The sequence below is a fragment of the Streptomyces sp. T028 genome, assembly GCF_048159505.1.
Lineage (GTDB): Bacteria > Actinomycetota > Actinomycetes > Streptomycetales > Streptomycetaceae > Streptomyces.
In genome coordinates, this window is record NZ_JBLRVZ010000043.1 from 1 (window position 1) to 56,068 (window position 56,068).

55 protein-coding genes and 1 pseudogene (1 of these 56 cut by a window edge) are annotated in these 56,068 nt (G+C 71.3%); 22 read left to right on the forward strand and 34 right to left on the reverse strand.

Annotated features, from left to right (window positions below):
• The 6 genes from ACLZN2_RS36335 to ACLZN2_RS36360 form a co-directional block, all read left to right on the forward strand.
• On the forward strand, positions 1–542 hold a 542-nt coding region (locus ACLZN2_RS36335), incomplete at its 5' end, for a zinc-binding dehydrogenase (RefSeq protein ID WP_416983792.1).
• Positions 539–1,300 carry an SDR family oxidoreductase gene (locus ACLZN2_RS36340; protein ID WP_416983793.1) on the forward strand — a complete coding sequence of 254 codons (762 nt, stop codon included), beginning with the start codon at positions 539–541 and terminating at the stop codon, positions 1,298–1,300. The genes ACLZN2_RS36335 and ACLZN2_RS36340, both read left to right, overlap by 4 nt.
• Before the next feature lie 106 nt (positions 1,301–1,406).
• A complete protein-coding gene (locus ACLZN2_RS36345; RefSeq protein ID WP_416983795.1) occupies positions 1,407–2,411 on the forward strand; it encodes an aldo/keto reductase in 1,005 nt (334 codons plus the stop codon).
• A gap of 521 nt (positions 2,412–2,932) precedes the next feature.
• The gene (locus ACLZN2_RS36350) at positions 2,933–3,703 is read left to right on the forward strand and encodes an SDR family NAD(P)-dependent oxidoreductase (RefSeq protein ID WP_416983796.1); all 771 of its coding nucleotides are present in this window, start codon (positions 2,933–2,935) and stop codon (positions 3,701–3,703) included.
• Between the two features lie 90 nt (positions 3,704–3,793).
• Positions 3,794–5,083, forward strand: coding sequence for an MFS transporter (locus ACLZN2_RS36355; RefSeq protein WP_416983797.1), 1,290 nt, complete (start codon positions 3,794–3,796; stop codon positions 5,081–5,083).
• Positions 5,084–5,234: 151 nt separating this feature from the next.
• Positions 5,235–7,484, forward strand: coding sequence for a glycoside hydrolase family 3 C-terminal domain-containing protein (locus ACLZN2_RS36360; RefSeq protein ID WP_416983798.1), 2,250 nt, complete (start codon positions 5,235–5,237; stop codon positions 7,482–7,484).
• A 61-nt stretch (positions 7,485–7,545) separates the two neighbouring features.
• Here ACLZN2_RS36360 and ACLZN2_RS36365 read toward each other — a convergent pair.
• Positions 7,546–8,499: pseudogene (locus ACLZN2_RS36365) on the reverse strand (Lrp/AsnC family transcriptional regulator).
• 153 nt (positions 8,500–8,652) lie between these two features.
• Here ACLZN2_RS36365 and ACLZN2_RS36370 point away from each other — a divergent pair.
• Complete coding sequence (locus ACLZN2_RS36370) at positions 8,653–10,065, forward strand: MFS transporter (RefSeq protein ID WP_416983799.1); 1,413 nt, start codon at positions 8,653–8,655, stop codon at positions 10,063–10,065.
• Between the two features lie 116 nt (positions 10,066–10,181).
• Here ACLZN2_RS36370 and ACLZN2_RS36375 read toward each other — a convergent pair whose 3' ends face one another.
• Genes ACLZN2_RS36375 through ACLZN2_RS36410 form a run of 8 tightly spaced genes read right to left on the reverse strand, consistent with a single transcriptional unit; the run spans position 10,182 to position 19,365 of the window.
• A complete protein-coding gene (locus ACLZN2_RS36375) occupies positions 10,182–11,072 on the reverse strand; it encodes an SDR family NAD(P)-dependent oxidoreductase (RefSeq protein ID WP_416983801.1) in 891 nt (296 codons plus the stop codon).
• Entirely contained in the window at positions 11,069–12,100 is a 1,032-nt protein-coding gene (locus tag ACLZN2_RS36380; RefSeq protein ID WP_416983803.1) for an NADP-dependent oxidoreductase, read from the reverse strand. The genes ACLZN2_RS36375 and ACLZN2_RS36380 overlap by 4 nt, the downstream gene beginning before the upstream one ends.
• Before the next feature lie 37 nt (positions 12,101–12,137).
• Positions 12,138–13,283: an acyl-CoA dehydrogenase family protein gene (locus tag ACLZN2_RS36385; protein WP_416983805.1), complete on the reverse strand. Its 1,146-nt coding sequence runs from the start codon at positions 13,281–13,283 to the stop codon at positions 12,138–12,140.
• Between the two features lie 6 nt (positions 13,284–13,289).
• Positions 13,290–14,852, reverse strand: a complete 1,563-nt coding sequence (locus ACLZN2_RS36390; protein WP_416983806.1) for an acyl-CoA synthetase — start codon at positions 14,850–14,852, stop codon at positions 13,290–13,292.
• A complete protein-coding gene (locus ACLZN2_RS36395) occupies positions 14,839–16,173 on the reverse strand; it encodes an acyl-CoA dehydrogenase family protein (RefSeq protein ID WP_416983807.1) in 1,335 nt (444 codons plus the stop codon). Before ACLZN2_RS36395 ends, ACLZN2_RS36390 begins: the two co-directional genes overlap by 14 nt.
• Positions 16,170–17,003, reverse strand: a complete 834-nt coding sequence (locus ACLZN2_RS36400) for an enoyl-CoA hydratase/isomerase family protein (protein ID WP_416983808.1) — start codon at positions 17,001–17,003, stop codon at positions 16,170–16,172. Before ACLZN2_RS36400 ends, ACLZN2_RS36395 begins: the two co-directional genes overlap by 4 nt.
• A 20-nt stretch (positions 17,004–17,023) precedes the next feature.
• The gene (locus tag ACLZN2_RS36405; protein WP_416983810.1) at positions 17,024–18,250 is read right to left on the reverse strand and encodes a thiolase family protein; all 1,227 of its coding nucleotides are present in this window, start codon (positions 18,248–18,250) and stop codon (positions 17,024–17,026) included.
• Positions 18,247–19,365, reverse strand: a complete 1,119-nt coding sequence (locus ACLZN2_RS36410; protein ID WP_416983812.1) for a saccharopine dehydrogenase family protein — start codon at positions 19,363–19,365, stop codon at positions 18,247–18,249. The genes ACLZN2_RS36405 and ACLZN2_RS36410 overlap by 4 nt, the downstream gene beginning before the upstream one ends.
• A 249-nt stretch (positions 19,366–19,614) precedes the next feature.
• Between ACLZN2_RS36410 and ACLZN2_RS36415 the strand changes: the two genes are divergently transcribed.
• Positions 19,615–20,577 (forward strand): helix-turn-helix domain-containing protein, encoded by a 963-nt coding sequence (locus ACLZN2_RS36415; RefSeq protein ID WP_416983813.1) that lies wholly within the window; start codon positions 19,615–19,617, stop codon positions 20,575–20,577.
• A gap of 353 nt (positions 20,578–20,930) precedes the next feature.
• Here the strand turns inward: ACLZN2_RS36415 and ACLZN2_RS36420 are convergent, their stop codons facing one another.
• Together ACLZN2_RS36420 and ACLZN2_RS36425 are read right to left on the reverse strand one after the other, a co-directional pair.
• The gene (locus tag ACLZN2_RS36420; RefSeq protein ID WP_416983814.1) at positions 20,931–21,584 is read right to left on the reverse strand and encodes an FMN-dependent NADH-azoreductase; all 654 of its coding nucleotides are present in this window, start codon (positions 21,582–21,584) and stop codon (positions 20,931–20,933) included.
• 43 nt (positions 21,585–21,627) lie between these two features.
• Positions 21,628–22,377 (reverse strand): pirin family protein, encoded by a 750-nt coding sequence (locus ACLZN2_RS36425; RefSeq protein ID WP_416983816.1) that lies wholly within the window; start codon positions 22,375–22,377, stop codon positions 21,628–21,630.
• Positions 22,378–22,434: 57 nt separating this feature from the next.
• Here ACLZN2_RS36425 and ACLZN2_RS36430 point away from each other — a divergent pair, with 57 nt between their 5' ends.
• Positions 22,435–22,908, forward strand: coding sequence for a MarR family winged helix-turn-helix transcriptional regulator (locus ACLZN2_RS36430; protein WP_416983817.1), 474 nt, complete (start codon positions 22,435–22,437; stop codon positions 22,906–22,908).
• 135 nt (positions 22,909–23,043) lie between these two features.
• Here ACLZN2_RS36430 and ACLZN2_RS36435 read toward each other — a convergent pair whose 3' ends face one another.
• Positions 23,044–24,519, reverse strand: coding sequence for a DHA2 family efflux MFS transporter permease subunit (locus tag ACLZN2_RS36435; RefSeq protein WP_416983818.1), 1,476 nt, complete (start codon positions 24,517–24,519; stop codon positions 23,044–23,046).
• Between the two features lie 672 nt (positions 24,520–25,191).
• On the opposite strand from ACLZN2_RS36435, the gene ACLZN2_RS36440 reads away from it, so the two are divergent.
• Both ACLZN2_RS36440 and ACLZN2_RS36445 read left to right on the forward strand, forming a co-directional pair.
• Positions 25,192–25,497 (forward strand): MarR family winged helix-turn-helix transcriptional regulator, encoded by a 306-nt coding sequence (locus ACLZN2_RS36440; protein WP_416983819.1) that lies wholly within the window; start codon positions 25,192–25,194, stop codon positions 25,495–25,497.
• Positions 25,479–25,820 (forward strand): DUF6545 domain-containing protein, encoded by a 342-nt coding sequence (locus ACLZN2_RS36445; protein ID WP_416983820.1) that lies wholly within the window; start codon positions 25,479–25,481, stop codon positions 25,818–25,820. The genes ACLZN2_RS36440 and ACLZN2_RS36445 overlap by 19 nt, the downstream gene beginning before the upstream one ends.
• Positions 25,821–26,043: 223 nt before the next feature.
• On the opposite strand, the gene ACLZN2_RS36450 is transcribed toward ACLZN2_RS36445, so the two are convergent.
• Genes ACLZN2_RS36450 through ACLZN2_RS36465 form a run of 4 tightly spaced genes read right to left on the reverse strand, consistent with a single transcriptional unit; the run spans position 26,044 to position 29,051 of the window.
• The gene (locus tag ACLZN2_RS36450) at positions 26,044–26,547 is read right to left on the reverse strand and encodes a flavin reductase family protein (RefSeq protein ID WP_416983822.1); all 504 of its coding nucleotides are present in this window, start codon (positions 26,545–26,547) and stop codon (positions 26,044–26,046) included.
• Between the two features lie 34 nt (positions 26,548–26,581).
• A complete protein-coding gene (locus ACLZN2_RS36455) occupies positions 26,582–27,610 on the reverse strand; it encodes a 2Fe-2S iron-sulfur cluster-binding protein (RefSeq protein WP_416983823.1) in 1,029 nt (342 codons plus the stop codon).
• Positions 27,607–27,888, reverse strand: a complete 282-nt coding sequence (locus tag ACLZN2_RS36460; RefSeq protein WP_416983824.1) for a ferredoxin — start codon at positions 27,886–27,888, stop codon at positions 27,607–27,609. Before ACLZN2_RS36460 ends, ACLZN2_RS36455 begins: the two co-directional genes overlap by 4 nt.
• Positions 27,885–29,051 carry a Rieske 2Fe-2S domain-containing protein gene (locus ACLZN2_RS36465; protein ID WP_416983825.1) on the reverse strand — a complete coding sequence of 389 codons (1,167 nt, stop codon included), beginning with the start codon at positions 29,049–29,051 and terminating at the stop codon, positions 27,885–27,887. The genes ACLZN2_RS36460 and ACLZN2_RS36465 overlap by 4 nt, the downstream gene beginning before the upstream one ends.
• Positions 29,052–29,407: 356 nt before the next feature.
• Between ACLZN2_RS36465 and ACLZN2_RS36470 the strand changes: the two genes are divergently transcribed.
• The 3 genes from ACLZN2_RS36470 (at position 29,408) to ACLZN2_RS36480 (ending at position 33,437) form a co-directional block, all read left to right on the forward strand.
• Positions 29,408–30,592, forward strand: coding sequence for an acyl-CoA dehydrogenase family protein (locus ACLZN2_RS36470; protein WP_416983826.1), 1,185 nt, complete (start codon positions 29,408–29,410; stop codon positions 30,590–30,592).
• 65 nt (positions 30,593–30,657) lie between these two features.
• Positions 30,658–31,548 (forward strand): VOC family protein, encoded by an 891-nt coding sequence (locus ACLZN2_RS36475; protein WP_416983827.1) that lies wholly within the window; start codon positions 30,658–30,660, stop codon positions 31,546–31,548.
• Between the two features lie 149 nt (positions 31,549–31,697).
• Complete coding sequence (locus tag ACLZN2_RS36480) at positions 31,698–33,437, forward strand: FAD-binding protein (protein ID WP_416983828.1); 1,740 nt, start codon at positions 31,698–31,700, stop codon at positions 33,435–33,437.
• A gap of 28 nt (positions 33,438–33,465) precedes the next feature.
• Here the strand turns inward: ACLZN2_RS36480 and ACLZN2_RS36485 are convergent, their stop codons facing one another.
• The 3 genes from ACLZN2_RS36485 to ACLZN2_RS36495 form a co-directional block, all read right to left on the reverse strand.
• Positions 33,466–34,095, reverse strand: coding sequence for a TetR/AcrR family transcriptional regulator (locus ACLZN2_RS36485; RefSeq protein WP_416983830.1), 630 nt, complete (start codon positions 34,093–34,095; stop codon positions 33,466–33,468).
• 92 nt (positions 34,096–34,187) lie between these two features.
• Positions 34,188–35,072 (reverse strand): alpha/beta fold hydrolase, encoded by an 885-nt coding sequence (locus tag ACLZN2_RS36490; RefSeq protein ID WP_416983831.1) that lies wholly within the window; start codon positions 35,070–35,072, stop codon positions 34,188–34,190.
• A 391-nt stretch (positions 35,073–35,463) separates the two neighbouring features.
• Positions 35,464–36,345: an IclR family transcriptional regulator gene (locus ACLZN2_RS36495; RefSeq protein WP_416983832.1), complete on the reverse strand. Its 882-nt coding sequence runs from the start codon at positions 36,343–36,345 to the stop codon at positions 35,464–35,466.
• Between the two features lie 238 nt (positions 36,346–36,583).
• Here ACLZN2_RS36495 and ACLZN2_RS36500 point away from each other — a divergent pair, with 238 nt between their 5' ends.
• On the forward strand, positions 36,584–36,775 hold the full coding sequence (locus ACLZN2_RS36500; protein ID WP_416983834.1) for a DUF1569 domain-containing protein: 192 nt from the start codon (positions 36,584–36,586) through the stop codon (positions 36,773–36,775).
• A gap of 345 nt (positions 36,776–37,120) precedes the next feature.
• Here ACLZN2_RS36500 and dmpG read toward each other — a convergent pair whose 3' ends face one another.
• The 9 genes from dmpG to ACLZN2_RS36545 form a co-directional block, all read right to left on the reverse strand.
• Positions 37,121–38,152, reverse strand: coding sequence for a 4-hydroxy-2-oxovalerate aldolase (gene dmpG, locus ACLZN2_RS36505; protein ID WP_416983835.1), 1,032 nt, complete (start codon positions 38,150–38,152; stop codon positions 37,121–37,123).
• Positions 38,149–39,102, reverse strand: a complete 954-nt coding sequence (locus ACLZN2_RS36510) for an acetaldehyde dehydrogenase (acetylating) (RefSeq protein ID WP_416983836.1) — start codon at positions 39,100–39,102, stop codon at positions 38,149–38,151. The genes dmpG and ACLZN2_RS36510 overlap by 4 nt, the downstream gene beginning before the upstream one ends.
• 7 nt (positions 39,103–39,109) lie before the next feature.
• Positions 39,110–39,907, reverse strand: a complete 798-nt coding sequence (locus tag ACLZN2_RS36515; protein ID WP_416983837.1) for a 2-keto-4-pentenoate hydratase — start codon at positions 39,905–39,907, stop codon at positions 39,110–39,112.
• A gap of 432 nt (positions 39,908–40,339) precedes the next feature.
• Positions 40,340–40,699: a ferredoxin gene (gene fdxA / locus ACLZN2_RS36520; RefSeq protein WP_416983839.1), complete on the reverse strand. Its 360-nt coding sequence runs from the start codon at positions 40,697–40,699 to the stop codon at positions 40,340–40,342.
• Positions 40,687–42,075, reverse strand: a complete 1,389-nt coding sequence (locus tag ACLZN2_RS36525) for an FAD-dependent oxidoreductase (RefSeq protein WP_416983840.1) — start codon at positions 42,073–42,075, stop codon at positions 40,687–40,689. Before ACLZN2_RS36525 ends, fdxA begins: the two co-directional genes overlap by 13 nt.
• Entirely contained in the window at positions 42,072–43,286 is a 1,215-nt protein-coding gene (locus ACLZN2_RS36530; RefSeq protein WP_416983841.1) for a cytochrome P450, read from the reverse strand. The genes ACLZN2_RS36525 and ACLZN2_RS36530 overlap by 4 nt, the downstream gene beginning before the upstream one ends.
• A gap of 102 nt (positions 43,287–43,388) precedes the next feature.
• Positions 43,389–43,607 (reverse strand): ferredoxin, encoded by a 219-nt coding sequence (locus ACLZN2_RS36535; RefSeq protein ID WP_383552582.1) that lies wholly within the window; start codon positions 43,605–43,607, stop codon positions 43,389–43,391.
• Positions 43,608–43,671: 64 nt separating this feature from the next.
• Positions 43,672–44,568 carry an SDR family NAD(P)-dependent oxidoreductase gene (locus ACLZN2_RS36540; RefSeq protein ID WP_383552579.1) on the reverse strand — a complete coding sequence of 299 codons (897 nt, stop codon included), beginning with the start codon at positions 44,566–44,568 and terminating at the stop codon, positions 43,672–43,674.
• A 268-nt stretch (positions 44,569–44,836) separates the two neighbouring features.
• A complete protein-coding gene (locus tag ACLZN2_RS36545; RefSeq protein WP_416983842.1) occupies positions 44,837–45,733 on the reverse strand; it encodes an SMP-30/gluconolactonase/LRE family protein in 897 nt (298 codons plus the stop codon).
• 567 nt (positions 45,734–46,300) lie between these two features.
• Here ACLZN2_RS36545 and ACLZN2_RS36550 point away from each other — a divergent pair.
• The 4 genes from ACLZN2_RS36550 to ACLZN2_RS36565 all read left to right on the forward strand — a co-directional run bounded on the left by ACLZN2_RS36550 (position 46,301) and on the right by ACLZN2_RS36565 (position 49,614).
• The gene (locus ACLZN2_RS36550; RefSeq protein ID WP_416983843.1) at positions 46,301–46,792 is read left to right on the forward strand and encodes a MarR family winged helix-turn-helix transcriptional regulator; all 492 of its coding nucleotides are present in this window, start codon (positions 46,301–46,303) and stop codon (positions 46,790–46,792) included.
• A 211-nt stretch (positions 46,793–47,003) separates the two neighbouring features.
• Positions 47,004–47,672: a WD40 repeat domain-containing protein gene (locus ACLZN2_RS36555; protein WP_416983844.1), complete on the forward strand. Its 669-nt coding sequence runs from the start codon at positions 47,004–47,006 to the stop codon at positions 47,670–47,672.
• 144 nt (positions 47,673–47,816) lie between these two features.
• A complete protein-coding gene (locus ACLZN2_RS36560) occupies positions 47,817–49,112 on the forward strand; it encodes a WD40 repeat domain-containing protein (RefSeq protein WP_416983845.1) in 1,296 nt (431 codons plus the stop codon).
• Positions 49,113–49,443: 331 nt separating this feature from the next.
• A complete protein-coding gene (locus tag ACLZN2_RS36565; protein WP_416983847.1) occupies positions 49,444–49,614 on the forward strand; it encodes a hypothetical protein in 171 nt (56 codons plus the stop codon).
• A gap of 26 nt (positions 49,615–49,640) precedes the next feature.
• On the opposite strand, the gene ACLZN2_RS36570 is transcribed toward ACLZN2_RS36565, so the two are convergent.
• Positions 49,641–50,348, reverse strand: a complete 708-nt coding sequence (locus ACLZN2_RS36570) for a hypothetical protein (protein ID WP_416983848.1) — start codon at positions 50,346–50,348, stop codon at positions 49,641–49,643.
• Between the two features lie 35 nt (positions 50,349–50,383).
• Between ACLZN2_RS36570 and ACLZN2_RS36575 the strand changes: the two genes are divergently transcribed.
• From ACLZN2_RS36575 to ACLZN2_RS36585, 3 genes are all read left to right on the forward strand, one after another.
• Positions 50,384–51,157 (forward strand): hypothetical protein, encoded by a 774-nt coding sequence (locus ACLZN2_RS36575; RefSeq protein ID WP_416983850.1) that lies wholly within the window; start codon positions 50,384–50,386, stop codon positions 51,155–51,157.
• Between the two features lie 188 nt (positions 51,158–51,345).
• Positions 51,346–51,582, forward strand: a complete 237-nt coding sequence (locus ACLZN2_RS36580; RefSeq protein WP_416983851.1) for a hypothetical protein — start codon at positions 51,346–51,348, stop codon at positions 51,580–51,582.
• 8 nt (positions 51,583–51,590) lie between these two features.
• Positions 51,591–52,307, forward strand: a complete 717-nt coding sequence (locus tag ACLZN2_RS36585) for a ribosome-inactivating family protein (protein WP_416983852.1) — start codon at positions 51,591–51,593, stop codon at positions 52,305–52,307.
• Between the two features lie 434 nt (positions 52,308–52,741).
• Here the strand turns inward: ACLZN2_RS36585 and ACLZN2_RS36590 are convergent, their stop codons facing one another.
• The 5 genes from ACLZN2_RS36590 to ACLZN2_RS36610 all read right to left on the reverse strand — a co-directional run.
• Positions 52,742–53,287, reverse strand: coding sequence for a DDE-type integrase/transposase/recombinase (locus tag ACLZN2_RS36590; RefSeq protein ID WP_416983853.1), 546 nt, complete (start codon positions 53,285–53,287; stop codon positions 52,742–52,744).
• 425 nt (positions 53,288–53,712) lie between these two features.
• Positions 53,713–53,868, reverse strand: coding sequence for a hypothetical protein (locus ACLZN2_RS36595; RefSeq protein ID WP_416983854.1), 156 nt, complete (start codon positions 53,866–53,868; stop codon positions 53,713–53,715).
• An 83-nt stretch (positions 53,869–53,951) separates the two neighbouring features.
• Positions 53,952–54,566 (reverse strand): TetR/AcrR family transcriptional regulator, encoded by a 615-nt coding sequence (locus tag ACLZN2_RS36600; RefSeq protein ID WP_416983855.1) that lies wholly within the window; start codon positions 54,564–54,566, stop codon positions 53,952–53,954.
• Positions 54,567–54,655: 89 nt separating this feature from the next.
• Positions 54,656–55,114 carry a nuclear transport factor 2 family protein gene (locus ACLZN2_RS36605; RefSeq protein WP_416983856.1) on the reverse strand — a complete coding sequence of 153 codons (459 nt, stop codon included), beginning with the start codon at positions 55,112–55,114 and terminating at the stop codon, positions 54,656–54,658.
• A 115-nt stretch (positions 55,115–55,229) separates the two neighbouring features.
• Positions 55,230–56,068 carry the final stretch of a glycoside hydrolase family 2 TIM barrel-domain containing protein gene (locus tag ACLZN2_RS36610; RefSeq protein WP_416983857.1) on the reverse strand. It continues 2,227 nt past the right edge of the window, so 839 of the gene's 3,066 nt are visible here — the last part of the coding sequence; its start codon lies beyond the right edge, outside the window; the stop codon is at positions 55,230–55,232.

A 56,068-nucleotide genomic window follows, 5' to 3' on the forward strand; every position in this document is an offset into this window, starting at 1 on the left:
TGGTCGGCGGTGGTCCGGTCGGCGTGCTGATCGCGCTGGTCGCGCGGGGCGCGGGTGCCGAGGTGCGGGTGGTGGAGCTGAGCGCGCACCGGCGGCTGCTGGCGGAGGAACTGGGCCTTCAGACGTGGGATCCGGCCGCGGTCGACGTGCCCGCGCTGGTGGGTGAGTGGACCGGGGACGCGGGCGCGGATGTCGCGTTCGAGGTGTCGGGTGCGCAGGCCGGGGTGGAGTGTGCGGTCGAGGTGCTGGGGGTGCGGGGCAGGCTGTGTCTGGTCGCGATCCACCCAAGGCCGCGTGAGGTGAACCTGCACCGGTTCTTCTGGCGTGAACTGACCCTGGTCGGGGCGCGGTTGTACGACCGGTCCGACTTCGAGAGGGCGGTCGCGCTGGTCGCGGACGGCACGATCCCGGCCGACCGGCTGATCAGCAAGGTGGTGCCGCTGGCCGAGGCACCGTCGGCGTTCGAGGCGCTGGAGGGCGGCGGGGACGTGATGAAGATCCTGGTGGACTGCGGCAACGACGAGAAGGGAGCAGGCGCGTGAGCCTGTTCGATCTGACCGGGAAGCTCGCGGTGGTGACCGGGGCCCGGCGTGGCATCGGCCGGGCCATGGCCCGCGCGCTCGCGGAGGCGGGCGCGGACGTCATCGGGGTGAGCGCGAACCTGGAGGCCTCCGGCAGCGACGTCCAGAAGGATGTGGAGGCGGCGGGCCGTTCGTTCGAGGCGATCCGCACCGACTTCGCCGACCCCGACGCGGTACGGGCCCTGGGCGCGGCCCTCGCCTCGCGGGAGCGGCCGGTGGACATCCTGGTCAACAACGCGGGCACGATCCGCCGTACTCCGGCCGCCGAACACTCCGACGCGGACTGGGACCTGGTCCTCCAGGTCAACCTCAGCGCCCAGTTCGCGCTGGCCCGGGCGGTCGGGGCCGCGATGGTGGCCCGGGGCCGGGGCAAGGTCGTCTTCACCGCCTCACTGCTCAGCTACCAGGGCGGGATCACGGTACCCGGCTACACCGCCGCCAAGCACGGCATCGCCGGGCTGACCAAGGCACTGGCCAACGAGTGGGCGCCGCACGGCGTCAACGTCAACGCGATCGCCCCCGGCTACATCGCCACCGACAACACCCAGGCCCTGCGCGCCGACCCGGGCCGCAGCCGGGCGATCCTCGACCGGATCCCGGCCGGCCGCTGGGGCAGCGCCGACGACCTCGCCGGCGCCACCGTCTTCCTCGCCTCCGACGCCGCCGCCTACATCCACGGCACCATCCTGCCCGTCGACGGCGGATGGCTCGGCCGATGACCACACCCCTCGCCGTCACGGTGAAGGACACTCCGCGTACACCGCTCATCGGCACCGTCACGGCCGACGGTCGCCCGCTCCGTCGGACAACGACGGGCAGCACCACATGACGCGCCCTCAGGAGCACGCACGGCATCGCGGAAGCATCGCCGACACCGGCCTCGAACTCACCGAACTCGGCTTCGGCGGCTCCGTCATCGGCAATCTCTATCGAGTGTCACCCGACGAAGACGCGGCCGCCGCCGTCGACGTGGCCTGGAACGCCGGCATCCGCTACTTCGACACCGCACCCCACTACGGCCTCGGCCTGTCGGAACACCGGCTAGGCCTGGCCCTCCGCGAACGGCGCCGGGACTCCTACGTCATCTCGTCCAAGGTCGGCCGCCTGCTGGTACCCAACGAGGTCCCCCGAGGGGTCGACAGCGAGGGCTTCGTCGTCCGCGACGACCTGTGCCGACAGTGGGACTTCAGCCGCGACGGCGTCCTGCGCTCCATCGAGGAGACACTCCGGCGCACCGGACTGGACCGCCTCGACATCGTCTACCTCCACGACCCCGACGACCACTGGAGGCAGGCCGCGGACCATGCCATGCCCGCCCTCGCAGACCTGCGCGGCCAGGGCGTGGTCAGCGCCATCGGCGTCGGCATGAACCAGTCCGCGATGCTTGCCCGATTCCTCCGGGAGACCGCCGCCGACGTCGTCATGCTCGCCGGCCGCTACACCCTCCTCGACCAGTCCGCCCTCGACGACGTCCTGCCGGCCGCACAGGAACACGGCAAGAGCGTCGTCGCCGCGGGCGTCTTCAACTCCGGGCTCCTCGCCCACGACCGCCCCGCGCAGGGCATGACGTACGACTACCGGGCCGCCCCCGCCCAGATCGTGGCACGCGCCCAAGCGATCGCAGAGGTCTGTGAGTGGCACGGTTCGAGCCTGCGGGCGGCGGCCGTCTCCTTCCCCTTCACCCATGCCGCCGTCGCCAACGTCACCCTCGGCATGGGCACGGCGGCGCACGTCCTGCAGAACGTGGACCTTCACCGCCAGGTGCCTCCCCCGGGGCTCTGGGCGGACCTGCGGGCCCGGGGGCTCCTACGCAGGGACGTTCCGGTGTGATGAGGAGCCTCAGGTCAGCGGGGGCCGGCGCCTGGTCAGGACGCCGACCCCCATTGCGGACGCCCGTCAGGTGGCGCCGTTCTCAAGTCGGGCGAACGTCTCCTCCGGTCCGGCGAGGAGGCTCTCGCCGCCGGGCTGCGTCATCCCGACCACACGTACAGTCGCATCGCGGCGCGAGGCCGCACACAACGAACTCGCTTTGAATCGATTCACAAGGCTGCGATCCAAAACTTTCTGACCGAAACTCTAGCCATAAAAACCGAACAAAGCTAGGTTTCTGATGTGTGAACTTCCGGTTCGCACTGGTCCGCTCAAGGGACCGCCCCACCCCGGCCGCCACGGATGTGAAAGGTTCCACCCCAAAACGCAGGTACGGGCGTCGCACCCATGCCGCCCCTGCAGCATCCAGAGGCCCGCTCCTCCTGCCTCCGTGTCCGGTCCCGGTCAACGGGACCCGTGCCCGCTTCCCCGCCGGAGCAACGCGGGGCAACCTCTCGCCACGAGAACACAAGGGAACACCCATGCAACGACTGACCGACCGCCGCATTCTCGTCACGGGCGCCGCCTCGGGCATCGGCCGCGCCACCACACTCCGGCTCCTGTCCGAGGGGGCCCGGGTCACGGGCACCGACATCGCCGAGGACGGCCTCGCGGAGACCGCTGAGCTCGCGGCCAAGGCCGGCACCGCGAGCCGGCTGAGCACCGCCGCACTCGACGTGTCCGACGAGACCTCGGTAGGGACCGTCGTGTCCGAGGCGATCGACGCGCTGGGCGGGCTCGACGCCTTGGTCAACGTGGCCGGCATGCTGCGCGGAGCCCACACCCACACCTGCTCCCTCGACCTGTGGAACCAGGTCATCGCCGTGAACCTCACCGGCACCTTCCTGGTCACCCGCGCGGCCCTGCCCGCCCTGCTGGAGACCGGCAAGGGCGTCGTGGTCAACTTCAGCTCCACCTCCGCCCAATTCGCCCACCCGATGATGGCCGCCTACTCCGCGAGCAAGGGCGGCATCCTCTCCTTCACCCACAGCATCGCCCAGGAATACGGCAAGCAGGGCCTGCGCGCGGTCAACGTCAACCCGGGCAGCATCTCCTCCGGCATCACCGAGAACATCTTCTCCCTCATGCCCGAGGACACCGACTGGAACCTCCTGGGCAAGCTCACCCCCGCCATCGGTGAGGGCTTCGGCTCCCCCGACGCCGTCGCCGGGGTCGTCGCCATGGTCGTCTCCGACGACGGCGCCTTCCTCACCGGCACCGAGATCCGCATCGACGGCGGAACCCACCAGTAACCCGTCGCGGGCACCTCGGCGTCCGGTGCCCGTTTCGCCCCCCTTACCCCGCACGTGTACCCTCACGTGTTCGCACGGCCGGAGGCCAAGATGACACACCACACAGCCGGGCTTCCCGCCACCGAGGACGCCGCCCCGAGGAGTCCGGGCGACGGCCTGCCGCCGGTCGGCCGCAGGTTCATCACCCTGTACGTGATCGCCTATCTGGGCGTCTACGTCGCCGTGATGACCCCGCTGCTGGTGTCCCTGGCGATGCGGCTGGAGACCATCGACCCGGACGGCAAGACCAGCAGCCTGGGCCTGGTGGTGGGCGTGGGAACACTGGTCGGCATGGTGTCCGGCCTGGTCTTCGGGGTACTCAGCGACAACACCAGGTCCCGGCTGGGGCGCCGCAAGCCCTGGATGCTCGCCGGGATGCCGGTCCTACTCGCCGGAGCGGCCGTCACCGGCGCCGGCACGTCGGTGTCCGTCCTGCTGGCCGGCTTCGTCATCAGCCAGGTCGGACTGAGCACGCTCATGACGCCGCTGGTGGCAATGCTCCCCGACCAGGTACCGGAGCAGCAGCGCGGCAAGGTTTCCGGCCTGCTCGGGTTCACCGCGCAGATCGCCGGGGTCGCCGGCTTCCAGCTGGCCACACCGCTGCGCCACTCCGGACTGCTGCTCTTCCTCGTCCCCGCGGTCATCGCCTGTCTGGCCCTGCTTCCCGTCGTCCTCTTCCTGCCCGATCCGGCGGTCCGGCGCGCGGACCACGACCAGCCGGGTCTGGCGGCCATGTTCCGCGACCTCACCTTCAATCCGCGGCGTCATCCCGACCTGGGCTGGACCTGGGTCGGCCGGTTCCTGATCCAGCTCAGCCTGATGTTCCTGTCCACATACCAGCTCTACTTCCTCACCGACCACCTCCACTACGAACTCAGCAAGGTGACGGGGCTGCTGGCGCTCTCCGGAGGCGTCGGTCTGCTGATGACCTCCGCGGGCGCCGTGGCGAGCGGTATTCTCTCGGACCGCCTGCGGCGCAGGAAGCCGTTCATCTACCTCGCCGCGACCGCGTTCGCCGTCGGTTTCGCCGTGATCGCCTTCGCCTCGTCGTTCCCGCAGGTGTTCGTCGGCTCGCAGATCATCCTGCTGGGGGCGGGCATGTTCGGTGCCGTGGACATCGCCCTCATCACCGATGTCATCCCCAACCGGGAGACGGAAGGCGCCAAGTACATGAGCGTCTTCGCCATGGCCGCCTCCCTGCCGCAGTCGGTCGCCCCGCTGGTCGCGCCGTTCATCCTCGCCGTGGGCGGTGGGGACAACTACCCGCTCCTCTTCCTGAGCGCGGCGGGGGTCGCGGTGGCCGGCGGACTGACCGTACGCCCGATCCGCAGCGTCCGTTGACCGCAGACGCCTCCGTTGAGCCCACAAGCTAAATCCAAATAAAATTCGACTTTGGCGCCATCCTCCACCTGAGAGCGCTCTCGCGCGCTGTTCCACCCACCGACCGCCGAAGGCCTCCGCCCGGCACCTATGATTTCGAGGAACCCGCACCATGTCCCAGAACCCCACCGAACTCGACCTGGACCGCAAGACAGCCCTGCTCTCCGGACTGAACATGTGGTCCAGCGAGCCCGACGAGGAGGCCGGTTTCCCCGCACTGGTGCTCAGTGACGGCCCGAACGGTGTGCGGCGCCAGAAGGGTGAAGCCGACCATCTCGGTGTGCACCGCAGCGAACCGGCCACCGCCTTCCCGCCCGGTGCCGCCCTCGGCTCAAGCTGGGACCCGGCCCTCGTCCGCCGCGTCGGCGAAGCGCTGGCCGTCGAATCGCGGGCGCTCGGCGTGGACGTGCTCCTCGGCCCTGCGATCAACATCAAGCGGTCCGCTCTCTGCGGGCGCAACTTCGAGTACTTCTCCGAGGATCCGCTCCTCAGCGGCGTACTCGGCGCGGCGCACGTGGAGGGGCTGCAGAGCGGGGGCGTCGGCGCGTCGGTCAAGCACTTCGCGGCCAACAACCAGGAGACCGACCGGATGCGCGTCAGCTCCGACGTCGACGACCGCACCCTGCGCGAGATCTACTTCCCGGCCTTCGAACGCGTCGTGAAGCAGGCGCGTCCGGCCACTGTCATGTGCTCGTACAACAAGATCAACGGCGTCTACGCCGCCGAGAACCACTGGCTGCTCACCCAGGTGCTGCGCGACGAGTGGGGCTTCGACGGCCTGGTCGTCTCCGACTGGGGCGCCGTCGGCGACCGTGTCGCCGCGCTGGTGGCCGGGATGGACCTGGAGATGCCCGGCAACGGCGGCGTCAGCGACGCCGAGGTCGCCGAGGCGGTGCGCTCGGGCCGGCTCGACGAGTCCGTCGTCGACACCGCTCTGGCCCGGCTGCGCGAGCTCACCGGTCGCGTCCGCTCCGGGGCCCCGGTCGAACTGGACCACGACACCCACCACCTCCTCGCGCGTGAGGTCGCCGGCGAGTGCCTGGTCCTGCTGAAGAACCGGGAGGGCAGCCTGCCACTCACGCCGGAAGGCCGTATCGCCGTCGTCGGCGAGTTCGCCGAGACGCTGCGCTTCCAGGGCGGCGGCAGCTCCCACGTCAACGCCACCCGGGTCGACACCGCACTCTCCGAACTGCGGGCCCAGCTGCCGGACGCGGAGATCGACTTCGCCCGGGGCTATGACACCACGAGGCAGGCGGACGCGGTAGAGCTGCGCGAGGCGGCCGTCGCGCTCGCGGCGCAGGCTGACACCGCGGTCCTCGTCATCGGCCTGCGCGAGGCAGACGAGTCCGAGGGCTTCGACCGTGAGCACATCGAACTCCCCGGCGAGCAGGTCGAGTTGGTGCGCGCGGTGGCCGCGGTGGCCCGCCGCACCGTCGTCGTGGTGCTCAACGGCGGCGTGGTGACCCTGGAGGGCTGGCACGACGAGGTGGACGCGATCGTGGAGGCCTGGCTGCCCGGCCAGGCCGGCGGCGGCGCCATCGCCGACGTGCTCACCGGCCGGGTCAACCCCTCCGGACACCTCGCGGAGTCCATCCCGTTCCGGCTCAACGACACCCCCGCCTACCTGAACTTCCCCGGTGAGCAGGGGCACGTCCGCTACGGCGAGGGCGTGATGGTCGGCTACCGCTACTACGAGACCGCCGACGTCGCCGTCCGCTACCCCTTCGGCCACGGCCTCAGCTACACGACCTTCGAACAGAGCGGCTTCCAGGTCACCGCGACCGGCGAGGACACCGCCAGGGCCACGGTCACGGTCACCAACACCGGCGAGCGCTTCGGCAAGCACGTGGTGCAGGTCTACGTCTCCGCGCCGAAGCGCCCGGTCAGCAGCCCTGCCCGTGAGCTGCGGGGCTTCTCCAAGGTGGCGCTGGAGCCCGGCCAGAGCAAGGTCGTGGAGATCGACCTCGACCGCCGCGCCTTCGCCTTCTGGGACATCACGCGCGACGACTGGACCGTGGCTGCCGGACGGTACGAGGTCCAGCTCGGCGAGAACGCTCACGACGTGGTCGCCGTACAACCGCTGGACCTCGTAGGGGACCTCCTGGTGGCGCCCCTGACCCTGGACTCCACGGTCGGCGCGTGGTTCGGCCACACGACGGTCGGCCCGGTGCTCACCGAGGCCATGATGGCCGGGATGTCCGAGGAGCAGGCCGCTGCCGCCGCGGAGAGCCAGGACGCGATGCGCATGGTCGAGTCCATGCCGATGCGCCAGTTCCTCGGCTTCCTGCCGACGCCGATCCCGGCGGAGTTCCTCGACCAGCTGATGACGATGAGCCGTTCCTCCGAACCGGTGGCTTCGTAGTCGGCGGGCCGGGCGAGGGGCCGGCCCGCGCTCATGCTCGGCGGCCACGGCACGCGTAGGGCTACTGCGTCCGGCGCGGTGGCGTCTGGTAGGTGAGCTGTTTGACCTGCCGCAGGAACGGTGTCGCCTCCACGTGCTGGACGCCCTCCAGGTGCCCGAGCGGGCCGCTGAGGTAGTCGTACAGGCCGGCGGTGCTCTTCGCGCGGACGGTGGCCATGAGGTTGAAGGGTCCCGCGGTCGCGGTGACGTGGGTGACCTCGGTGCGGTGGGCGAGCGCCTCGCCCACCGTGCGCAGGGCGGCCGGGGCGGCCGTCACCCAGAGGACGGCGGAGACCGGGTAGCCGAGGACCGCAGAGTCGTACTCGACGTCGAAGTACAGGGCCCCCGAGGCCCTCAGTGCCGCCAGCCGGCGCTTGACGGCCGACTCGGAGCGGCCGGTGGCGTGCTGCAACTCGGCGTGGACGGCGCGTCCGTCCCGTTCGAGGACGGCGACGAGGGGTTCGTCCTCGGGCGCGATACCGGCCGGGCCCGGCTCCGGCACCGGCTCGGGGCGCAGGACGGCGATCTGCTCCTCGGACAGCGCCCCGAACTTCCGCAGCCAGCCGCTCGGACCGCCGTAGAAGCGGAAGAGCAGCTGGTGGGCGCGGATCTCGACGATGCTGGGGGTGCGGGGCAGCTTGCCCAGCAGCAGGTCGTCGCGGTCCCAGGGGTTGCGCGGCAAGGTTCCGCAGATCACCTCGGTGCCACCCGAGGCGAGCGCGATTCAGCCGGTGTCGGGGCGCTTGGCCAGCGCGTCCGCGATGGTCAGGGCGGTGTCGGGGGCACAGCGCAGCCGGAGCATCCACTGGTCGAGCCCCAGTCGTTCGGGGTCACGCACGGCCACCACCCGTAACCCCGCCTCGGCGCACAGTCTGCGGTAGCGGCGGGCGACGGTCTGGTCGGAGACACCGAGCGCCGCGCCGATCCGTTTGAAGGAAGCCCGCCCATTCACCTCCAGCGCCGAGAGGATCAGCAGGTCGAGGGCGTCGGACCCCGACGGGCCGCTCTGCGGAGGATTGCTTTTCGCGTTTCACCGGTCAGAGGCCCGTTTCCGCTTCGCCCGACCGCGCGAGGGCCATCGTACGGAGCCGTACCTGATCAATGCACAAGGAGTTGAAGACATGCGTAAATGGGGCTGCTCACAGCGATCTGCCTGAGTACGTTCATGCTGTTGCTGAACATGACGATCGTGGTGGTGGCGCTGCCGGACATGGCGCACTCGCTGGACGCCTCGTTGAGCGATCTGCAGTGGGTCGTCGACGGATACGCGCTGGCGCTGGCCGCTCTGCTGCTGGGTGCCGGCGTCGGCGCCGACATCGTCGGACGCCGCCGGGTGCATGTGGCGGGCGTGGTGGTGTTCGCGGTCGCCTCACGAGCGGCGGCGATGTTCGCGACCACCCTGCCGCTGCTCGGCTCCGTGTACCAGGGGCGGGAGCGGGGCGCCGCCCTCGGTGTGTGGGGCGCGGTCAGCGGTGCGGCCGCGGCCGCGCTGCTCGGCGGGGTGCTGACCAAGGGCCCGGGCTGGCGGTGGATCTTCTTCGTGAACGTGCCGGTGAGCGTCGTCACCGTGTGGCTGTCGCTGAAGGTGGTGCCGGAGTCCCGGGGGACGCGGGGGATGCGCGTCGACTGGGCGGGCATGGCGACGTTCGCGGTGTTCGCGGGCGGGATGACGTACGCGATGGTTCGGGCCGGGGAGCACGGCTGGACCTCCACCGGGACGCTGACGGCGTTCGGTCTCGCCGCCGCGGCGCTGGTGGCGTTCGTGCTCGTCGAACGCAAGGTGGCGCATCCGCTGCTGGACCTGAGGCTGCTGAGCAAGCCGACGTTCGTCGGTGTGCTGGTGGGCGCGCTCGCCTTCGACGGCGTGGCGTTCGGTGTGATCGCCTACGAGTCGATCTGGATGCAGACGCTGCTGGGCATGGACCCGGTGGACGGCGGCCTCGCGCTGCTGCCGCTGCCGGCCGCGGCCATGGTGGTCGCGATGACGGTCGGCGCGCTGTCGCACAGGGCCGCCGCACGCTGGACCATGGGAGCAGGCCTGCTGCTGCTCGCCGCCGGGTCCTTCGCGCAGGCGTTCCTCGACGCGGATTCCAGCTGGACGTCGCTCGTCCTGGGCCCGGTACTGGTGGGTGTCGGCACCGGGCTCCTCTCCCCCACCATCTCCGGGGCGGCGCTCGCCGCGGTCCCAGCGGAGCGGTCGGGCATGGCGGGCGGTGTGGTGAACACCTTGCGGCAGCTGGGGTACGCGCTGATGGTCGCCGTCTACGGCACCGTGCTGACCTCCCGCATGGGTGACACCCTGCCGCATGACGCGGCGCACACCCTGGCGGGGGGTGGCGCGGCCTTCCTGCGGCACGCGTTCCCCGAGCACGTGCTGCGGTCCGCGTTCGCCTCGGGGCTCAACTCGGCGCTGGTGACCGCCGGTTCGGTCGGCCTCGTGGCGGGCCTGGTGGTCCTGGCCCTGGTCCGCGGCCCCCGCCGGGCGGCAGGTGCGGGCGGGGACACGGCACCAGCGGAACAGGCTCCGGTCACGGCCCACTGACGGCACAAGGTCCCGCCCGGAGCCTGCGCGGCTTAGGGCGGGACCTTGTGCGCCCGTTTCGCCTCTCCCGGAAGCCGACCCGGTTGCCGGCGGAACGGCGGGCGCGTCACCGTCTCCTACGCCTGCTGCCCGCCAGCCCGGGAACGCCGGCCGAACGCCGCGTCGTACGGGCCACGTTCGCGCACCTTGGCCGCCGTGAGCCGGTCCAGTTCGGGGGCCATGCGGCGGAACGGACGGTCCATCAACGGGCGGATCACGCCTCGAAGGACGTACTGGGTCCGCAGCGACCCCGGTACGAAGATCCGCGCCGCTCGGCGGCCGACGCCACGTGCCAGGATGTCGGCGGCCGTCGCGACGGGGAGAGTGCGCCCGGCGGCGCCGGGTAGTCGACGGCGCATCAGTTCGAGGTCGGGGTGGTCCCGGTCGCCTTGGCGGACCATGGGCGTGTCGACGAACATCAGGTACGCCACGCCGACATCGACACCCAGGTGCGCGACCTCGGTGCGCAGCGTGTCGAGGAGCGCTTCGAGGCCCGCCTTGCTCGCGCCGTAGAACGCCTCACCGGGCGGCGCCATCAGGGCTGCCGCCGAGGCGACTCCGAGCAGATAGCCCCCGCTCGCCTCCAGGTGCGGCAGGCAGGCGTGCAGGAAGCGCCAGTTGCCGGTGACATTGACGTCGAGCTGTCTCGCCAGGGCGTCCGGGTCCAGGCGGCGGGCGGCGCCCGCGGAGCCGATGCCGGCGTTGGAGACGGCGACGTCGATGCCGCCGAAGCGCTCGACGACCGCCCGCACGGCCGCCGTGACGGAGTCGGCGTCCGTGATGTCGCAGCCGACCGCCAGCGCGCCGCCGCCGATCTCCGCCGCTGCCCGTCCGGCCGCCGGTTCGTCGACGTCGAGCAGCGCGACCCGGTATGCAGGGCTCAGACGGCGGACGAGTTCGAGTCCGATGCCGCTCGCCGCGCCGGTGACCACGGCCACCGGAGGGGCGTTCCGACCGGTGGCGCTCACTCGGGGTCCGCCACCTTCAGCAGCAGCTTGCCGGGCTCTTTGCCGCTGAACATCGTCGGCAGCAGGGCGGGCGCGTGCTCGAAGCCCTCGACGACCTCCTCCGCCACGTGCAGGCGCCCCTCCCGTACCCACGCGCCGAGTTGGGCGGCGCCGTCGGCGAGGCGGTCGGCGTAGAAGAAGAGCAGGATCCCGCGCACCGTGAGCTGATGGGTGCAGATGCGCATGTAGTTGGTGGGGCCCTGGAGCTTGACGTCGGTGTAGCCGGAGGACATGGCCCCGCAGATCAGCACCCGTCCCTGGGGTGCCATGTGCAGGAGCAGGGTGTCGAGCATGTCGCCGCCGACGTTGTCGAAGTAGGCGTCGACGCCGTCCGGGCACAACTCCCGCAGGCGTTCGTCGAGTTTGTCGTTCTTGTAGTCGATCGCGTCGTCGTAGCCGGCCTGTTCGACGATCCACCGGCACTTCTCCGGGCCGCCCGCGATGCCGATCACCTTCTTGGCGCCCAGTGCCTTGGCGATCTGTCCGGCGAGGGACCCGGTGGCCCCCGTGGCGGCGGAGACCACCACCGTGTCGCCGGGTTTCACGCCGAGGCCGTCGGCGACGCCGAAGTACGCCGTGAGACCGCCGACACCGAACACCCCGAGGTTCCAGGACAGCGGGTAGTCGGCGCGGGGCAGCGCGCGCAGCGGCATCGGGCCGTCGCCGCGGACGAGGGCGTAGTCCTGCCAGCTCATGAAGCCCTCCACCAGGTCGCCCGGCCGGTAGGAGGGGTCGCGGGAGTCGACGACCTGGCCGATGCCCATGGTGCGCACCGGTTCGCCGACCTGGATCGGCTCCATGTAGCCGCCGTCGTCGGTGAGCCAGATGCGCTGGCTGGCGTCGTAGCCGAAGTACAGGGTGCGGACGAGGACGTCGCCCTCGCCGGGTGTCGGTACGTCGGCCTCGTGATAGCGGAAGTCGTCGGTGGTGACAGCGCCGACGGGGCGGCGGGCGAGCAGCCATTGACGGTTGACGGTGTTCGCAGCCATGGCAGGGACCTCCATCAGTCAGGGGTTCGGGGATGTGCTACAGGCCCAGGTCACGGCCGATGACTTCCTTCATGATCTCGTTGGACCCGGCCCAGATCTTGGTGACGCGGGCGTCCCGCCAGGCGCGTGCGACGCGGTACTCGTTCATGTAGCCGTAGCCGCCGTGCAGTTGGACGCACTCGTCGAGTACGGCGTTCTGGACCTCGGCGGACCACCACTTGACCTTGGCTGCGTCCACGGCGCCCAACTCACCCCGGGTGTGGGCGAGCACGCAGCTGTCGAGGTAGGCCTGGGCCGCCTCCACCCGGGTGACCAGCTCGGCGATCCTGAACTTGTTGTGCTGGAAGGAACCGATGGCCTGTCCGAAGGCCTTGCGCTCCCGGGTGTACTCGATGGTCTCGCGCAGGATGCGGGAGACGTGGCCGATGGAGGTGACGGACGTGGACAATCGTTCCTGCGGCAGGAGCTGCATCATCGAGGTGAAGCCCTGCCCCACCCCGCCGAGGCGGTTCGCGTCGGGCACCCGGACGTCGGTGAAGAACAGTTCGGCGGTGTCCGCCTCCTCCTGGCCCACCTTGTCGAGCTTGCGTCCCCGTGCGAAGCCGGGGGTGCCGGCCTCCACCACGAAGAGTGTGATGCCCTTGGCGCGTTCGCCGGGGCCGGTGCGGGCAGCGACGATGATCAGGTCGGCCTGGTGGCCGTTGGTGATGAACGTCTTGGAGCCGTTGATCACCCAGTGGTCGCCGTCGCGGACCGCGGTGGTGCGCAGCGCGGCGAGGTCGGAGCCGCCGGAGGGTTCGGTCATGCCGATGGCGGTGATGAGGTCGCCGGAGGCGACGCCGGGCAGCCAGCGGTGCTTCTGTTCCTCGGTGCCGAGTTCGACGAGATAGGGCGGGCAGGTGTCGGTGTGCAGGGCGAAGCTGGCGCCGACGCCGAAGCTGAAGCCGGCGAGTTCCTCGTCGGCGACGGCGTTGAAGCGGAAGTCGCCTGCGCCGGAGCCGCCATACTCCTCGGGGACGGAGAGGCCGAGGATGCCGAGTTCGCCGGCCTCCCGCCAGATGTCCCGGGCGATGGACTTCCGCTCCAGCATCTCCTCGTGGCGGGGTGCCAGGGTGCGTTCGGCGAACGTCCGGACCACCTCGCGGAAGCTCTCGTGGTCCTTGTCGAAGAGGGTGCGTTTCACGGGGTCTCAGATCCTTCGCTGGTGGTCGCGCCAGAACGGGGCGCGGACGTCCTTCTTGAGGACCTTGCCGTTGGGGCTGCGCGGGAGTTCGGTGACGAACTCGACCCGTTTGGGTGTCCTGATGCCGCCGAGCCGGGGTCGGCAGTACGCGATGAGGTCGGCCTCGGTCAGTTCCTCGCCCTCGTTGAGTTCGACCACGGCGGTGACGGCCTCGCCCCAGTCCGGGTGCGGTGCCCCGACGACGGCGCAGTCCTGGACGGCCGGGTGTCGCCAGATGATCTGCTCGACCTCGCTCGGGTAGACGTTGAAGCCACCCGAGATGATCATGTCCTTCTTGCGGTCGGTGATGTGCAGGAAGCCCTCGTGGTCGAGGTGGCCGATGTCGCCGGTGTGCAGCCAGCCGTCGACGATGGTCTCGGCGGTCCTGACCGGGTCCTTGTAGTAGCCCTTCATGACGAGGTCGCCCCGCACACAGATCTCGCCCGGTTCGCCCGCGGGCAGGATCCGTCCGTCACCGTCCAGGATCTCCACGCGGACCAGTGGCGCCGGCCGGCCGGCGGCCGACAGCCGCGCGTCGTCCGCGATCCGGCCTTCGGTGAAGTGCTCCTCGGGGCGCAGGAAGGCGATTCCGGAAGGCGCCTCGGTCTGGCCGTACCCCTGGAACAGCACCGGGCCGAACACCTCGATCGCGCGGCGCAGCTTCTCCGTCGACATGGGCGCGGAGCCGTACATCAGGTACTTCAGCGAGGAGAGGTCCCGCTGTTCGATGCCGGGGATCTCCAGCAGGCGGTAGATCACGGTGGGTGGCAGGAACAGCTCGGTGACGCGGTGCCGCTCGATGAGGTCCAGGAGCTGCAGCGGGTCGGGGCGGGACATCACGACGACCGCGCCGCCGCGCGCTGCGCAGGGCAGGGTGAGCAGGCCGGCGGTGTGGGTCATCGGGGCGGCGACGAGGTTCACCACGGGTTCGTCCGCCGGGTAGGAGGCGGCCAGCATCTGGTGGACGACGCTGACGCCGAGGCCCCGGTGGGTGTTCATGACGCCTTTCGGGGCGCCGGTGGTGCCGCCGGTCGGCATGATGCCCGCCACCGCGTCGGGGTCGGGTGTGTGGCCGGGGAGTTCGGCGGGCGCGTCCGCGATGAAAGCCTCCAGCGTGGTGACGGCCGCCGAGTCCGTGGACTCGCCGAGGGACACCACCGTGCGCAGTCCGTCCAGGTCGGGGCGGAGTTTCTCGACGAGCGGCACGAACCGCTCGTGGCAGAACAGCACTTCGCAGTCGAAGCCCGCCAGCAGGCGCCGTATCTCCTCGGGCGGGTTGGCCGGGTTGACCGGCACCCAGGCCAGTCCCGCCCGCCACATGCCGAGCACGCAGGCCCAGGCGACGGGGTCGTTCGCCGCGAGTACCGCGCCTTTCGTCTCGCGTGAAACGCCCGAATCCACCAGGGCATGGGCGATGCGGCAGGACAGCTCGCCGATCTCGCGGTAGGTGAAGGTCCGGTCGTCCGCGACGAAGGCGACGGCATCGGGGGCGGACCGCCAACCGCGGTCGAAGAAGTCAGTGATCGCCACGCCCGTCTCCTCGCTGTCGGACGGCACCGAGCCGGCCGTCCTGGTGCAGGAGGCTCGCCAGATGCCCGAACTTCATGGTCAGCAGGTGGTTCTCGCCGTCCTCGACGCGTGCGGCGCGCGCGTCGCGGAACAGCTTCTCGGCGGGGTACTCCCGGGTGAGGCCGTTGCCGCCCATGAGCTGCAGCGCCTCGTCGGCGACCTGGAAGGCCAGGTCGGTGCAGAGGGCCTTGGACTGGGCGGTGTAGTACGGGTGCCTGGCCGGCGAGAGGGCCGTGTACTCGGTGGCGCGGCGGGACACCGCCCGCATGGCCTCCACCTGGCTGCCCATACGGCCCAGCCGGTACTGGACCAGCTGGTGCTCGGCCAGCAGCGCACCGCCCTGACGGCGCTCGTGGGTGTAGGCGAGTGTCGTCTCGAAGGCGGCCCGGGCCAGCCCGGTCATCAGCTGGCCCATGGCGACCCCGGCCGAGGACCAGGTCGCCGCGTGGCCGCGCCAGTAGGCGTTCTCGGCGGACAGGGCGTGGCGCAGCGGCACCTTGACGTCGTCAAAGAAGATCTCTCCCTGCGGCAGGGCGCGTTTGCCGAGCTTCTCCAGTGGCTTTCCGCGGCTGACGCCCGGCAGGTCCAGGGGGACGATCACCTCGATGCCCCGCGGATGACCGTCCTCGTCGTAGAAGCCCTCGCCGTAGTCGGCCGAGATGGAGGCCAGGCCGACCTGGGCCACCGGGCCGTTGGACACCCACGCCGAGCTCTGGCCGTTGATGACGATGTCACCGCCCCGGACCCGGGCGGTCAGGTTGCCCTTGTTGCCGTGGGGCGCACTCGGGTGCCGCTCCTCGGGGTACAGGCTCAGTCCGTCCGAGCCCCGGTCGGGCTGGGTACCGATCCAGCAGCCGAGGCGGCCCGCGCACAGGTCGACGAGTTCGCGGATCCCGGCCCGCCGGGCCATCATCGCCGGGAAGCCGCCGACGCCGAGTGAGACGGCCAACCCCGCGTCACCCCAGCCGAGTTCCTCGACGGCGACGGCCGCCATACGGGCCAGCAGCGCCGGCGGGGCGTCGTCCCCGGCCTCCGGTCCGTCGCCCAGGCCGGACTTGGCGGCGACGGCGTGGACCTCCCAGAACGGCGAGTCCGGGGCGATGACCTCCTCGGCCGTCATCCGGTCCAGGGCGCGTCCGGCTGGGCGCAGGACCTCCGCGGCGAAGGCGTGCACCGCCTGCTGCAGCGCGCGCTCCTCGTCGGTCAACTGCGGCTCGAAGCCGCTGAGTTCGGTGTACGGCAGCCCGGGGCGGACGTCGGCCTTGTCGCCGCGCACGGTCATCGGGCCGCCTCCGCGATCGTCGCCGGCAGGTCCCGCTCGTGCTCGACGTCCTGGAGTTCCGCCAGCTTCCTCAGGTGCTCCTGGACTGCGGGGACGCCGAGCAGGGTGCGCATGGCCTCGTTCTCGACGGCGAAGCCGGCGAACTGGGCGTCCACGGCGCCGCCGAGCACCTTGGTGAGGACCTGGTTGACGGCGGCCACGGAACCCGCGGGCCGGGCGGCGGCCCGCTGGGCGAGGTCGTCGACGTAGGTGCGGATGCCGTCGGCGGGCAGGGCGCGGTTGACGATGCCGTACGCGGCGGCCTCCTCGCCGCTGAAGTCACGGGCGGAAAGCAGGACTTCGCGGGCGCGGGCCGGGCCGATGTGGAGGGCGAGGCGTGTGGTGCCGCCGCCGGTGGGGAGGAAGCCGCCGCTGGTCTCGGGGAAGCAGAACCTGCTCCGCGGGGTGGCGAACCGCATGTGGGTGGCGAGCAGGAACTCCAGTCCGCCGCCGCGTGCGATGCCGTCGACGAGACCGATCGTCACCTGGGGCAGCGCCTCCCACATGGTGGTGAGCGCCTGGACGACGTTGATGTCCGGGTACTTGCTCTGCGGCACGTCCGGGTCGTTCATCGAGCGGAACAGGTCGTCGAGGTCGAAGTGGGCGATGAAGAACTCGGGGTTGGCGCTGCCGAGGACGACGACGCCGGTCTCCTGGTCGAAGACCAGCTTCCCGGCAAGGTCGAAGAGTTCACCGACCATCTGGATGGTCATCAGGTTCAGCGGGCCGTTGTCGATGTCGACGTACAGGATCCGGCCGTCGCGGCGGAGGGAAAGGGTCTGGTAACTCATGGAGGCTCCAAGGGGGTTGTTCAGGCGCCGAGCAGGGTGATGGCGGCGACGGCTTCCTCGCCCGCGTACATGCCGCCGCCGTTCTCGGCGAGGGCCACACGGGCGTGGGGCACCTGTCGGGAGCCGCACTCGCCCCTCAGCTGCTGGACGAGTTCGTGTGTCTGGGCCAGACCGGAGGCACCCATGGGGTGTCCCTTGGACTCCAGGCCGCCGGAGGGGTTGACCGGAAGCCCGCCGCCGAGGGTCGTGGCACCGGAGGTGGCGAAGTCCCCGCCGCGCCCGATCGGGCAGAAGCCCATCAGCTCGGTCTGCAGCAGCTCGCCGAAGGCGGCGGCGTCGTGCACCTCGGCGACGGAGACGTCCTCGGGGCCGATCCCGGCCTCCTCGTACGCCTGCCGGGCCGCGAGGCGGCTGACCGAGCTCTCCCAGTCGGTGACCGGCCGTACGCTGCCGGTGGCGATGACGGAGGCCAGCAGCCGTACGGGGCGGGTGGCCGCGAGACGGCGCAGTCCGGCCTCGTTGACCACGACCGCCGCGGCGGCGCCGTCGGTGAGCGGGGCGCACATGGGTACGGTGAGCGGCTCGTTGACCGTGCGGGCGGCGAGGATCTCCTCGGCCGTCATGGCCTTGCGGAAGTGCGCGAGGGGGTTGTCCACGGCGTGCGTGTGGTTCTTGGCGGAGATGAACGCGAGCTGTTCCTTCGTGGTGCCGAACTCGCGCATGTGGGCGCGGGCGAGGGCGGCGTAGACGTCCATGAAGCGGCTGCGCGGCGCTGTCCGCTCCGGCACCTCGCCGCCCAGTTCGCGCAGGACCGCGTCGACGCCGTCCGGGTCGTGGACGTCCACGCCGCCGTCGAACAGGCCGAGCATCTTCTTCTTGTCGTCGGTGTTGGTCTTCTCCACGCCGACCGCGAGCACCACGTCGGCGGCGCCGGACCGCACGTGCAGGGCGGCCTGGTGCAGTGCGGTGGCGCCGGTGGCGCAGGCGTTCTCCACGTTGACGACGGGAATCCGCTCGAAGCCCATGCTCCGCAGCGCGATCTGACCGCCGACCACGACCTGTCCCTCCAGCATGTCCTGGCAGGTGTTGCCGTAGTACGCGGCCTGTACGTCGCCGAGTTCGGCGCCCGCGTCCTTGAGCGCCTCGGTGACGGCGTCCCGGGTGAGGTCCTTGACCGAGGTGTCGCGGCGCACCCCGAACGCCGTCATGCCGACCCCGACGATCCAGACCCGCTCGCCGCGGCTCACGAGCGGGACTCCTCGGTGACGCGGGCGAAGCCGTAGGACTCGATGGCGCCCATCAGCTCCCGGTGACCTAGGAGTTCGGCGGGCGAGCGGAAGCCGGTGCCGTGGTAGGTGTTGCCGAGCAGCCGCATGGCCGCGTACGCCTGGACCAGACCCGTCATCTGGTAACCGGTGGTGGCGTGGATGACGACGCGCGTGGTGACCGTGTTGCCGCGGCCGACGCACCAGTCGACGGACCGCTGGTGCTGCCGGTTCTCACGCGGCGGGCTGTCCGCCGTCATACCGGACGCCATCCTGTCGAGTACGGGGTAGAGGGCTTCCTCGGGCAGCCACTGCAGGGAGACCTTGAACAGGCGCTCCAGATCGACGACCCGCCGCCAGATGTCCTGGTTGCGCATCGCCACGAACATTCTGCAGTCGCGTACCCTCCGGTCGTCCCGGAAGAACACCGGGAGCGCGGTGCCGCCCCAGTTGGTGCCGGTGAGGACGAGACCGGAGCCGGGCACGACGACGTCCTGCACGACGACGCCGTCGTACTTCTTCAGCCGTCCGTCCTCCAGGTAGTGCGCCTCGGCCCGGATCACGTCGAAGATCGACTGGGTGGAGCCGACGGTGGGGATGGCGTTGGCGTACGAGCCCAGTTCCAGGCTGTCGACGCCGGGGGTCTCCAGGCAGATGCGGGCGGCGATGTCATGGACGGCGTACTGGACGGACATGGCGCTGGAGGCGGCCCGGCCGTTCGCGGCGAACCGCGGGCCCCACTCATCGAGGAAGCGCAGCATGTGCGTCTGCTCCCCGGCGGTGTCGAGGTAGTGGACCCCGGCGGCGAGGGCCGCCTCGACCACCGGCGGTGCGTAGCGCAGGAACGGGCCGACGGTGTTGCATACGACCTGGCGGCCCTCGAAGAGCCGGGTGAGGGACTCGACCGAGCCGTCGGTCTCGGCGATCTCGTAGTCGGCGGTTTCGATGCCCGGGACCCTGTCCATCACCTCCTGGAGGCGCGCCTTGTTGCGGCCCGCGGCGACGAACGGGATGTCGTACTCGCGGAGGTACTCGGCAACCAGGCGGCCCGTGGATCCGCTGGCCCCGTAGACGACGACCGGACGACGATCGCTCACGGCTGCTCCCTTCCGTGGTGCGCCGGGAGACGTCCGGACGTCGTTCCCGACGTCGCGGCCCCGGCTTCTGTGACGGTGAGGAGAACCGTGCGTCACGGACGGCGGCTCCGCTTGTCCCGGAGCGCAGCCGCGTTTGGCCATTTGCGCATCCACGGGCCCGCCGGAGATCGCCTTCGGGGTCGGTCGGCGCAGAGCGTTGCGCGAAACCGGCTCGTCCGGTTTCACTGGGCGGCGAGGAGGTGGTCCCGGATGACCGTCGCGGACACATGGTCGAGTCAGGGTCTGCCGGCGACCGCGGTGCGGGACGCCTGGAGCCAGAAGATGTCCGAGCTGCATGTGGCATGGACGCTCTCCTTCCCCCGGCAGGAGCACTTCGACGCCGCGGTCCGCTACCGCAGACTCGAGGACCTCACCGTGTCGGAGTTCCGGGGAGGCGGGTACGGCGGACGGCAGCGGGTCGGCTCGGGCGCGGACCCCCGGATCGGGGTGCTGCTCAATCTCAGCGGGCGGCTGGTGTGCCGCCACGGCGACCGGGAACTGCTGGTGGGGCCGGACGAGCTACTGCTGTGGGACAGCGAGATCGCGCACGGCTTCGACGCCGTCGATCCCCACCACGAGCTGTCCCTGCTGCTGCCCCGCGAACGCGTCCCGCAGGGCCTGGCCGACGCGGCGGTCCGTGGCCACGGGGCGGTCTCCGTCGCCGCCGGTTCCGGCCTCACCGCGATCGCCGCCGACCAACTTCGCGCCATCAACCGCGAGTTGGACCATCTCGGCGACGCCGGGCTGGCGATCGCCGCGCAGAGCTTCTTCGACACCCTCGACACGGCGCTCACGCTCACGGCTCCCCGCGCACCCTCCCCCACCGCGCGGGAGGCGCTGCTGCTGCGCGCCCGCCGGTACATCGAGGACCACCTCGACGACCCCGACCTGTGCGCCTCCTCCGTGGCCGAGGCGTTCGACGTCTCGGTGCGCACCCTGCATCTGGCGTTCGGCGACACGGGCAGCACGGTGGGACGCTGGATCCGCGAGCGGCGCCTGAGGGTCTGCTATCGGGAACTCGCCCGGGCTGGCGGCAGCACGACGGTCACCGACGTCGCCTTCCGCTGGGGCTTCAACGACATGGCGCACTTCAGCCGTGTCTTCAAGCAGGCGTACGGGGTCACACCGAGCAGCGTCGTGGCCCGGCACCGGCGAGTGGCCGCCGCGGACTGACGGCACGGTCCCCGCAACCCCGGGCACGCACCGGACGGTTTCCGACGGAGGCCGAGATGCCGCCCAGCTTTCGGCTCAGGGCGCGAGACCGCTCCACTCCCTTACGGACCGCGCACCCCCGACTAACCGACGGGAACATTCGTTCGACTATCCCCCACAGGTCGCAAGGCCGCCAGCCCGTTCACACCGAAAGGCGAGGGCCGACGGGGCTTCCCGCAAAGGACTGTGTCTGCGCGCACGAAACCGGACTGCCCGCGAACGAGCCGAAGCGGCCGAGTGGACACTCGGCCGCTTCGGTGCGGGACGCACAACCGGGGAGGAGGAAGGCGACCCTGCCTTGTCTCCGGACCCGCCTACGCCGCGAGGCGTCCCACGAGCTCCTTGGCCCTGGACGCCGCCTGCTCGAGGGCGTCCGTCCGGGACTTCTCGCCGAGCGGGATGAGCTCCTCCATCCCGGGCATGACCTTGGCCAGCGTCAGGTCGGCCACGATGAAGTGGGTCTCCACCTCCAGGGTCGCCGCCAGGACGGCCTCCAGGTAGTTGAGGACGTACTCGTAAGGCGCCCGCGGCGTGCCGGGTGCGTAAGAGCCACCGCGACTGGTGACCACGGTGACGGGCGTGCCCTTGACCTTCGAGTTCTCGCCCCGGGCCGTGCGGCCCAGGAGGATCACATGGTCCAGCCACGCCTTGAGGCTGGAGGGGATCGAGAAGTTGTACATGGGAGCGCCGATCACGACGGCGTCCGCGCTCTCCAGTTCCTCTATGAGCTGCTCACGCAGGGCGAAGGCGGCGGCCTGCTCGGGCGTGCGCTGCGCCGGGTCGGCCATGCCGGCCAAGTAGGCGTCGGCCGTGATGTGGGGCACCGGGTCGGCGGCGAGGTCGCGGTAGATCACCGTGCCGGTGGGGTGCTGCTCCTCCCAGGCGGCGCGGAAGGCCTCCGTCACCACGCGGGACGTGGACGCCTGGCCCGGGTAGGCGGAGGAATCGATGTGCAGCAAGGTGGCCATGACTGTTCTCCAGATGTGGGGTAAATGATGCTGAAGCGGGCTGTCAGCGCCCGCGGACCGGCTGGTAGGCCGGGTGACTGGGGAGCGAGACGAGGAAGAGGTCGGCCGGTTCGGCCGCTTCGACGGTCATCGCGGATGCGCCGCTCAGGGAAACGGTCTCGTCGGTCGCCGCACGGGTGCCGTTGACCGTGGCCTCGCCGCCGAGGACGTAGACCAGGGTGAAGCGGCCCGCGCCGACGTCCAGCTCCGCCCGGGCCCCGCGCGGCACGGCGACACGACGGATCGAGAGCCCCTCGGTATGCGCTTTTACCGGTCCCTCCCCGCCGACCTGGTCGGTGACGAGGGCGTCGCCCACCGGTCGCGCCGTGAACTGCGCGGCGGGGTGGTCGGTGTAGGACGGTTCGGTTCGCAGGGCGGCGTCGAAGTCCGGGTCGAACCACATCTGGAACACCCGTGCGCCTTCGGTGGCGCCTTCGCGATGCCACAGACCCGAGCCCGACCTGATGATCTGGGCATCCCCGCCCCGAAGATCCAGCCAGCGGTCGGTCTTGGTGTCGAAGTGGCGCGTACGTCCTTCGAGGATGAACGAGATGATCTCGAACCCCTTGTGGGGGTGCAGCCCGAAGGTGAAGTCGCTCAGGAAGCGCGTGTGGGACCAGAAGAACAGCGCGGCGGACGGCTGCCCGTCAGCGGAGTAGCCGCCCTCGACCACCCGGTTGGACAGTGCGTTGACCCCAGGGGCGGGCTTGGCGCGGTCCTGCTTCGGGAGCACGGTCGCCCGGTTTGTTTCCATGGAACCGAAATTAGACCACACTTAGTTTCCATGTCAACGAATGTTAGAGTGGCCACCATGGAACCAAGGTGGCTCGACGAGCGGGAAGAGCGGGCCTGGCGCGGCTTCCAGGAGATGCGCATCAACATGACCGCGCTCCTGGCGAGGCGGCTCACCCGTAAGTGCGGCCTGAGCGAGGCCGACTACTCGGTCCTGCTCCATGTGTCGGAAGCGCCGGGGCACCGGATCCGGTCCCGCGACCTCTGCCGGATCCTGCAGTGGGACCGGAGCCGCCTGTCCCGGCAGATCACCCGCATGGAGGGCCGCGGCACCATCACGCGAGCCTCCTGCGACGACGCCCGCGGCTTCGACGTCGTGCTCACCGAGTCGGGACTCGCCGCCGTCCGGGTCGCCTCCCGTATCCAGCTCGAAGCCGTACGCCACTGCTTCGCCGACCTGCTCACCACCGAACAACTCGAGACGCTGGGCGACATCACCGAGCTCGTGACCAAGCACCTGGCCACCGAACACGACGACGTTCCGGCCGACTGAGGCCGCCGGCCGCCTTCGCAACCACCGGGCGGTCCGCGGAGCGCCGATCCGCCTGGCGTCCTCGGCGCCGTATCGACCGGCGACGTCGTAGTCGACGGTGGCCACCGGTCCGCTGCGCTCGTGCGGGCTCGCGGATCAGCGGGCCTTCCCGGAGCGCATCAGGATCCCGCACAACAGCGCCGCGCTCGCGAAGACGGCCGCCATGGTCAGGAACGCCGCGTTGTAACCGTGTACGGCCGCCGCGTCGCGGGAGCCGACGTGGGAGCTCACATATCCGGCGGTGACGGTGCTGGCGACGGTCGACAGCAGGGCCGTTCCGACGGAACCGCCGAGCTGCTGCATCACGGAGAACAGGGCGGATCCCACTCCGACGTCGTCGGGGTCGAGCCCGACCAGCGCGTTGCTCATGGCGAGTGTGGTGTTGACCCCCTGGCCGATGCCGAAGAGGAACAGCGGGCCCAGCACTACGGTCCAGTACGACGACGAGGGCTCGAGCCTGCTGAGCCACACCAGGCTGGCGGCCGTGAGGACCAGGCTGGCGATGATGACCACCTTCGGCCGGATGCGAACCAGCCAGGAGGCGCTGCCGAGGACGTTCGAGGAGACGATGACTCCGATGACCACCGGGAGGGTGCCCAGGCCCGCCAGCACCGGGGACAGATGCAGGTTCTCCTGGAGGAAGAAGGTGGTGAAGAAGATGATGCCGAAGTTACCCGTGGAGGAGGCGAAGCGGTTGACGTAGGCGGCGACGCGTTCACGGTCGCGCAGCACCCGCAGCGGCAGCAACGGCGCCGGCGCGAGATGCTGTCGCAGCACGAAGCCCGCCAGGACCAGCACACCGCCGAGCAGCGCCCCCAGCACGACCGGCGAGGCCCAGCCCCGGGTCTCGGCCTGGGCGAAGCCGAATACGACACCCAGGAGACCCACGCACGCCAGGACGGTTCCGATCAGGTCCATCCGGGGTCGCTCGTCGGCCCGCCGGCTCGGCAGGAGCAGCCACGCGCCGAGGGCCGCCCCGACCGCGAACACGACGTTGACGTACATCGTCCATCGCCAGTTGATGTACTCGGTGAGGACGCCCCCCAGGACGAGACCCATCCCCCCTCCGGCGCTGACGATCGTGCCGATGATGGCGAACGCGCGCGTGCGCGACCTTCCGCCGGGGAACGTCGTGGTGATCAGGGAGAGCACCGCCGGCGCGAGCAGGGCGCCCGCCGCCCCCTGTACGGCACGGGCCGCGATCAGCATGCCGAAACCGGTGGCCGCGCCCCCTGCCGCCGAGGCGCCGGCGAAACCGATCAGGCCAATGATGAACGCCCGCTTGCGCCCCATCAGGTCGGTCAGGCGTCCGCCCAGCAGCAGCAGGCTCCCGAAGGCCAGCGCGTAGGCGGTGACGACCCACTGTCGGCCACCGGTACCGAAGCCGAGATCCGCCTGGGCCGAGGGGAGTGCGACGTTCACTATCGTGTTGTCGAGCACGACCATCAGCTGCGCCGCCCCCAGCACCGCCAGGATCCACCCCCGGCGGTCGGACACCGGCGCGGAGACCTCGGCGACCGGTGGACGGTCCGCGGTTTCTCCAAAGCCCGACGCCTGTTCGACCTTGTTCATGTGACGCCTTCCCAGATGCACGGACGGTGACGGCATGTGCTGACGCAGTCCGCGAATGATCCAGTTCTTCCGCCGCCCGGGAACGGAGGACGTGTCCCCCGCGCCCGTCGTCCCGCGCCGGCCCTCGGTCACTCGGACACCGGCGGAGAGGCGGGCGGCCTGCCGTGGCGCACGCGGGACGACGAGGCCTCCACGAGGTCACGGTGGGGCACCTGGCTCAGGTACGCGAGAACCCCGGCCCCGGCCCGGAAATCCATCAGAGCCCGATCGGATCACGTCGATGTGACAGCCGGAGTTCTCGCGGATGAACGAAACGCTCCTGGTCCGCCCCGTGGACACGGCGTAAAGGTGAGGTGATCCGCGACCCGGCGGGACGCGCCTCCGGCGCCTCGCCCGTCTGCGGCGTGACCTTCCTCGACGGACCTGTCGGACAGTACGTCACCCTCGTCCCGGTCGGCCGACTCCGGCTGTTCCCGGGCAGAACAGACACACTGTTTGTTGACACAGAACCAAAGGTAGGCCAGGTTGGTTTCCATGTCAACAAATGACCCGCGTGGCCGCAGGCCTCGCGGCATGCCTGCGCGCTGAACCGGTCCGTCGAACGGGGTATCGCGGCCCGACTGCCCTACCCCAAGCCCACCGAAGGAGCGCCAGTCGGCGCTCCTTCGGCATGTGGCCGACAACGACAACGCCACTGTCCACGAAGCCTCCTGCGCGCTGCTGATGAGGCCGAACAACGTCAGCGCCCTGGTTGCCCGCCTCACAGACGCGGGCATGTTCGAACGCCAGCAGAACGACACCGACAAGCGTGTCGCGCACGTGCGCGTCACGGCCGAAGGCCGCCGGCGTATCGCCGAGGGCGCCACCGCCCCCTCTGGGGCGAGCGGGTCGTCGGGCCACTGCGTTCGCTGCGCGCCCACCGCCGTCTCGGGCCTCTGTGGCGGGCGCTCCACGCCGAGTTGCCCGAGATCGCTCTGAACCCGGATGCCGCCCGGAGACGCCCCGGTCTGCGCGGGGCGGAGTTCGCCCTCTACCGGAGGGTCATCGGGATCCGGGACGGCAGCCTCGCGCTGCGGCCGTACCAGGAGCCGGAGTCGCTCAGCTGGGCCACGGAGCGGCTGAACGGCTCGGCCCCGATGCCGTCGACCGCGAGGCCGTCCTGGAGGCCGCGGTCATCGCCGCCGCGCTGGAGAACAGTCGGGCCGGTCGGTCGTACGGTCGCGCCCGGGAACAGAGTCTTCCGGCACCCGCCGCCCGGCTGGAGACCGTCGAGGTCGAGGCTGCCTGGCCGGCGCGCGTGACCCACGCGTTCGCGGAGTCCCCCGTGGTCCGGGACCTACGTGACCGGGTGCGGACACGGGCGGCTTGCGCCGCCCCCGGGCCCCCGAACCCCTCGAACCGCCCGAACCGTCCAGACCCTCCGAGCACCCGGACCCGCCGAACCGTCCGGCCCGACGCGTGGCCGGGGGTGACGGACCCTGGCGAGGCTGACGCACGGTGCACGAGGGCGGTGGCCCCACCGCCTCAAAGCCCGCTGGGCGCCAGCGCCGCGTCCGGCAGGTCGTGGCCGCCCCGGAAGAAGAGCAGCGGGCCGTCCTGCCGTTCCACGCTCAGTTCCAGCACCCGGCCCACGACGATGTCGTGGTCGCCGCCGTCGTACACGGTCTCGACGGCGCAGCCGAGCCAGGCCAGGACGCCGTCCAGCACGACGGTCCCGCCGGGGGTGCGCCGGGAGCCGACCGCGTCGAACTTGGGGCCGCTCGTGCTGCCGAACGCCTCGCACACCGCGCGCTGGTCCTCGGCGAGGACGTTGACCCCGAAGCGGCCGGAGCCGCGGATACGCGGCCAGCTGGTCGAGCCGTGCCCGGGGCAGAACAGGACCAGGGGCGGGTCGAGGGAGAGCGAGGAGAAGGCCTGGCAGGCCAGCCCGACCGGCTCGTCGCCGTCGAGTCCGGTGATCACGGTGACGCCGGTGGCGAACTGGCCCAGGGCGGTTCGGAACGTCCGCGCGTTCACGCTCGGGCGCATCGGAACTCCTTCGGTGAGTGGTGAGCGGTTCGGCTCAGTCGTAGACGACCTCGACGTGGTCGGACAGGGGTACCGCCTGGCAGGCCAGGACGTAGCCCTCAGCGAGGTCCTCCTCCTCCAGCACGGTGTTGCGCAGCATCTTCACCTCTCCCTCGACGACCCGGCAGGCGCAGGCGCTGCACGCGCCCTCCCGGCAGGAGAACGGTGCATCGAGGTCGCGGGCGCGCAGGAGGTCGAGCAGCGTCGTCCGGGCGGGCCACGACAGGGTCCGCCGCTCGCCGTCGAGCCGGACGGTCACGGTGGCGGCGCCCGGCTCGTCGGCGGCGGGTGTCGCGGGCACCGCGGTCAGGCCAGCGAACGGGTCGGAATCGAGGGAGCGGTACTCCTCGGTGAGCACCCTGGACCGGGGCGTCCCGATCCGCTCCAGCGCCTCGGCCGCCGCCCGCATGTAGGGCGCCGGCCCGCAGAGCAGGGCCGCGTCGGCGCCCGCCCAGGGCTGTGAGAGCGCGGCCAGCCGGGCGGGGTCGGGCAGGCCGTGGAGCGTCTCCAGCCAGTGGACCACCCGGATCCGGTCCGGGTGTGCCTCGGTCAGACGGCGCAGTTGATCGGCGAAGATCACCGACCGTTCGTCGCGGTTGGCGTACACCAGCACGGCCGTACCGCCTTCGCGAACCCGTGCCCGCAGGATCGACATCACCGGGGTGATGCCGCTGCCCGCCGCGAAGAGCAGCAGGTCGCGCTGATCCGCCGCGGGAGTGAACCGGCCGGCGGGGGCGAGGGTGTCGACGGTGTCGCCGGGGCGGAGCCGGTCGCAGATCCAGTTCGAGGCGATGCCGCCGGCCACCCGTTTGACCGTGACGGTCGGGCGGGCGTCGCCCGGGGCGCTGGACAGCGAGTAGCAGCGGGCCACCCAGCCGTCCGGTGCCGGTACCCGCAGCGTGAGGAACTGGCCGGGCCGGTGCCGGAGTTCGTCGCCGTCCGCGGCCTCGAAGGAGACGGAGACCGCGTCGTCCGTCTCCGGGGTCACCTCGGTGACGCGCAGGGTGCGGATCGGAGCGGTCACCCGTCGACCACCGTCAGCCGACCCGCCCGTACGGCCTCCTCGATCGTCGCCCGCAGCCGGGTGCAGGTGGGGATCACCGCGGTGCGCGGCGGTCCGTCCCCGGTGCGCACCTCGGCGAACTCGGCACAGCCCGCGGCTCCGTCGGGCCACTGCACGGAGGTCTGCGCCAGGCTGCTCTTGCGCACCAGCACGGTCGTGGCGCAGCGTTCGCAGGACAGGGCCTGCACGTGGGAGGTGCGCACGGGGTCCGCCGACGGGACCCGCACCTCGGCGCTCATGCCGGCCGGAGCGGAACGCCGCCCTGGCGCTTGAGGTTCTCCTCGACCTGGCCGGTCCAGAACTCCACGGCGCGCTCGGTGTCGAGTTCGAACTCGAAACGGTTCGTCATCTCCGGGGTGACGTCCTCCACGTCGACGTAGAACTGCTCGTACCAGCGCCTCAGTTGGTAGACCGGGCCGTCCTCCTCGCACAGCAGCGGGTTGTCGATCCGGGTCTTGTTCTGCCAGATGGCGACGTCCTGGAGGAAGCCGGCCTCGACACCCTTCGCGGTCGCCTGGGCGATCTGCTGCGCCACCTCGTCGGGCTGGCCCGGCGTCTTCTTGACGATGCAGCCCCACTGCAGCACGAAACTGGTCGGGCTCACCGGGTAGTGGCAGTTGATGAGGACGGTCTCGGTCTCGATGAGTCCGTTGGAGCCGTACAGCCAGTCGATCATGTACGACGGTCCGAAGTACGTCGCCTCGGAGCGGCTGACGCGTTTCTGCTCGCCCTCCGCCTTGGAGTAGGTGGTGCCAAGGTTGACGTCGTCGCGGGCGGTGGAGTTCATGTACTGGGTGGCGAGGTGGCCCTCGAACACGTTCTTGAAGTACACGGGGAACGAGTAGTGCACGTAGAAGAAGTGGGCCATGTCGACCACGTTGTCCACGATCTCACGGCAGTTGGAGCCCTCGATCAGGATCGAGTTCCAGGTCCAGTCCGACCACTCGTCGGAGAAGGCCCCGTCGACGCACGGGATGTCCAGTTCGGGCGGCGGCGGGTTGCCCTGCGGGTCGTGGTACACGAAGAGCTGTTTGTTCTGCTCCAGGACCGGCCAGGACTTGGTGCGGGCGCGTACCGGGACGCGTTTGGAGTACGGGATGCTCGCGCAGCGGCCGTTGCCGGACCAGCGCCAGTCGTGGAAGGGGCAGGCGATCTCGTCGCCCTTGACCTCGCCCTGGGTCAGGTCGCCGCCCATGTGCGGGCAGTAGCCGTTGAGGACGCGCAGTTCGCCGCCGCTGTCGGCGAAGACCACGAGCTTGGTGCCGAAGGCCTGGACCGCGTGCGGCCTGCCGTCCCGGAAGGTGTCGGCGAGGCCCAGGCAGTGCCAGCCCCGCGCGTATCGGACGGGGGGCGCTCCCACCTCGATGACGCGGACCTGCTCGCCCGGCTCGGCTGTTGTCATCGGTCCTCCATGATGTGCGCGGCGATGGCTCTCGGCGCGGCGGCGGCGCACACGCGATCGGCTGTGCGGCGTCACCCTTGGATCGTCATCGTGCGAACCGGGCCCGCGCCCCCAAAGGCCCGCTCCCGCTGACCGGGATGCGGGGTGCGGGGGCACTTCCGGGCGACGCTCGTGGTGCGAGCCTCCTGACAGCGCGAGGAAGGAAGCGGCCCCCTCCCGCATACGGCGGTCCCGTTCAGCGGGAGACGCATGCGGGGACCGTTCCAGCCCGGGCCTAGCGTCGGGCCGACCGGGCGACGGCGCCGCGGGGAGGTGTACCCGTGGGACCGGTTCGCGGCGAGGATCGGGAGGTTGGGATGGCGCACGAGGTGGTCCACCGGGTCGAGGAGGCCGCGACGCTGCTGGCGGCGACGGCCGAGGAGACGGAGAACCTGGGACGACTGTCGGACGAGAGCGTCAAACTCGTCCGGCAGGCGGGCGTGATGCGGCTGTTGCAGCCGACCGACTTCGGCGGCTACGCCGCTCATCCGAGGGACTTCGCCGAGGCGGTCATGGCGGTGGCCCGGCACTGCGGGTCGACCGGCTGGGTGTGCGGCGTCGGCGGTGTGCACCCGTGGGAGATGGCCGTGATGGACCGCCGGCTGCAGACGGAGGTGTGGGGCGAGGACCCGGACACCTGGATCGCATCGCCGTACGCGGCCCAGGGCATCGCCACACCCGTCGACGGCGGGTACACGCTGAGGGGCCACTGGAACTTCTCCTCCGGGACCGACCACTGCGACTGGGTGTTCCTCGGCGCGCTGGTCGGGGGCCCCGACGGCAAGCCGCAGCAGCCGGTGAAGATGCTGCACGTGGTCCTGCCCCGTTCCGACTACACGATCGTGCCGGACTCCTGGGACGTGATCGGCCTGTGCGGCACGGGCAGCAAGGACGTCGTCGTGGACGGCGCCTTCGTGCCCGACTACCGGACCGTCGAGATGGCGGACGTCGCGGAGGGACCGACGGCGGCGGACCGGACGGGCCGTTCCGAGACGCTGTACCGGCTGCCGTTCTGGGCGATGTTCCCGCTGGGCATCACGGCGGCGGTGGTGGGCATCGCCGAGGGCGCGCTCGCCGCGCATCTCGACTACCAGCGCGACCGTGTCACGGCGATGGGCACGAAGATCAAGGACGACCCGTACGTGCTGTCCGCGATCGCGGAGGCAGCCGCCGAGATCGGCGCGTCCCGCACCCAACTCCTGGACGGCATCAGCCGGTTGTACGACCTGGCCGAGTCCGGGCAGCCGATCACCTTCGAGGACCGGGCGGTCGTACGGCGCAACCAGATCCGGTGTGCCTGGCGCGCGGTCGGCGCGGTCGACGAGATCTTCGCCCGCTCCGGCGGGAACGCGGTGCGTCGGCACAACGTCATGCAGCGCTTCTGGCGCGACGCGCACGTCGGTCTCCAGCACGCCATCCACACCCCCGGTTCGATCTACCACTCCGCCGCGCTCACCTCCCTGGGCGTCGAGCCGGAGGGGGCGCTGCGCGCGCTGATCTGATCACCCGCCTCGTACTGAGGCGCAGCACGAAGAGACGTCAAGTCGACTGGAAAGAGGAAGACTTCATGGGCGACATCAGCTCGCTGGGCTACGTCCGGGTCCGGACCGCCGACATGGCACCGTGGCGGGCCTTCGCCTTCGAGACGGCGGGGTTCGCCGAGGGCAGCGGTCCGGAGACCGACGCGCTGTACCTGCGTGCGGACGAACGCGGCGGCCGGATCGTGGTCCTGCCCGGTGCCGAGGACAGGGTGGAGGCGGTGGGCTGGGAGGTCCGCGACCACCTCGCGCTGGGCCGGGTCCAGGTGGCCGTGGAGGCCGCGGGCATCCCCGCGAAGCCGCTGTCGCAGCAGGAGTGCGACCTGCGACGGGTGGAGGCGGCCTTCGCCTTCGAGGCGCCCGGCGGGACACCCGTGGAGATCTTCCACGGGCCGGCCCTGGACCACAGCCCGCTCGCCACGCCGTACGGCAACCGCTTCGTCACCGGCAAGCTGGGTGCGGGCCATGTCGTGGTCCCCGTGGGGGATCTGGACGGCGCCTTCCGCTTCTACACGGAGACACTGGGCTTCCTACCGCGCGGCGCGTTCCGGCTTCCCGCGCCGCCTGAGTACGGGCCGGTCCGGCTGCGCTTCCTCGGGGTCAACGCCCGCCACCACAGTCTCGCCCTGCTCCCCTCGCCGGAGCTGAAGGCGCCGGCGCTGGTGCACATCATGGTCGAGTGCGAGACCCTCGACGAGGTCGGGCGGGCCCTGGACCGGGTCCTGAAGGCCGGCTACCACGTGTCGTCCACGCTGGGCCGGCACACCAACGACAAGATGGTCTCCTTCTACGTGCGCACGCCCGGCGGCTGGGACCTGGAGATCGGCTGCGAGGGCCTGCTCGTCGACGAGGACTCCTACACCGCCGAGGAGATCACCGCGGACAGCTACTGGGGGCACAGCTGGGACTTCGGCGCCTGACACCGGTTCCCGCCCACCGCGCACCACCCACCGCCCGGGAGGCCATCGCCTCCCGGGCGGTTCCGTTGAACGGGACCTGGTCTGGTCCGGGCGGGCTCCACCTCCGAGGATCGGGCCGCACCAGTTCGACACCAGCACGGAGGTCCCACATGGCCACGACTCCCCCGACTCCCGAGTCCCGTCCCTCCGTCGACCGGGACTCCGCACAGCGCGACGACGGCGCGTGGGACGAGGAGGTCGACCTCCTCGTGGTCGGCAGCGGCGCGGCCGGCATGGTCGGCGCCATCGCCGCGCACGACGCCGGGCTGACGGCCCTCGTGGTGGAGAAGGCCGACATGTTCGGCGGTTCGACCGCGCTCTCCGGTGGCGGCGTATGGATTCCCGACAACCCGACACTGCGGGCGGCCGGCCGGGGCGACTCGCGCGCCGAGGTGCGCCGCTACCTCCAGGCGGTGGTCGGCGACCGGGTCCCGGCGGACCGGCTCGACGTCTACGCGCAGCGCGGGCCCGAGGTCCTGGAGATGTTGCACCGTGTCAGCCGCCACATGGAGTTCAGCTGGTGCCCCGGCTATTCGGACTACCACCCGGAGGAGCCGGGCGGGCGGCCGCTGGGCCGCACCATCGAGCCCCGCCCGATCGACGGACGGCTGCTCGGCGAGGACGAACGGCATCTGAAGGGCCTGGACGTACCCGCCCCCATGGGCCTGTGGCTCACGGGGTACGAGGCACGGGTGCTGATGATGGTCCAGCGCGACTGGCGGTCCTGGCGGATGCTCCCGGTGGCCGGCTGGCGCGTGGTGTCCAACCTGTTCCGCCGCCGCCGGATGAAGACGCTCGGCGCGGCCCTGATCGCCCGGCTGCGCCTGACCATGAAGGACCTCGGCATCCCGCTGTGGCTGCGGGCGCCGGTGACGCGTCTCGTCGTGGAGGACGGACGGGTGACCGGTGCCGTGGTCGGGCGGGAGGGCGGCGAGGTGCGCGTGCGCGCCCGGCACGGCGTGCTGCTGGCCACCGGCGGCTTCGACCACGACATGGAGATGCGCAAGGCACACCTGCCGGAGGCGGGCCGCCCCGACCACAGCATGGGCGCCCCCGGCAACACCGGCGACGGCCATCGTCTCGGCGAACAGGTGGGCGCCGCCACCGACCTGATGGACGACGCGTGGTGGATGCCGGGCGTGGCCCTGCCGGAGGGTGGCGTCTTCCCGCTGGTCTCGGAGCGCTGCATCCCACCGATGGTCATCGTGAACTCCGAGGGGCGCCGGTTCGCCAACGAGTCGGCGCCGTACGTGAACTTCGTGCACGCCCAGCTCGACGGCGGCCACATCCCGGCGTACGAGATCTTCGACGCGAAGGCCCGCCGCCGCTACCAGTTCGCGGGTGTGCTGCCCGGCAGGGACTTCCCGCCGGAGTGGTACCGCACCGGTCTGGCCACGAAGGCCACGAGCCTGACCGCGCTGGCCGAGGCGATCGGGGTGCCCGCGGACGCGCTGCGGCAGACCGTGGAGCGTTTCAACACCTTCGCCCGGGAGGGCAAGGACCGCGACTTCGGCCGGGGCGACAGCGCATACGACCACTACTACGGCGATCCGACCCTGCCCAACCCGGTGCTCGACACCATCGACGCCGGGCCCTACTACGCCGTCCGGATCGAGGCCGGTGACCTCGGCACGAAGGGCGGTCTGGTCACCGACCCGGCGGGGCGGGTGCTGCGCGCGGACGGCGGCGCGGTGGAGGGGCTGTACGCCTCGGGGAACGTGTCCGCCTCGGTGATGGGCAACGACTACGCGGGCGCGGGGGCCACGATCGGCCCCGCCATGGTGTTCGCGCATCTGGCGGTCGAACACGCGGCCGGGCGGGCGCGGCAGGCGGTGGTGGTGGCGGACTGAGCGGGGTCGGCGGGGCGCCGGCGGGCGTTCACCGCGCCGGCGTCTCCTCCGCCGGTTCCTCGCCTGCCAGCAGTCGCCGCGCCGCCAGCTCGATCTGCTGTCGTGCCTCGTCCGGGGTCGTCCGTCCGCTGAGGCAGGACACGAGGACGCCCCACCAGCTGTACACCAGCATGCGGACAGCCGTGACCAGCTCGGGGCCGGGGTCCTCCACGCAGAGCGTGCGCAGGGTCGCCCGGTAGATGTGGGCCTCGGCCATGGGCGCGTGCGGCTCCGCCGGGTCGCAGTAGTCGACGGTGGTCGCCCGGACCATCGACCCGCACAGCAGCGGCTGTTCGACGAGGCGGCGGGTGAGGGCCGCGAGCCGCTCACCCACCTTCTCGGCTCCGTCCCCGTCCCCGGTCGGCCATTCCTCCGCGACGAAGCGCGCCACCCGGGCGTTGAACACCGCGGTGAAAAGCCGCGCCTTGGACGGGAAGTACCGGTACAACGTGCCGACAGCCACATCGGCGACGCGGGCGATCTCCTGCATCTGCACCTGCTCGTACGCCGTCCCGGCGCCGAGTTCGGCCGCGGCGGCCAGCATGCGGTCCCAGCGCTCGTTCTGGCGCTCGGACGAGGGCGCTGCCGCGGTCTTGCGTACCTCGGCGACTCGTGGCACGGGTCTCCCTGTCTGTCGGTATCCCCGGCCTCAGGCCCTCGGCCGTTCCAGGATAGAGGCCGCCGCCCGGGGTCCGGATGTGGACGGTGGTCTCAGGTCTCGTCGCCGGGCCTGGTGAGGAAGGCGAGTACAGCGCTCTCCCAGGCGGCCTTCTGCTCGATCATCACCCAGTGACCGCACCGGGGAAGGACGTGCAGCTCCGCGCTCGGCATGGTGCGCATGGGCAGCAGGGCCATGTCCAGCGGGCTGACCCGGTCGTCGCGACCCCAGGTGACCAGTGTGGGGGCGGTGACCTTGTGCAGCATGGCCCAGTACGGCGGCCGGTCACTCGCCTCCGCCGCGGCGAAGCCCGCCGCGATCGCCTTGCGCCCGTACATCCGCCGGGCGGCCGCGAGGGTGTCCGGGTCGGTGGCCTGCGTCCAGCGCTCCTCCACCATCGCGTCGGTGACGACGGCCGGGTCGTACACCATTGAGTGCATCCAGCGCACCAGGGCTTCCCGGGTCGGGTTCTCGGTGAAGTCCACCAGCAGGTTGATGCCCTCGCCGGGGGCGGGGCTGAACAGGCTGCGGCCGATGCCGCCGACGGTCACGATGCGCCGGAACAGGCCGGGCCTGGCGATAGCCAGGTTCACCGCGACGATCCCGCCCATGGAGTTACCCACCACGTCGACCCGGTCCAGGCCAAGTCCGTCGAGGAAGCGCGACACGGCCTTCGGCGCGGCCACCATCGGGTGCTCGTCGGTCGGATCGCTCACCCCGAATCCCGGGAACTCCAGGACCAGGCAGCGGAAGTGCCCGGCGAACGCGGCCAGGTTGCCCTGGTAGTTGCGCCAGCCGGTCACCCCGGGGCCGGAGCCGTGCAGCAACAGCAGGGGCGGCCCGTCCCCGACCTCGTGGTAACGCAACACCCCTTCGTCCGTGGGTAGTTCACGCAAGGTCTCGGCGTAGCCGGGTGCCCGGTTCGTCACCTCGGTCATGGTCCTCGCCACCTCCGGCGTCGGGATCGCTGTCGGTATGGACGCTAACCAGGCACCCGGTGAGCCATGGCACACACATCCCGGCCAGCGGGACCGCGCCGGGGCCGTTGCCCCACTGCGGACCGACAGAGGGGCGGACGCCGGTCCTCCCGATACGGCGGCAGGAGCACCGGCCGGCGAGACCCCGCGCCCGGGCCGGGGCGCCACCCCATCGTGGAGGTGTGGGTCGAGGCCCGCGAACCGGTTCGCACGGTGGCCGGACCACGCCAGGGCCGCTTGCCCCACCGTGGTGGCGGGCCACCCCGTCCTGGATACGGAGTCGGAGCCAAGCACGGTCCCGGTCCGGCGACGGGAGAGCGGGCCGTCGAAACACGCGCTCGGGGCCGGAGCGCTACCCCGTGGTGGTGACGGACCGCCCGTCCGAGGCACGGAGGGCGGACTGCGGCCCGGTCCGGGTGCGACGGGCCGGCAGGACCGCGGACGGCAGCCGGGGCAGGCGGGCGAGTTCGTCCACGATGCCGCGGGCGGCGGCGAGCGCGAGCGGTGCGAACCGTTCGAGCGGCGCATCGGCCTCGCCGACCACGGAAAGCGCGCCGAGGAGCCCAGAGGCGCCCCGCAGGGCGACCCCCACACAGCCGACGCCGCCGAAACACTCGCCCCGCTCGTAGGCGAGACCGTGCCGGTCGCGGACGCGGCTGAGTTCCTGGTGCAGCCGGTCCCGGCTGGTGATGCTGCTGGGTGTGCGGGCCGGAACGCCCCTGGCGTACTCGTACTCGATCTGGTCCGGTGTCAGCCAGGCGAGCATGGCCTTGCCGAGCGCCGTGCAATGGGCCGGCGCACGTCCGCCGACCCGGGACGGCACGTCGACGGCGGTTCGGCCACCGACCTTGTCCAGGTAGTAGATCTCGGTGTCCTCCAGGACCGCGAGGTGCACCACCATCCCGGTACGGACGGCGAGTTGGTGGAGCGCGGGAGCCGCGGCGGCGCGCAACGCACTGTGGCCGGTGTCCCGGCCGCCGAGACCGAGGGCCCTGGGACCGAGCCGGTAACCCGTCGTCATGTGCTCCAGCCAGCCCACGCCCACGAGTTGGTCGAGGATCCGGTGTGAGGTGGAGCGCGGCAGTCCGGTGCGGCCGGTGACGTCCTCCAGGCTCAGATGGGCGTACGGACGGTCGAAGAGATCCATGATCAGGGTGATCCGCTCGACCATGGACGGGGGCAGTGCCTCCCGCTCAAGGGTGGACCCGGCAGTGCTGCTCAGCGCTGAGTTCATGCCAGCACCTCTCGCCGAAACTAGAACGAAATCTAATTTTGACGCTAGCAGTGGCCCGGCCGGGTTGGAAGATGTCCGACGGACAGTATTCTGCGGGAATCCGGCTCGCCACGGAGTCACGGCGGGCCCGGCGGCGCGCGCCCTCGATTCCGACGGGCCGTCCCACGGCGGTCGGCCTGGTCTCGGCCGCCCCTGAGCCGGGCAGCGGAACAGGGGCGGTAGCCGGATCCGTTACCCGGTGACCGGATACCCCCGCCTGAAGCCGGCCCTGTTCCGGGCGACGGTCGGAGCCCTGGCGAAGCGGGTGTTCCTGAGCCGTGGCCGGATGCGCCATCCCCTCGACGCGGTGATCGACGGCGCCCCGCAGCTGGACCCGAACCTGCCCCTGGCGGCAGCAGTCGGACAACCATCTGCCCGGCCTGGCACGTGACTGAGTACGGCGAACCCTGATCCTCCGGCCCTCGCGTCGGCCGAGCAGGCGAGCGCTTCGGCGAGCGGCCCGACCGGCCGGTGTGCGTCTGTCCACGAGGGCACGACCCTCACTCGATCCGCGGCGGTCGAACCCGCTCGCACCGGCTCGGGCGCGGATCCGTCGTGCGCCTCCCCGGCCGAGGACAACGCACCGACGCGGCCGAGCCGTTGCGACGCCGACGGTCGGCCCGACCGCTGAAACGGTCCCGGTCACCGGGAACTTGGTGAGCGTAAACGAACGGCGCGGGGCGGGAGGGGCACCCCGCACCGCCTCTCCCGCCCCCCGTCCGGCGGACCGCCGGTCTCACCCTCCGTGCCGCGCCCCGCCGAGGTCGAGTGCGATGTCGACGATCATGTCCTCCTGGCCGCCGACCAGCCCCCTCCGCCCGACCTCCACGAGGATGTCCCGGGCGTCCAGGCCGTAGCGCGCGGCGGCGGCCTCGGCGTGGCGCAGGAAGCTGGAGTAGGCGCCCGCGTACCCGAGGGTGAGCGTCTCCCGGTCCACCCTGACGGGACGGTCCTGCAGCGGCCGTACGATGTCGTCGGCGGCGTCCTGGAGGGCGAACAGGTCGCAGTCGTGCTTCCAGCCGTGCAGGTTCGCGACGGCGACGAAGGCCTCGATGGGGCAGTTGCCCGCTCCCGCGCCCTGTCCGGCCAGTGAGGCGTCGACGCGGATCGCCCCCTCCTCCACCGCGATCACCGAGTTGGCGACGGACAAGGAGAGGTTCTCGTGCGCGTGGATGCCGATCTGGGTCCGCTCGTCCAGTACGTCGCGGTAGGCGCGGACGCGGTCGCGGACGCCCTTCATGGTGAGGCGCCCGCCCGAGTCGGTGACGTACACGCAGTGGGCACCGTAGGACTCCATCAGGGCCGCCTGGCGGGCCAGTTCGGCCGGCGGTGCCATGTGGGCCATCATCAGGAAGCCGGAGACGTCCATGCCCAGTTCGCGGGCCGTGGCGATGTGCTGGGCCGACACGTCGGCCTCCGTGCAGTGGGTGGCGATGCGCACCGAGCGCACGCCGAGCGCGTAGGCCCGCTTGAGCTCGGCGATGGTGCCGATGCCGGGCAGCAGCAGGGTGGTGAGGACCGCGCGGTCGAGCGCGTCCGCGGCCGCCTCGATCCACTCCCAGTCGCTGTGGCTGCCGGGTCCGTAGTTGAGGCTGCCGCCGGCCAGGCCGTCGCCGTGGGCCACTTCGACGGCGTCCACGCCGGCGGCGTCGAGGGCGCGCACGATACGGGCGACGTCGGCGGGGTCGATGCGGTGCCGGACGGCGTGCATGCCGTCCCGCAGGGTGACGTCCTGGATGTAGAGGCGGGGCGGGGCGGTGTCGGTCATCGGGAGGTCACCTCGGTCAGGACGCGCTCGGCGAAGCGCTCGGCGACGCGGAGAGCGGCGGAGGTCATGATGTCGAGATTGCCGGCGTACGCGGGCAGGTAGTGGGCGGCGCCCTCGACCTCCAGGAAGACGGTGACCTTGGTGGTCACCTCGGGTGCTCCTGGCGGCAGCAGGGTGTGCACCGGCTCGTCCGGCGGTACGGGGGTGAACTGGACGTCCTGCTTGAGCCGGTACCCCGGCACGTACTCGGCGACGGCCGCGACCATCTCGGTGACCGAGTCGACGACCGCCCGCTCGTCCACGTCGCCGGTCAGGCAGTAGACGGTGTCCCGCATGATGAGGGGCGGTTCGGCTGGGTTGAGCACGATGACGGCCTTGCCGCGCAGCGCGCCGCCGACGGAGGTGATGGCCGCGGAGGTGGTCTCCGTGAACTCGTCGATGTTGGCGCGGGTGCCGGGTCCGGCCGAGCGGGACGCGATCGACGCGACGATCTCGGCGTAGGCGACCGGGGTGACCCGGCTGACCGCGTGCACGATCGGGATGGTGGCCTGGCCGCCGCAGGTCACCATGTTGAGGTTCGTCGCTGACTTCTCGACGTGCTCGTCCAGGTTGACCGGCGGGACGACGTAGGGTCCGACGGCGGCCGGGGTGAGGTCCACCAGGATCTTGCCGTACGGGGCGAGCCGCTTCGCGTTCTCCACGTGGGCCTTGGCCGAGGTGGCGTCGAAGACGATGGCGATGTCCTCGAACCCCTCCAGCGCGATCAGTCCCTCCACCCCCTCGGCGGTCGTGGGCACCTTGAGCCGGGCGGCGCGGGCCAGGCCGTCCGACTCCGGGTCGATGCCCACCAGGGCGGCCATCTCCAGGGTGTCCGACAGCCGCATCACTTTGATCATCAGATCGGTGCCGATGTTGCCCGACCCGATGACGGCGACCTTGGTCTTCTTCACCTCGACCTCACTTCGTGCCGGTGAACGTGGCGGATACGGAGCCGAGTCCGGAGATCTCGGCATGCACGACGGCTCCGGGACCGACCGGCACCAGGGGGCCGAGCGCCCCCGAGAGCACGACCTGCCCGGCGCGCAGCGGCTCCCCGAACTCGCGGGCCGTGCGCGCGAGCCAGAGCAGGGCTTCCAGCGGGTCCCCGAGACACGCGGCTCCGTTGCCCGTCGACGCCTCGCTTCCGTCAAGGGTCATCGTCATGGTGACCTCGCGGGGCTCGAAGCCGTCGAGGGTCACCTGCTCGGGGCCCAGGACGAACAGGCCGGAGGAGGCGTTGTCGGCGACGGTGTCCGTGATCGTGATGTCCCAGCCGGCGATCCGGCTGTCCACGATCTCCAGGGCGGCCCGGGCATGGTCGACGGCGCCGCGCACCCGCTTCAGGTCCAGGTCCGCCTCGTCCAGGTCCTCGCCGAGGACGAAAGCGATCTCGGCCTCGACCCGGGGCTGCAGGAGCCGCGCACTGGGCACGGCCGCGGCCCGGTCCGACATGTTCATGTCGTCGAACAGGATCCCGAAGTCCGGCCGGTCCACGCCCACCTGCCGCTGCACGGCCGCGGAGGTGAGCCCGATCTTGCGGCCGACCACGCGCGCGCCGAGGTCCAGCTTCCGCTGCGCCAGCCGCTGCTGTACCTCGTACGCAGCCGCGATGTCCGTCGTTCCGAGCAGGTCACGGACGGGAGCGCACGGGCTGCGCTCCGTCCCCGCGCGGGACAGCCGTGAGGCCGCCGCGGCCACCGCGGCGGCCCTGTTCACTGCCGTCCCTCCGTGGGCTCGCTCTGCCATCCGTGCCACTTCCTCACTGTGTCGGGAACCGCCCCCGGGGTGGGAACGTCCAGCTCCACGCGGCCGACACTAATCACGGTCCGACGCGACGGGCCACGAGTAGTTCCACTCAGTGGACCCGCAGCACACATCGGGACGCAGAGCCCGTCGCTCGGCGGGAGCGCACGGGCAGGAGGCCTGGCCGCTCGGGCGTCACGCAGGGGCGAGCGCGACCTCGCGCCGTCGGCCCTGATCATCGTTCACATGGTTCGGGTGCCGGTGTGCGAGTTCCTTCGGAATGGACTGCGGGCGCGACGGCGTACCGGTCGGCCCGGGTGATCCGGCCGAAGGCCCGACGGTCCACGACGCGATGCCCCGGCACGGGAAGGCAGCGGTCCGGACGGAGGGCCCGGCGCCCACCGGTCATGACGACGGCCTGCGCCGCCCGCCCGGCAGCGTCGCGACGTACGGAGTGTCCGCCCCGATCGGGCCCAGGTCACGCGCGCCGCCGGGTGCCGGTCCGAGGGGGGCGGCCCGTCCCGGCAGCGGCTGGGTGAAGAAGGCCTCGTTGTCCGCGACCGCCCAGCGCAGTGCGTCGGGTACGTCGTCCTCGATGTAGATGGCCTCCACCGGACAGAGCGGCTCGCAGGCACCGCAGTCGATGCACTCGGCCGGGTTGATGTACAGCTTGCGGTCGCCCTCGTAGATACAGTCGACGGGGCAGACGGACGTACAGGTGCGGTCCTTGACGTCGACGCAGGCGTCGCCGATCAGGAAGGCCATGGCAGTTCCTCTGGTTCCACTGGTACGGGGCGGTCTGTGCGGCCGAGCCGCAGCAGCGTCGGCCAGTCGGCGATCTTCGTGCGGTCCCGGCCGCGCGTCGCGCCGAGGTCCTGCTCGGCGGAGTCGATGCGGGCCCAGCCGGACAGGCCGACCGGGCGGATTCCCCGGCCTATCAACAGGCCGGTCAGGTCCGGGAGTTGACGTACCGGCAGCCGGTCCAGGTCATCGAGGAGCAGGGCCACCGTCTGCGCGGAGTCGAGTTTGTTGGTGCCGATCACACCGCTCGGCCCGCGTTTGAGCCAGCCGGTGACGTACTCCCCCGGGCACGGCGTTCCCTCCGTGTCGAGCACGCGTCCGCGGTCGTTGGGCACGACACCGCGGGCGGCGTCGAAGGGCACCGTGTCCAGCGGGAGCCTCCGGTAGCCGATCGCGCGGAGCACGGCGCCGACGGGCAGGGCGGAGAGTTCGGCGGTGCCCTCCGACATGCCGTCGGGTCCGCCGTGGGTACGTTCCGTCAGCAGTCCCGTCACCCGGTGCCCACCCAGCACCCGGCGCGGGCGGGTGAAGAAGCGCAGTTCGATGCGGCGCGGTGCGCCGAGCGGTGGGCGGGCCGCGAGGTCGGCCAGAGCGCGGAGGGTGGCCTGGGCGGTCCGGTCCGCGTCCGTGTTCTCCGATCCGGTGAGCTGGCGTGGGTCGACGATGACATCCACCCCGTCCACCTCGCCCAGCTCCCGCAGTTCCTTGGGCGTGAAACGGGCGTGCCGCGGTCCGCGCCTGGCGAGCACCACCACCTCGCGCACCGCGCTGTCGCGCAGTGCGGCGAGCACCGCCTCCGGCATGTCCGTGCGCTCCAGGTCCGCGACCGGCCGGGTGAGGACGCGCGCCACGTCGAGCGCCACGTTTCCGGCGCCGATCACGGCCACCCGCTCCGTGTCGAGCGACAGCGGCGGACGCGCGTCCGGGTGACCGCTGTACCAGGACACGAACGCGCTCGCGGAGCAGCTCCCGGGAAGGTCCTCGCCGGGGACCCCCAGGCGGCGGTCGCCGGCGGCCCCGACCGCGTAGACCACCGCGTCGTAGCGTTCGAGCAGATCACGCCGTGTGAGGTCCGTCCCCACTTCGACCCCGCCGTGGAAGACGACCCTCGGGTCGTCCAGCACCTTGCGGAGCGAGCCGATGATCGACTTGATCCGGGGATGGTCGGGGGCGACGCCGTAGCGCACCAGGCCGTACGGCGTCGGCAGCCGGTCCAGTACGTCGACGCGTACGTCGTGACGGTTCTGGCGGATCAGCTCCTCGGCCGCGTAGAGCCCGGCGGGCCCGGCGCCGACGACCGCCACGCGTCGCGCCGGGGGCTGCGGGGGCAGCCCGCTCACCAGGCCACGGGGAGGCTGCTGACCCCGCCGGTCAGGGTCTCGGTGACCTCGACGGCCTCACCCGTCAGCCGCAGGCCCGGCAGCCGGCGGAAGACGGTGGCCAGGGCCACCTGCATCTCCATCCGGGCCAGCGGAGCCCCCAGGCAGTGGTGCAGGCCGTGGCTGAGTGTCAGATGCGGGTTCGGCTTGCGGGTGATGTCGAAGGCGTCCGGGACGTCGAAGGCGTTCTCGTCGTGGTTGGCCGCCGTGATGTCCACGAGCACGCACTCGCCCTTGCGGATCAGCTGACCGTCGATCTCCACGTCCTCGCTCGCCAGGTGCGGGGGCAGGCCCCCGCCGCCGCCGACGGGCTGTCCCTGCACGAATCCTCCGTGGCGGAGGGTCTCCTCGACCAGGGTGGGGGTGATGGTGTCGATGTCCGTCAGCAGCAGCTTCAGGTGGTCGGGGTTGTGCAGCATCGTGGTGACACCGAGCGTGATGAAGTTGGCGGTGTTGTCGAAGCCTCCGACCAGGACCAGCATCGCGATGGGCAGGATCTCGTCGTCGCTGAGCGAGTCGTCCTTCTGCTCGGCCGCGGCCAGCATGCTGAGCAGGTCCTCCCGGGGCTCGGCACGCCGCCGCGCGATGAGTTCGGCGAGGTAGCCGTACAGCTCGATGCTGTTCTGCATGGTCTGCTCCTCCGTCATCCCGGAGACCGCGAGCAGGGCGTGGGACCAGCCGATGAACCTGTCCCGGTCCTCCTCCGGGACGCCGATCAGCTCGCACAGCACCCGGATGGGGAACGGGATGGCGAACTCCTGGGCGAAGTCGCCCTCCTGGCGTCCGCCTGCGGTCATGCGGTCGAGCAGGGTGTCGGCCATCTCCTGCGCGCGCAGGCGGAGTTGCTCCACACGGCGAGCGGTGAACGCACGGGCGACCAGACGGCGCAGGCGGGTGTGCTCCGGCGGGTCGGCCCACTGGAAGGTGCCCAGCAGGAACGGCGGGAACTGGACGAAGTACGGCACCTCGCGCTCACGGAAGGGCTGGCGGACGAAGCGGCGGTCCTCCAGCATCCGCTTGGCGGCGGCGTGCCGGTGGATCACCCACACGTCACCGCCGTACGGCATGGTCACCTTGGTCATCGGCCGGTCCGCGCGCACCTTGCGGAAGGCCTCCAGGGCCTCCTCGGGCGGCAGCGGCGGGAACGGAAAGGGCGCGGTCTCACTGGTCATCGCGTGTCTCCCTCGACAGCGGCGGATGCGGATGGACGTACGAAGCCGGAGGTGCGGAAGGCGACGTACGGAAAGGCACGTACCGACGGGGGCCGAGCCGACTCAGTCGACGAGTTGGCCGGCCCCGTCGCGGACGAGGACGGCCGCGCCGGGGCACAGGACGACCACGTCCCTCAACTCGTCGGCGGGCACGACGCGTTCGGCGAGGGGGCGGGACCTGCCGTTCTCGACGGCGAAGTGCAGGGGGGCCACCGAGGCGCAGACGCCGGAGCCAATGCATGCCTCCCCGTCGACCTCCACCGTCCATGTGTCGTCGGCCATGGGTTTGCCTCCTGGGCTGCGAGTTGGGGCCGTGCGGCGTGGGCGTTCCTGGTATGACGCGGGGTCAGGGCTGTGACTGGGGCAGCATCAGCTCGACGGGCTGGGCTCCGTCGGTGCCGAGGATCTCCCCGATCCGCTCGGCCACGGTTTCCGGGGTGAGCTCCGGGTCCACGATGCCCGCGGTGTTGACCATGACCATGCGGTTCACCAGCCCGCCCGCGACGTTGAAGACCTCGCCGGTGACGGCGCAGCTCTCGTGCGCCAGGTAGGCCGCGACCGGCGAGACGAGCTCGGGCGGCATGCTGGTCATCATGTACTCGAGCATCCCCTCCGGCAGGGTGTCGCCGGTGAGTTCGACCATGCGCGTGCCGGCGCCGGGGGCCACCGCGTTGACCTTGATCCCGACGGCGTGGCCGGCCACGGCGAGGTTGCGGGTCAGGCCGTAGACAGCGCCCTTGGCGGAGCCATAGTGGACCATGTCGGGCACGCCCAGCAGGGACGCCGAGACGGTGTTGACGATACGTCCGTTCCCCGACGCCACCAGGTGCGGCCAGGCGGCGCGGGAGACGAGGAGGCTGCCGAGGTAGTGCACGTCCAGGTACTTCTGGTACGTCTGCGGGGAGGTCTCGCCGAAGGGGGCGGGCCGGAAGATGCCGGCGTTGTTGATCACGGCGTCGAGTCGGCCGAAGGCGTCGAGCGCGGTCCGCACGATCGCCGCGGCTCCCTCCTCGGTGGCCACGGACTCCGTCGAGGCCACGGCGGTACCGCCGGCCTCGACGATCTCCTTGACCACCTGCTCGGCGGGCGCGGCGGACGGGTTCGCGCCGTCGGGGTCGCCGCCGGGGTCGCAGACGACCACGGACGCGCCACGGGCGGCGAGCAGGTGAGCGTGCGCGCGGCCGATGCCGCGTCCTGCGCCGGTGACGACGACCGCGCCTCCGGTGAAGTCGAGTGGTGCCATGTCAGTACCTCGTCGTTCTCGTCATTGAGCCGGAGTGGTTGACAGCGCGGGGGCTGGTGCCCGTGGGCGGGGCCAAGGGCGCCGTCGGACGACGACGCTGGGGTGGTGGAGTCCTGGACGCCGGAGGGCGGGCCGGCAGCCGGTGGCGGGAGGGTGGCCCCTGGCTCCGGGACGGCAAGCCCCGGACGGTGGAGTCCGAGACGCCGGTCGGCGGATTCCGTGGTGGTGGGCGTGGGTGTGCTCCGCTGGTTCCGGAGGACCGGTCGGGTCAGGGGCGGGTAGTGCCGCCGGGCACGTCGACCCGGGCGGTCCAGATCGAACCGCGGCCCTCGGTGCGGGACTTCTCGCGGTCGAAGACCTCCACACCGCAGGTGATGAAAAGGGTCCTGCGGTCGGCGCCCCCGAGCGCGCAGGCGACACCCATGCCCGCCTGCTCGGCCGGAAGGTCGACGGAGGCCACGGCCGGACCGCCTTCGAGGACCCGCAGCACACCGCTGATCGGGGACGCCCCCCAGACCGCGCCCTCCTCGTCGACGCACATCCCGTCCATCATGATCTGGCCGTCGAAGAACGTACGGCGGGCCCCGAGCGAGCCGTCGTCCTTGATCTCCAGCGCGGTCAACCGCAGGCCGTCGACCTCGGCGGTGATCAGCGTCCGGCCGTCCGCCGTGATGCCCATGCCGTTGGCGCCGTCGAAGACGCCGCCCTCCTCGGCGACACGTGGGGTGCCGTCCGGCTCCACGACCAGCAGCGGCGCCTTGGCCGCGCTCTCGCCGGCGAAGAGGTTGTAGCCGAGCTGGCTGATGTAGGCCCGGCCCTGTGCGTCGACCACCATGTCGTTGATCGGGCTGACCGCCAGGCCGCGCAGGTCGGCGTAGACCTCCGTGGTGCTGCCGTCGTGGACCAGGACGACCTGCTCCCACATGGAGTTGACGAGAAGTCGGCCGTCCGGCAGAAAGCCGGTGCCGACGCACACGACTTCCTCGTCGACCAGGCTCTTGCGGTCGTTCAGGTCGAGGTAGACGTCGGCCTCACCGTTCTCGGTGACGGTGACGACGCGGTGGTTGTACATGTCGGAGAAGTAGAAGCGCCCGTCGTGCCAGCGCGGACACTCCGTCCAGCTGTAGCCGGTGGTCAGCTGCCGGGCCTCGTGGATCCGGGTCATACGCACCTCCGTGAGGTTTCGTGGGCTCGCTCCCGGACGGGGTCCGCGCCGTCAGGGTGTGCTGGGGGTGTGGTCGGCCGGCGCGCGCCCGCCTGGACGTCGGCGACCCAGGAGTCGGGCGGCCGCCCCGGACGGCGTACGTAGCTCCCCGGTGTCGCGCGCAGGCAACGGCAACCGGGCGTCCGCGTGAGCGGCAGCACTTGCCCGGGGCTGCGGTCAGGGCACACGAAGGCTCCCTCGTCCAGGGGATGGTGGCAGAATCCGCACGCGGGGTGCGTGCTGGCTGCGCGACGACAGAACGGTTCGGCGGCGCGACGGGCGGACACGGCTCGCCCCGATCGCGGCCACGGGGGCAAGCCGCCATTTACTGTCCTGTGGACAGTAAACCCGCCCCGCACCGAGGGCAAGGGATCGTTCGGGATCGGTCCGCCCGAGGCGGGGCCGCGGCCGGGGACGGCACGGGACGGGGACCGCTGTACCGCCGGGCGGCGCGATGAGATCATGACGGTGACGGCTGCCCCGGCGGGTGAGGATCGGCACAGGGGCCGGCAGGAAGGACAAGCACATATGGCGCGAGCGACACCGGGCGACGCCGTGACCACATCGGAGGTGGCCGGACTGACCGCGCTTCACGACTCCTTCGCCAACATCCTGAGCCGCTGGGCCGCGGCCGGAATCCAGGAAGTCATCATCGAGCGCGCGGGGGCGGGCATCGATCCGGCGTCGATGACGGTGCTCAACGTCCTGATGCGCGCGGGCGGTTCGGCCCGGCCCTCGCACGTGGCACAGCAGACTGGAACCGGCGCCTCCAACGTGAGCAAGGTGCTGGCCCGCATGGAGACCCGCGGCCTCGTCGAGCGGGCGACCGACGAAGGCGACCAACGCGCCGTGAGTATCACCGTCACCGGGACCGGCCGCCGCACCCACCAGGCCGTCGTGGACACGTCGATCGCCATGCTCGGCGAGTTGCTGCACGACTGGTCGCACGACGACATCGAGCAGTTCGGCGCACTGCTCGACCGCTACGCCGCAGCTCTGCAGAACACCGTGTTCGGATGACGAGCGGGCGCCGACACCGCGGGCGATCCCGGCGAGGCAGTCACCCGCGCACGCACGGCGGTCGACTCCTCCCGCAGCCGGCCGGTCAGGCCCCGGCGCCCGGCTGACTGGAAAAACGCTCCGCGAACGTCAGAGTAAGGACGCCCGATGAACCGCCGGAGTCAGGACCTGAGGCGGCGAAAGCCACATTCAACCAATCTCTACGCTCTTTTTGCCCGAAAGAACCGTTCCCTCCCCTAGGTTTGCCCCCGTTCAGGGCTCCCTGTTCCAGCCCGAGCGGGACGCCTTCACCGACCCTGGCCCCGGCTCCGCCCCGGAGCGGGACGTCAGCGGCGACCCCGGCCCAGGACCCGGCTCCGGCCGTGATGTCACCGCGGCCCGCTTCCTCCTTGCCGACGGCCGTACGCTGCTCAGCGCCGTCGGTGGCATGTGGCGCACCTGGGACGTGACCGGCCACCGCCCCCTGGCCCAAGGCAGCCTGCCGGTCGGCTCCTCAGTCGTCGAGGCCGTCGACACCCGTACCCTCGTCGTCAGCGTCGGGGACCACCAGCGCCTGTGGAACACGGTCACCGGACGGTGGACGGGCGGTGCGGACTCCCTGCCGTTCACCACCTCGGTCGCGCTCACCCGCGACGCACGGGCGTACCTCGCCCAGGACGGCGACCAGGTGCGCCTGCGCGCGGTCGCCGACGGCAGAACGCTCTTCGAGACCACGGCGGACCCGTCGGCCGCCGCCGAGGCGAGCACCGACGGCCGACTCGTCGCGGTGTGCTCCTCGGGAGGGTCGCCGCGGTTGTGGGACACCGCCGGCGGCCGCGTGCTACCAGGGGGCTGGCAGCGGGTCCGCGACGCCTGCGCGGGTGCGCCGTCGCGGTTCTGATCGGCCCCTGCCACCGTCTCGCCATCGTCACCGACCGGGACGTGACCGTCTGGGACACCCGGACCGGCCGCCGGCTCGCCGAACTGGCCGAGCCCGGGGCGACCTGGGCGTCCGTCAGCGACGACGGGAAGTTCCTGGCGAACGGTGGGCCACGACGAGATCCACGTGTGGCGACTCGCGTTCCCGGACGCCCAGGTCTTCCGCCAACCACTGGACGGCCGACGTCCGTACGGCGGCCCCTTCTGGGAACCGGACGGCCGGACCCTGCGCTATCTGGAGGGCGGCACCGTGCACACCCTCGACCTCGGTCCGTCCGTCACGTCGGCATGGCGCCCCACCCCGGTGGACGCGGAACTGCTGAGCCCCGACGGCCGTACGTACGCCACCGCCGTACGCACGGGCTCCCATTACGTCTTCACGCTGCGCGCCGTCACCGGCCTCCGCAGGGCGCGCTCCCTGCCCCCGGCCGACGTCCCCGTCCCCCGCGACCCGTCGACCCCCGTCGCGCCGGAGGAGACGGTGCCGCTGATGGCGTTCGGACCGGACGGGAAGTCGTTCGCGTACGGCGTCTCCGTACCCGGCAGGGAGCTGGCCTCGCAGCCGCTGACAGTCTGGGACCCGGCTCAGGACCGGGCCCAGAGCACTCTGGAGTTGTCGGGGCCGTCGGCGCTCAGCATCACCCTGGGACTCGGCGGACACCTCCTGTTCGCCGCCCTTCCGGCGACGTCCGAGGGGGTACGGGACGAGGTGTGGGACGTGGCCCGGCACCGCAGGACCGCCGTGTTGGACGACATGACGAGCGGACGGGCCGTCGTCCGTCCCGACGGCCGTCTCTTCGTCGGTGACGGCGGGATCGCCGCGCTTCCCGAGAACTCCCAGTCCCTCCCGGCGGGCACGGCGGTCCCCGGCCGCGCCGTTCCGAAGACCCTGGTGCAGGGCGACGGGTCGGGTGCCATGGGATTCGCGGCCGACGGGACGCTGTTCGCGGCGGGCGACCGGACCGGCCGTGTCGCTCTGTGGGACGCGGGACTGGAGCATCGGGCGGCTGTCCTGCGCGACACGTTCCCGGCGCCGTTGGACGGCAGTCCGGAGGGGGTGACCGCGGTGGCGGTCAGCCCGGACGGCGCGACCCTCGCGGTCGGCGGCGACGCCGGCTCCGTCCAGCTCTGGGACGTGGCCACCCGCCAGCCGCTGGGCGGGCCTCTCACCACGCCGGGCGACGGCATCACGTCCCTCGCCTTCTCCCCCGAGGGCACCACGCTGTACGTGGCCTCTCCGCATGTTCCGCTCCAGAGTTGTCCCATCGGCACCGAGCAGGCGCTCTCCGAAGTCTGCGCCCGCGTCCGAGGGGCCGTCCTCACCCGCGCCGAGTGGCGTTCCCGGGTACAGAACGTGCCGTACACGCGGGTGTGCGACGGTGCGGCGTCCGGCAGCGGGTGAGCCGTCGGCCGCGTCCCGGAGTCGAACCGGTGACCGGCGTCCGCCGGAGCATCACACGCAGGTCACAGAGTTGATTGCCTTCGGGGGCGGGAGCTGTTGATCAACCCGCCAGGCGAAATCGTGGGCATTGCCCACCCGGGTCACCGGGCCTTCTCCCCCGGACACGCCGGTGACGGGGCACGAGCGGCCCCCGACGGACACATCCCCAGAGCCGTCGGGGGCCGCTCACCGGTCAGCCCGGGGACGCCGGTCCCGTCAGAAAATTCAAATCAGGCGCTGCCCGACTCGATCCGAGTCAATTTCGCGGGCAGCGCCATGGAGCATTCCCGAAATGGAATTTCCGCCGAACTCCTGCTACCTGGCCACGGACTGGTGGTGGCAGACCGACCGCACGGTGGAATTCCCCTACGTGCGCCCCGGCGGCTCCGCCCACTACCGTCTGGTGTACATCCCGCAGCTGAAGGACGGAAGCATCGCCAGCTACCACATTTCCGCCGCGTAGCGCGGCTTGTCGCCCGCCGCTGCCACTCATGTCACGCGGCGTCGGCACGAGCGGCCGAGGCCGGTGGGTCCCACCCCGAGGAGACCCCCAGCTTCATGGAGATGCGGCTCAGGTAGTTCCCGGCCGTCAGGTCCGTCACCGCCATACGGCGAACACCTCCGGATGCCACGGCCGGACGACAGCAGACCCATGAGCTGCCCCTCCCGTCGGGAAAGGCACGGCTGGTGGCCGGGCACCGTCGCGGTACGTGCCGTCATGTCCGTCGGCAGCAGCAGCCGACGTGTCACCGCGGCGGGCTCGTCCGACCGCCTCGCCGCCGCCCGGTGCGCGAGGCGGTGCCGCACGACGGAGATGTCCGCCGCGAGTACGGCCCTCCCCGCGGCCGTGCAGCGCAACGCTGCTTCCAGCAGGTCCGGTTGCTCGGATTCCAGCAGACGGCTGGCGGCCCCGGAGCCCAGGGCCGACCGCACGTCGGCCCGGTCCAGCAGGAGTGCCGGCACCGCGACCGGCGGCAGCCCGGCGCCCATGCCCGTGGCGAACCGGTGCACCAGCGGCGCCATGCCCGCGCCTCGGAACAGCAGGACACCGTCGTTCGGCCCGACCTCGTCCGGGGTCAGGACCGATCGGGAGGACAGACACGCGGGTGTGGCCTGCGGGGCTCCCCGGTGGATCACCAACGCGACGGAGGTCTTCCGGTCCTGTCGGAACGGCTCGCCGTGGGGGTGGTACGACACACCTGCTGCGACCGGGGAACGCCGGTGCGAACACGGTGGCCGTCCACATCCGTGTGCTCACCGGCGCCCGCGCGCAGATCCCCGGCTCCTCAGCGGCGAAGATCCTCGTCCGGGCGGACGATGCCGGAGCCACCCACGGGCTGCTGGAACGCCTCGAAGCCCTGAACGCCACCCGGCGCACGGTCCGCTACACGGTCGGCTGGAAGATCACCGACGCCGACGAGCAGTCCATCGCAAAGCTGCGGCTAGTCGTCGCCGAACTGACCGGACTGGACACCCGCGAGGACTGGCCGCAGGGCATGCGGCTGATCGTCCGCCGTGTCCGCCCGTCCCGGCGGCACCCGAAGAAGCTGACCGCGTTCGAGGCCAGGACCGGCCGGCGGTACCGCGTCAACGCGAGCAAGATCCGCCACGTGCGGGGCATCGCCGGCTCAGGCCACAGCCAGTCCCTGGACGGACTGCACCGCTCGCACGCCGGGGTGGAAGACCGGGTCCGCACCGACAAGGCCATGGGACTGGACGATTTGCCGTCCGGCTCGTGGCAAGTCAACCGCGGTTGGATGCTCGCCGTGAACCTCGCCGCCGATGGCTGCGGATCGAAGCCACCCGGCCCTGGGCCCAAGCCACCTGCTGGCAACGACTCGCCGCCCTCCCGGCCGTCGCCGGACCGGCCGGGCACTGGCCCGACAAGGACCCGAAAGGAGAAGACCGGCAGCACTCGGGGCCCGCGGAACCCGGCGCACCCGCGGCGACACGCGACGGCCCTTCCTCAAACGGCAGAGGACACGGACGAACCGCCGACCAGGTAAGCCAAGAATCCCGCTGACGAATCGAGGTCGATGCGAGGAGACAGCCGAATTGCCACCACATCAATTGATTGCCTTCGGGCGGGGGCGATGCGGATCAATGTGCGGGTCGTCAGTCTCGGTGGTGGAGATCGGGTCCGTGCGCTGTGGCCCGGCCCCGACCACTTCCGCTCGACAGAGGAGAATCCCCCGTGCCCAGCACCCAGCCCCCGGCCGGCACCTCACTCCGCAGGCGCGTCGTCGGCACCACCACCCTGGCGGTCGCCGCCGCCCTGGTGGTCAGCGTCGTCGGCCTCAGCGCTCCGGCGCACACCACGTCTGCCGGCGCCGCGCACAACGTGAAGCTGGACTCCCACCACATCAGCACCGTCGCCGACGCGCAGATCTTGTGGAACGTCGCCGACGGCGCGGACGGTTTCGCCCCCTGATCTCCGGAGTGCGGAACGCGGCGGGCAGAATCGCCGGCGCGCAGCGCCAGACCATCACCGACTCCAACGGCGTGACGAGGAACGTCGATGTCACCGACCCGTCACAGACCCAGCAGTTCGCCGACGTCGTCGCGACGGCGAGCAACGGCGCGACCCTTCACATCAGGGTCCGGCTCAGCGACTACTACGTCGTCCAGTTCTACTTCTTCGACAACAACCGAACCGTCGGCGCCAACCTGGCGAACGACGTACCTCCCCTCGACCACCGGTACAACGGTCCCGCGGGCAGCAGTACCTGGCCCGAGGGCTACGACGCACTGGCCCGCCTGGCAGGGGTGAACCTGACCGACCTGACCATCGGGACCGCCACGTTCGACAACGCGATACAGCAGATCCGCAACTTCAACACCGGCAACGCCTCGGCGGCCCAGGTCGCCCGCTCGATGCTGACCTTCATCGTCGGCATCGCGGAAGGGGCGCGGTACTCTCCGCTGGCCAAGAGGATCTACACCGAGATCCAGAACTTCCGCGCGTACAGGTTGGCGTCGGACGACGTGGCAGCGATGCGCAACTGGGCCGCCACCAGTCAGATCTACCGCAACAACGGCGGCGCCAGCACCAGCACGTACGGAGTGTCCATCCACGACGCGGCCACGGCGGCAGTCGTCCTGCTCACCGCCCTCGGTGCCCGGGGGGTGAGCAACGTGCCGAAGGACGAACTCTGACCCAGGCGCGGACGGCTCACGCTTCCGTTCGGCGCGGAGAGACCTCGCCGACCCCGACAGCCCCGGTGTGCTGCTCGCGCACACGCCGGGCCCGCTTCACGGCTTGTCCGGGCAGGGCCGGCGGTCGCCCGTGCGGGGCGCGTCCCGCGGTGCGGACATGCCGGACCGCGAGCAGCACGCCGATCCGGTGAGTCCGTCGTCGGATCGAGGCGTACCACGTCGGCCGCCGTCCCGGCGACCGCTCCGCCGGACTATCCGCGCTGCTTGCGCACCGTTGCTCCGGCATGTGGGTTCCGCTTGATCGTGTTCACTGGCTCGTGCGGAAACGCCGGAATCCGGACGTCATGAACGCTGACCACGTCGGTTGATGATGAGCAATCCGAGTCCTGGTGGTCGGCGAGGGCGGTTACTTTCCGTTGTTCCACTCGGTCTCGTCAGGGAATCCTCGGCGACCGTGGTGTGAAGACGACGGGGCGGTTGCTTGTCCCAGGAGCGGTGCGGTGGCCGCTATGAACGGGCGGCGTAGCCGAGCCTTTCGTCCGCTGTCGGTGGCGGGCCCATCCCTGATGCGGGCGCCCTGCGTCCGGGGCGGTCAGGCGGTGGTGCCGATTTCCGACTCGAGTGCGGCGAAGAAGCTGGAGACGTGTACTGAGATCCGCGGTCGGAATGGGAATTCGCGGTACCGCCGTATGGCCACCGGCGTGGGCCATACGAAGGGCGTCCTCGACCAGCTGGGTGCGCATGTGGTCGGCCATCGAGCAGCCCACGACTTCGCGCGTGCACCGGTCAATGACCGTGCGCAGGTGGAGCCATCCCTCGGCCGTGGGCAGGCAGGTGATGTCGCCGATGAGTTTCAGCCCTGGCATCGGCGCGGTGAAGTTCCGCTGGGTGAGGTTGGGGGCCGACGGCGCCGCGCGGTCCGGTTTGGTGGGCGACCGCGATCTCCTGCGCGTTATCCCGGCGCTCTGCCGTTCCCGCATGACCCGCGCGACGCGCCTACGATTCACGACGTGTCCCTGCACGCAAGGCGCGGGTGATACGCAGGGCCCCGTAAACGCCCCGGGAATCGGTGTGGACCTCGCGGACCACCGTGTCGTCTCCCGTGCGAAATGGGCAGCGGCTTGCCGGAGGACCTCGTTGTCCTTCTTCAGCCGGGCGTTCTCTCACTGCAAGCGTCTGAGTTCCTCTTGCTCGTCGGAGGTCATACCGGCATCACCCTCGCCGTCCAGCGTCCGGGAACGTCGGAGGGTGTCCACGCGGACCCACTTCCGCAGGGTCTCCAGATGGATACCCACGCCCCTGCGTCCCGTTTGAACCCGTCCGGGAAATTCCTTCGCTTTGCCACCACGGATCGCTCCCCCTGGATGACGAAACATCCAGCGTCCGGGTGTCGGAATCTCGGGGGTCACTCGCCGCGGTCGCAGTCGAGGTCGCCGCCGCTGTGCTCGTGGCTGGACCCGGAGGTGGAGTTGGTGTCGCCGCCGATCTCGACCTTGCCGCAGGGCCGGCGCGTCCGGTACCTGCCCGGACGCCACCGGGGACGGCGGCTTGGCAGGGGCACGCTGTGAGTGCTGTGCCCGGAGGCAACGACGGCACAGCAGGGCGGGCGGCGGGAACACCGCCGCCCGGGCGATGGTCCCCGCGTCACCGTGCGGTGGGCCCGCCCGTGCGCAGACCGTCGAGAAAGTACTCGAGGTGTCGGCGCCACCCGTCGTCCGGCTCCCCGTCGCGGATCAGCGCCGCGATCGACCGGAAGAGACGGTAGAGATCGTCCCGGGTGACATCGTGACGCAGCACGCCGGAGGCCTGCGCCGTGCGCATGAGGTCGTCGCCGACGACGAGGTTGTCGTCGCAGATCGCCCGCAGTCGGGGAGCGTCCGCGTAGCGGCGGGCGACGACGTCGTTGAACGCCCGGTCGGCGGCCTGCATCTCGCAGGTCCCCCAGACGAAGGCGGCGAACCTGGCCCACGGGCCGTGCGCCTGGTCGACGAGCCCGGCCAGTGCGACGAGCCGCTGCGCGGCCACGTCCGCGACGGCCTGGTCGATCAGCTCGGCCCGGCTGCCGAACCGGTTGTAGAGGGTTCCGATGCTGACCCCCGCCCTGCGGGCGATGTCCTCGAGGGGCGTCTCAAGTCCCTCCCGGAGGAAGATCTCCCGGGCCGCGTCGCGCAGCTTCTCCACGTTGCGGCGGGCGTCCGCGCGCAGCCGGGGTGACGGTGGGTCCTCGCTCGTCCGCGTGCCGTCACGTCGGCCTGTCATGCGCCCTCCTCCGGAACTCGCCGAGCCCGCGCCGAGCGGTGATCCCGGCATCGTAACCGGGGTGCAGGGATCACCGGCCCCCGTCCCGCTCAGCGGGCGACGGGGAGGGCGAACGTCCCGGTTGCGGCGGCCTGGCCGGCAAGCTGCGGCTGGTCGAGGTAGAGGTAGCGGAAGTGCCGCCTGGCGAACCGCCAGCCCTCGGCGGTGCGGACGACGGTGTCCTCGTAGACACCGTGCAGGACCTGACCGGTGCCGTCCAGACGAATCCCCTGTTCGGTGAGGTACGTCCGTGCGGTCGCGGTGTCCCCGTCGATGTCCACCGTCGTGCTGTGGATCAACTGGAGGAACGACGCCCACATCGCCCGCATCCCCGCCTCGAACCCCTTGGCGATCTCCGCCCGGGAACCCTCCAGGGTGAAGTCCAGGGGCGGGTCGATCACCCAGGCCGCCTCGGGCGTCCACAGACTCTCGAACTGTTCCGCGTCCAGCCGGTTCACCGCGTCGGCGGAACGCGCCACGAGGTCCAGCACATCGTCACGGTCAGTCATCCTGATCAGATCCCCTCCATCATCTTGAGGAGCCCCTCAAGATATGTCCCCACTGTAACTCCAACTTGAGGGTGCTGTTCAAGTTCTCGCGGCGAGTCCCGCGGAGATCTGGATCTCAGTCCTGGAAACCGTCGAAGGCCAGCTCCCAGCTCCAGGTGTACCGGCCCGGCCGGACCCGGAACAGGGGAGCAGTGTCCGGGCCGAGAGCCCCCGTGCCGAGACCCCGGTGTGCGACGTCGAGGTGGAGCACGGTCTGCGGACGCGGAGTGAGCTGCCAGACCCGCTGAACCGACTCCAGGTCCGCGACCCGCTGGTGAGAGGCGTTCATCTGGACGGGCCGGTCCGTGCGCAGCCGTAGTCGGCGCCCGGCCGCGTCACCGAGTTCCAGGTCCGTGACCTCGGCACGGCCACCGTTCTCCTGCGGGCGCAGGTACGGTACGGCGAGGTCGGAAACCGCGCTCTCCCAGCGGCCGAGCAGGCCGGACGCCCGGCGGTCCGGGTAGGTCTCGTGCGGGCCGAGACCAGTCCAGGCGATCCAGTCGAAGCCGGGAAGGGTCTCCAGCACCAGGCCCACCCGGGGCAGCTCCTCGAACGTGTCGGGGAGGACGACCTCCTCGTCGAACCGGAACGCGTCACCACCGAGGGCGGTGATGGTCCGCCGGTGCGTGACCACCTGCCCGAACGCTGCCGTGAAGGCCGCATCCACGGTCGCCGTGCCCGGCCCTTCGGTCACGGACACCAGCTTGCGCTCCGTGCGGAACAGTCCGGTCCGGCGCAGCCGGTGATCGAGTACGCCCGCGGCGTCGTTGTCGGTGAGGGCACGCCACAACGACAGCTCGGGGGCGGTGCCCAGGCCGGGATGGTCGAGCATGCCGTCGGCGTCGAGCGGTACGCCTGCCGGAACTCCGGCCCTGGCGGACCCGAGAGAGGAGGAGCGCGGCCGGGAGATCTGGA

Excerpts from the sequence above, each read along its gene's own strand:
- ACLZN2_RS36550 (WP_416983843.1), top strand. The coding sequence starts at position 46,301 with ATGGCGCGAGCGACACCGGGCGACGCCGTGACCACATCGGAGGTGGCC.
- ACLZN2_RS36495 (WP_416983832.1), bottom strand. The coding sequence starts at position 36,345 with ATGAACTCAGCGCTGAGCAGCACTGCCGGGTCCACCCTTGAGCGGGAG.
- ACLZN2_RS36475 (WP_416983827.1), top strand. The coding sequence starts at position 30,658 with ATGGGCGACATCAGCTCGCTGGGCTACGTCCGGGTCCGGACCGCCGAC.
- ACLZN2_RS36600 (WP_416983855.1), bottom strand. The coding sequence starts at position 54,566 with ATGACAGGCCGACGTGACGGCACGCGGACGAGCGAGGACCCACCGTCA.
- fdxA (WP_416983839.1), bottom strand. The coding sequence starts at position 40,699 with ATGGCCTTCCTGATCGGCGACGCCTGCGTCGACGTCAAGGACCGCACC.
- ACLZN2_RS36450 (WP_416983822.1), bottom strand. The coding sequence starts at position 26,547 with ATGCGCCCGAGCGTGAACGCGCGGACGTTCCGAACCGCCCTGGGCCAG.
- ACLZN2_RS36530 (WP_416983841.1), bottom strand. The coding sequence starts at position 43,286 with ATGACCAGTGAGACCGCGCCCTTTCCGTTCCCGCCGCTGCCGCCCGAG.
- ACLZN2_RS36425 (WP_416983816.1), bottom strand. The coding sequence starts at position 22,377 with ATGGAAACAAACCGGGCGACCGTGCTCCCGAAGCAGGACCGCGCCAAG.
- ACLZN2_RS36355 (WP_416983797.1), top strand. The coding sequence starts at position 3,794 with ATGACACACCACACAGCCGGGCTTCCCGCCACCGAGGACGCCGCCCCG.
- ACLZN2_RS36540 (WP_383552579.1), bottom strand. The coding sequence starts at position 44,568 with ATGGCACCACTCGACTTCACCGGAGGCGCGGTCGTCGTCACCGGCGCA.
- ACLZN2_RS36360 (WP_416983798.1), top strand. The coding sequence starts at position 5,235 with ATGTCCCAGAACCCCACCGAACTCGACCTGGACCGCAAGACAGCCCTG.
- ACLZN2_RS36415 (WP_416983813.1), top strand. The coding sequence starts at position 19,615 with ATGACCGTCGCGGACACATGGTCGAGTCAGGGTCTGCCGGCGACCGCG.
- ACLZN2_RS36490 (WP_416983831.1), bottom strand. The coding sequence starts at position 35,072 with ATGACCGAGGTGACGAACCGGGCACCCGGCTACGCCGAGACCTTGCGT.
- ACLZN2_RS36350 (WP_416983796.1), top strand. The coding sequence starts at position 2,933 with ATGCAACGACTGACCGACCGCCGCATTCTCGTCACGGGCGCCGCCTCG.
- ACLZN2_RS36460 (WP_416983824.1), bottom strand. The coding sequence starts at position 27,888 with ATGAGCGCCGAGGTGCGGGTCCCGTCGGCGGACCCCGTGCGCACCTCC.
- ACLZN2_RS36380 (WP_416983803.1), bottom strand. The coding sequence starts at position 12,100 with ATGGCTGCGAACACCGTCAACCGTCAATGGCTGCTCGCCCGCCGCCCC.
- ACLZN2_RS36435 (WP_416983818.1), bottom strand. The coding sequence starts at position 24,519 with ATGAACAAGGTCGAACAGGCGTCGGGCTTTGGAGAAACCGCGGACCGT.
- ACLZN2_RS36345 (WP_416983795.1), top strand. The coding sequence starts at position 1,407 with ATGACGCGCCCTCAGGAGCACGCACGGCATCGCGGAAGCATCGCCGAC.
- ACLZN2_RS36605 (WP_416983856.1), bottom strand. The coding sequence starts at position 55,114 with ATGACTGACCGTGACGATGTGCTGGACCTCGTGGCGCGTTCCGCCGAC.
- ACLZN2_RS36470 (WP_416983826.1), top strand. The coding sequence starts at position 29,408 with ATGGCGCACGAGGTGGTCCACCGGGTCGAGGAGGCCGCGACGCTGCTG.
- ACLZN2_RS36420 (WP_416983814.1), bottom strand. The coding sequence starts at position 21,584 with ATGGCCACCTTGCTGCACATCGATTCCTCCGCCTACCCGGGCCAGGCG.
- ACLZN2_RS36400 (WP_416983808.1), bottom strand. The coding sequence starts at position 17,003 with ATGAGTTACCAGACCCTTTCCCTCCGCCGCGACGGCCGGATCCTGTAC.
- ACLZN2_RS36535 (WP_383552582.1), bottom strand. The coding sequence starts at position 43,607 with ATGGCCGACGACACATGGACGGTGGAGGTCGACGGGGAGGCATGCATT.
- ACLZN2_RS36480 (WP_416983828.1), top strand. The coding sequence starts at position 31,698 with ATGGCCACGACTCCCCCGACTCCCGAGTCCCGTCCCTCCGTCGACCGG.
- ACLZN2_RS36590 (WP_416983853.1), bottom strand. The coding sequence starts at position 53,287 with ATGCGGGAACGGCAGAGCGCCGGGATAACGCGCAGGAGATCGCGGTCG.
- ACLZN2_RS36395 (WP_416983807.1), bottom strand. The coding sequence starts at position 16,173 with ATGACCGTGCGCGGCGACAAGGCCGACGTCCGCCCCGGGCTGCCGTAC.
- ACLZN2_RS36465 (WP_416983825.1), bottom strand. The coding sequence starts at position 29,051 with ATGACAACAGCCGAGCCGGGCGAGCAGGTCCGCGTCATCGAGGTGGGA.
- ACLZN2_RS36565 (WP_416983847.1), top strand. The coding sequence starts at position 49,444 with ATGGAATTTCCGCCGAACTCCTGCTACCTGGCCACGGACTGGTGGTGG.
- ACLZN2_RS36430 (WP_416983817.1), top strand. The coding sequence starts at position 22,435 with ATGGAACCAAGGTGGCTCGACGAGCGGGAAGAGCGGGCCTGGCGCGGC.
- ACLZN2_RS36370 (WP_416983799.1), top strand. The coding sequence starts at position 8,653 with ATGGGGCTGCTCACAGCGATCTGCCTGAGTACGTTCATGCTGTTGCTG.
- ACLZN2_RS36545 (WP_416983842.1), bottom strand. The coding sequence starts at position 45,733 with ATGACCCGGATCCACGAGGCCCGGCAGCTGACCACCGGCTACAGCTGG.
- dmpG (WP_416983835.1), bottom strand. The coding sequence starts at position 38,152 with ATGACCGACACCGCCCCGCCCCGCCTCTACATCCAGGACGTCACCCTG.